General features: G+C 55.1%; 52 protein-coding genes and 2 tRNA genes (2 of these 54 running past the window's edge). 20 read left to right on the top strand and 34 right to left on the bottom strand.

Annotated elements, in window-relative coordinates:
• From pepF to KI379_RS04660, 3 genes are all read left to right on the top strand, one after another.
• Positions 1-844 carry the final stretch of an oligoendopeptidase F gene (pepF, locus tag KI379_RS04670; protein ID WP_076170248.1) on the top strand. Its footprint begins 947 nt before the window's first position, so only the last 844 of its 1,791 coding nucleotides appear in the window; the start codon falls outside the window, past its left edge; the stop codon is at positions 842-844.
• A gap of 84 nt (positions 845-928) precedes the next feature.
• Positions 929-1,258, top strand: a complete 330-nt coding sequence (locus KI379_RS04665) for a LapA family protein (protein ID WP_076170249.1) — start codon at positions 929-931, stop codon at positions 1,256-1,258.
• 37 nt (positions 1,259-1,295) lie between these two features.
• Complete coding sequence (locus KI379_RS04660) at positions 1,296-2,333, top strand: M42 family metallopeptidase (RefSeq protein ID WP_212982913.1); 1,038 nt, start codon at positions 1,296-1,298, stop codon at positions 2,331-2,333.
• 178 nt (positions 2,334-2,511) lie between these two features.
• Here the strand turns inward: KI379_RS04660 and KI379_RS04655 are convergent, their stop codons facing one another.
• The 9 genes from KI379_RS04655 to hemE form a co-directional block, all read right to left on the bottom strand.
• Positions 2,512-4,545 carry a M56 family metallopeptidase gene (locus KI379_RS04655; protein WP_212982912.1) on the bottom strand — a complete coding sequence of 678 codons (2,034 nt, stop codon included), beginning with the start codon at positions 4,543-4,545 and terminating at the stop codon, positions 2,512-2,514.
• Positions 4,546-4,547: 2 nt separating this feature from the next.
• Positions 4,548-4,937: a BlaI/MecI/CopY family transcriptional regulator gene (locus KI379_RS04650; RefSeq protein ID WP_212982911.1), complete on the bottom strand. Its 390-nt coding sequence runs from the start codon at positions 4,935-4,937 to the stop codon at positions 4,548-4,550.
• 196 nt (positions 4,938-5,133) lie between these two features.
• Positions 5,134-7,077 carry an ABC-F family ATP-binding cassette domain-containing protein gene (locus tag KI379_RS04645; protein ID WP_212982910.1) on the bottom strand — a complete coding sequence of 648 codons (1,944 nt, stop codon included), beginning with the start codon at positions 7,075-7,077 and terminating at the stop codon, positions 5,134-5,136.
• A gap of 204 nt (positions 7,078-7,281) precedes the next feature.
• Positions 7,282-8,091, bottom strand: coding sequence for a DUF92 domain-containing protein (locus KI379_RS04640; protein ID WP_089546046.1), 810 nt, complete (start codon positions 8,089-8,091; stop codon positions 7,282-7,284).
• A gap of 6 nt (positions 8,092-8,097) precedes the next feature.
• Positions 8,098-8,721 carry a fumarylacetoacetate hydrolase family protein gene (locus tag KI379_RS04635; RefSeq protein ID WP_076170255.1) on the bottom strand — a complete coding sequence of 208 codons (624 nt, stop codon included), beginning with the start codon at positions 8,719-8,721 and terminating at the stop codon, positions 8,098-8,100.
• An 82-nt stretch (positions 8,722-8,803) separates the two neighbouring features.
• Positions 8,804-9,532, bottom strand: coding sequence for a glycerophosphodiester phosphodiesterase (locus KI379_RS04630; RefSeq protein WP_212982909.1), 729 nt, complete (start codon positions 9,530-9,532; stop codon positions 8,804-8,806).
• A 29-nt stretch (positions 9,533-9,561) separates the two neighbouring features.
• Entirely contained in the window at positions 9,562-11,052 is a 1,491-nt protein-coding gene (locus KI379_RS04625; RefSeq protein WP_212982908.1) for a CapA family protein, read from the bottom strand.
• A 153-nt stretch (positions 11,053-11,205) separates the two neighbouring features.
• The gene (gene hemH, locus KI379_RS04620) at positions 11,206-12,156 is read right to left on the bottom strand and encodes a ferrochelatase (RefSeq protein ID WP_076170258.1); all 951 of its coding nucleotides are present in this window, start codon (positions 12,154-12,156) and stop codon (positions 11,206-11,208) included.
• 54 nt (positions 12,157-12,210) lie between these two features.
• On the bottom strand, positions 12,211-13,251 hold the full coding sequence (gene hemE / locus KI379_RS04615; RefSeq protein ID WP_212982907.1) for a uroporphyrinogen decarboxylase: 1,041 nt from the start codon (positions 13,249-13,251) through the stop codon (positions 12,211-12,213).
• Between the two features lie 201 nt (positions 13,252-13,452).
• Between hemE and KI379_RS04610 the strand changes: the two genes are divergently transcribed.
• On the top strand, positions 13,453-14,664 hold the full coding sequence (locus tag KI379_RS04610) for an MFS transporter (RefSeq protein ID WP_105441588.1): 1,212 nt from the start codon (positions 13,453-13,455) through the stop codon (positions 14,662-14,664).
• 456 nt (positions 14,665-15,120) lie between these two features.
• Positions 15,121-16,383 carry an asparaginase gene (locus KI379_RS04605; RefSeq protein WP_212982906.1) on the top strand — a complete coding sequence of 421 codons (1,263 nt, stop codon included), beginning with the start codon at positions 15,121-15,123 and terminating at the stop codon, positions 16,381-16,383.
• A 98-nt stretch (positions 16,384-16,481) separates the two neighbouring features.
• On the opposite strand, the gene KI379_RS04600 is transcribed toward KI379_RS04605, so the two are convergent.
• Entirely contained in the window at positions 16,482-17,108 is a 627-nt protein-coding gene (locus tag KI379_RS04600; RefSeq protein ID WP_076170262.1) for an O-methyltransferase, read from the bottom strand.
• A gap of 193 nt (positions 17,109-17,301) precedes the next feature.
• On the opposite strand from KI379_RS04600, the gene KI379_RS04595 reads away from it, so the two are divergent.
• Entirely contained in the window at positions 17,302-18,441 is a 1,140-nt protein-coding gene (locus KI379_RS04595) for a THUMP domain-containing class I SAM-dependent RNA methyltransferase (RefSeq protein WP_212982905.1), read from the top strand.
• A gap of 127 nt (positions 18,442-18,568) precedes the next feature.
• Positions 18,569-20,518, top strand: a complete 1,950-nt coding sequence (locus KI379_RS04590; protein WP_212984607.1) for an LTA synthase family protein — start codon at positions 18,569-18,571, stop codon at positions 20,516-20,518.
• 60 nt (positions 20,519-20,578) lie between these two features.
• Here KI379_RS04590 and KI379_RS04585 read toward each other — a convergent pair whose 3' ends face one another.
• The 12 genes from KI379_RS04585 to KI379_RS04530 form a co-directional block, all read right to left on the bottom strand.
• Positions 20,579-21,403 (bottom strand): aldo/keto reductase, encoded by an 825-nt coding sequence (locus KI379_RS04585; RefSeq protein ID WP_212982904.1) that lies wholly within the window; start codon positions 21,401-21,403, stop codon positions 20,579-20,581.
• Positions 21,404-21,599: 196 nt separating this feature from the next.
• The gene (locus KI379_RS04580) at positions 21,600-21,881 is read right to left on the bottom strand and encodes a hypothetical protein (protein WP_076170265.1); all 282 of its coding nucleotides are present in this window, start codon (positions 21,879-21,881) and stop codon (positions 21,600-21,602) included.
• 134 nt (positions 21,882-22,015) lie between these two features.
• On the bottom strand, positions 22,016-22,318 hold the full coding sequence (locus tag KI379_RS04575) for a heme biosynthesis protein HemY (protein WP_076170266.1): 303 nt from the start codon (positions 22,316-22,318) through the stop codon (positions 22,016-22,018).
• A 174-nt stretch (positions 22,319-22,492) separates the two neighbouring features.
• On the bottom strand, positions 22,493-22,774 hold the full coding sequence (locus KI379_RS04570; protein WP_212982903.1) for a hypothetical protein: 282 nt from the start codon (positions 22,772-22,774) through the stop codon (positions 22,493-22,495).
• 168 nt (positions 22,775-22,942) lie between these two features.
• Positions 22,943-24,142 (bottom strand): M14 family metallopeptidase, encoded by a 1,200-nt coding sequence (locus tag KI379_RS04565; RefSeq protein WP_212982902.1) that lies wholly within the window; start codon positions 24,140-24,142, stop codon positions 22,943-22,945.
• Positions 24,143-24,481: 339 nt separating this feature from the next.
• On the bottom strand, positions 24,482-25,294 hold the full coding sequence (gene racE / locus KI379_RS04560; protein ID WP_076170743.1) for a glutamate racemase: 813 nt from the start codon (positions 25,292-25,294) through the stop codon (positions 24,482-24,484).
• A gap of 206 nt (positions 25,295-25,500) precedes the next feature.
• Positions 25,501-25,842 carry a YtxH domain-containing protein gene (locus KI379_RS04555; protein ID WP_076170269.1) on the bottom strand — a complete coding sequence of 114 codons (342 nt, stop codon included), beginning with the start codon at positions 25,840-25,842 and terminating at the stop codon, positions 25,501-25,503.
• 3 nt (positions 25,843-25,845) lie between these two features.
• Positions 25,846-26,310: a hypothetical protein gene (locus KI379_RS04550; protein ID WP_076170270.1), complete on the bottom strand. Its 465-nt coding sequence runs from the start codon at positions 26,308-26,310 to the stop codon at positions 25,846-25,848.
• Between the two features lie 184 nt (positions 26,311-26,494).
• Complete coding sequence (locus KI379_RS04545; protein WP_076170271.1) at positions 26,495-26,920, bottom strand: DUF86 domain-containing protein; 426 nt, start codon at positions 26,918-26,920, stop codon at positions 26,495-26,497.
• Between the two features lie 155 nt (positions 26,921-27,075).
• Positions 27,076-27,363: a Dabb family protein gene (locus KI379_RS04540; RefSeq protein WP_076170272.1), complete on the bottom strand. Its 288-nt coding sequence runs from the start codon at positions 27,361-27,363 to the stop codon at positions 27,076-27,078.
• An 88-nt stretch (positions 27,364-27,451) separates the two neighbouring features.
• On the bottom strand, positions 27,452-27,868 hold the full coding sequence (locus tag KI379_RS04535) for a phage holin family protein (RefSeq protein ID WP_076170273.1): 417 nt from the start codon (positions 27,866-27,868) through the stop codon (positions 27,452-27,454).
• Between the two features lie 116 nt (positions 27,869-27,984).
• On the bottom strand, positions 27,985-29,145 hold the full coding sequence (locus KI379_RS04530) for a polysaccharide deacetylase (protein ID WP_212982901.1): 1,161 nt from the start codon (positions 29,143-29,145) through the stop codon (positions 27,985-27,987).
• Between the two features lie 313 nt (positions 29,146-29,458).
• On the opposite strand from KI379_RS04530, the gene KI379_RS04525 reads away from it, so the two are divergent.
• The 5 genes from KI379_RS04525 to KI379_RS04505 all read left to right on the top strand — a co-directional run bounded on the left by KI379_RS04525 (position 29,459) and on the right by KI379_RS04505 (position 35,407).
• Entirely contained in the window at positions 29,459-30,052 is a 594-nt protein-coding gene (locus KI379_RS04525) for a helix-turn-helix domain-containing protein (RefSeq protein ID WP_076170275.1), read from the top strand.
• Positions 30,053-30,597: 545 nt separating this feature from the next.
• Complete coding sequence (locus KI379_RS04520) at positions 30,598-32,754, top strand: ATP-dependent Clp protease ATP-binding subunit (protein ID WP_212982900.1); 2,157 nt, start codon at positions 30,598-30,600, stop codon at positions 32,752-32,754.
• Between the two features lie 446 nt (positions 32,755-33,200).
• Positions 33,201-33,647 (top strand): MerR family transcriptional regulator, encoded by a 447-nt coding sequence (locus KI379_RS04515; protein ID WP_212982899.1) that lies wholly within the window; start codon positions 33,201-33,203, stop codon positions 33,645-33,647.
• Between the two features lie 107 nt (positions 33,648-33,754).
• Entirely contained in the window at positions 33,755-34,972 is a 1,218-nt protein-coding gene (locus KI379_RS04510) for an MFS transporter (protein WP_212982898.1), read from the top strand.
• 12 nt (positions 34,973-34,984) lie between these two features.
• Positions 34,985-35,407, top strand: coding sequence for a universal stress protein (locus KI379_RS04505; protein WP_212982897.1), 423 nt, complete (start codon positions 34,985-34,987; stop codon positions 35,405-35,407).
• Positions 35,408-35,551: 144 nt separating this feature from the next.
• On the opposite strand, the gene pstB is transcribed toward KI379_RS04505, so the two are convergent.
• The 4 genes from pstB to KI379_RS04485 form a co-directional block, all read right to left on the bottom strand.
• The gene (pstB, locus tag KI379_RS04500; RefSeq protein WP_084203887.1) at positions 35,552-36,322 is read right to left on the bottom strand and encodes a phosphate ABC transporter ATP-binding protein PstB; all 771 of its coding nucleotides are present in this window, start codon (positions 36,320-36,322) and stop codon (positions 35,552-35,554) included.
• Positions 36,323-36,327: 5 nt separating this feature from the next.
• Entirely contained in the window at positions 36,328-37,224 is an 897-nt protein-coding gene (pstA, locus tag KI379_RS04495; protein ID WP_145135746.1) for a phosphate ABC transporter permease PstA, read from the bottom strand.
• Positions 37,221-38,087, bottom strand: a complete 867-nt coding sequence (pstC, locus tag KI379_RS04490) for a phosphate ABC transporter permease subunit PstC (protein WP_373309580.1) — start codon at positions 38,085-38,087, stop codon at positions 37,221-37,223. Before pstC ends, pstA begins: the two co-directional genes overlap by 4 nt.
• 172 nt (positions 38,088-38,259) lie before the next feature.
• Entirely contained in the window at positions 38,260-39,201 is a 942-nt protein-coding gene (locus KI379_RS04485) for a phosphate ABC transporter substrate-binding protein (protein WP_212982896.1), read from the bottom strand.
• A gap of 197 nt (positions 39,202-39,398) precedes the next feature.
• On the opposite strand from KI379_RS04485, the gene KI379_RS04480 reads away from it, so the two are divergent.
• From KI379_RS04480 to KI379_RS04455, 6 genes are all read left to right on the top strand, one after another.
• Complete coding sequence (locus KI379_RS04480; protein ID WP_212982895.1) at positions 39,399-40,307, top strand: LysR family transcriptional regulator; 909 nt, start codon at positions 39,399-39,401, stop codon at positions 40,305-40,307.
• Positions 40,308-40,556: 249 nt separating this feature from the next.
• Complete coding sequence (locus KI379_RS04475; RefSeq protein ID WP_212982894.1) at positions 40,557-41,315, top strand: metal ABC transporter ATP-binding protein; 759 nt, start codon at positions 40,557-40,559, stop codon at positions 41,313-41,315.
• The gene (locus KI379_RS04470) at positions 41,315-42,178 is read left to right on the top strand and encodes a metal ABC transporter permease (RefSeq protein ID WP_076170286.1); all 864 of its coding nucleotides are present in this window, start codon (positions 41,315-41,317) and stop codon (positions 42,176-42,178) included. Before KI379_RS04475 ends, KI379_RS04470 begins: the two co-directional genes overlap by 1 nt.
• 67 nt (positions 42,179-42,245) lie before the next feature.
• Positions 42,246-43,190 (top strand): metal ABC transporter substrate-binding protein, encoded by a 945-nt coding sequence (locus tag KI379_RS04465; RefSeq protein ID WP_212982893.1) that lies wholly within the window; start codon positions 42,246-42,248, stop codon positions 43,188-43,190.
• A 580-nt stretch (positions 43,191-43,770) separates the two neighbouring features.
• On the top strand, positions 43,771-45,792 hold the full coding sequence (locus KI379_RS04460) for an LTA synthase family protein (RefSeq protein ID WP_306433638.1): 2,022 nt from the start codon (positions 43,771-43,773) through the stop codon (positions 45,790-45,792).
• 179 nt (positions 45,793-45,971) lie between these two features.
• Positions 45,972-46,045: transfer RNA gene (locus tag KI379_RS04455), tRNA-Pro, on the top strand.
• Between the two features lie 185 nt (positions 46,046-46,230).
• Here the strand turns inward: KI379_RS04455 and KI379_RS04450 are convergent.
• Complete coding sequence (locus KI379_RS04450; RefSeq protein ID WP_089546012.1) at positions 46,231-47,583, bottom strand: MATE family efflux transporter; 1,353 nt, start codon at positions 47,581-47,583, stop codon at positions 46,231-46,233.
• A 158-nt stretch (positions 47,584-47,741) separates the two neighbouring features.
• Here KI379_RS04450 and KI379_RS04445 point away from each other — a divergent pair, with 158 nt between their 5' ends.
• Entirely contained in the window at positions 47,742-48,428 is a 687-nt protein-coding gene (locus tag KI379_RS04445; RefSeq protein ID WP_116232430.1) for a TetR/AcrR family transcriptional regulator, read from the top strand.
• 77 nt (positions 48,429-48,505) lie between these two features.
• On the opposite strand, the gene KI379_RS04440 is transcribed toward KI379_RS04445, so the two are convergent.
• On the bottom strand, positions 48,506-49,690 hold the full coding sequence (locus KI379_RS04440) for an MFS transporter (protein WP_212982892.1): 1,185 nt from the start codon (positions 49,688-49,690) through the stop codon (positions 48,506-48,508).
• Positions 49,691-49,849: 159 nt separating this feature from the next.
• Here KI379_RS04440 and KI379_RS04435 point away from each other — a divergent pair, with 159 nt between their 5' ends.
• On the top strand, positions 49,850-50,779 hold the full coding sequence (locus tag KI379_RS04435) for an AraC family transcriptional regulator (protein WP_089546007.1): 930 nt from the start codon (positions 49,850-49,852) through the stop codon (positions 50,777-50,779).
• 129 nt (positions 50,780-50,908) lie between these two features.
• Here KI379_RS04435 and KI379_RS04430 read toward each other — a convergent pair.
• From KI379_RS04430 to KI379_RS04405, 6 genes are all read right to left on the bottom strand, one after another.
• A tRNA-Leu gene (locus tag KI379_RS04430) sits at positions 50,909-50,993 on the bottom strand.
• Positions 50,994-51,176: 183 nt separating this feature from the next.
• Complete coding sequence (locus KI379_RS04425; protein WP_244879190.1) at positions 51,177-53,516, bottom strand: glycoside hydrolase family 65 protein; 2,340 nt, start codon at positions 53,514-53,516, stop codon at positions 51,177-51,179.
• A gap of 64 nt (positions 53,517-53,580) precedes the next feature.
• Positions 53,581-54,672 carry a carbohydrate ABC transporter permease gene (locus tag KI379_RS04420; protein ID WP_089546004.1) on the bottom strand — a complete coding sequence of 364 codons (1,092 nt, stop codon included), beginning with the start codon at positions 54,670-54,672 and terminating at the stop codon, positions 53,581-53,583.
• A gap of 1 nt (position 54,673) precedes the next feature.
• Positions 54,674-55,756, bottom strand: a complete 1,083-nt coding sequence (locus KI379_RS04415) for a carbohydrate ABC transporter permease (protein WP_212982890.1) — start codon at positions 55,754-55,756, stop codon at positions 54,674-54,676.
• A 142-nt stretch (positions 55,757-55,898) separates the two neighbouring features.
• Positions 55,899-57,311 carry an ABC transporter substrate-binding protein gene (locus KI379_RS04410; RefSeq protein WP_212982889.1) on the bottom strand — a complete coding sequence of 471 codons (1,413 nt, stop codon included), beginning with the start codon at positions 57,309-57,311 and terminating at the stop codon, positions 55,899-55,901.
• Positions 57,312-57,662: 351 nt separating this feature from the next.
• Positions 57,663-57,671 carry the final stretch of a LacI family DNA-binding transcriptional regulator gene (locus KI379_RS04405; protein WP_089546000.1) on the bottom strand. Its footprint extends 996 nt past the window's final position, so 9 of the gene's 1,005 nt are visible here — the last part of the coding sequence; its start codon lies off the right edge, out of view — the gene reads right to left on this strand; it ends in the stop codon at positions 57,663-57,665.

Genomic DNA, 57,671 nt, shown 5'->3' with positions numbered 1-57,671 from the left:
TGAAGAGGCGAAGAAAACCGTATCCGAAGGCTTGAAGCCGCTCGGCAAAGACTATCTGGCTTCCCTGCAGGAAGGCTTTGACAACGGATGGATCGACGTATATGAAAATGAGAACAAGCGCACTGGCGCTTACAGCTGGGGCGCCTACGGCACGCACCCTTATGTGCTGCTTAATCACAAGGAGAACCTGAACAGCATGTTCACCTTGGCGCACGAGATGGGTCATGCACTGCATTCCTATTATTCGGACAACGCGCTGAAATACCGTGACGCGCAGTATACGATTTTCCTGGCGGAAGTGGCCTCCACCACTAACGAAGCGCTGCTGATGGATTACCTGCTCAAGAAATCGACCGATCCGAAGGAAAAAATGTACCTGCTGACTTATTATGCAGACCAGTTCCGGACAACGGTATTCCGTCAAACGATGTTCGCCGAGTTCGAGAAACTTGTCCACGAACGTGCGGAGCAGGGCGAAGCGTTGACGCCTCAGGCGCTGTCGGAGATCTACTACGACCTGAACGTGAAATACCACGGCAAGGACATGGTCGTCGACAAGGATATCGAGATGGAATGGGCGCGCATTCCCCATTTCTACACCAGCTTCTATGTGTACAAATACGCCACCGGCTTCTCGGCGGCGACCAGCTTCTCGAAGCAGATTCTGGAAGAAGGCCAGCCGGCCGTCGACCGTTACCTTGGCTTCCTGAAGAGCGGAGGCAGCGACTTCTCGATCAACATTCTGAAGAAGGCCGGAGTCGACATGTCTTCGCCGCAGCCGGTCCGCGAAGCGATGAGCGTCTTCGAGAGCGTCATCGAGCAAATGGAACAGCTGACAAAATAAGTTGAACGGCCAGGCTTATGAAAATCCCTTGCCCGCGGGGGCGGGGGATTTTTCTACTGTCTGCCGGAGAGGGTGTTTTCAAAAGTGAAAATGCAGTGGTCACTCATATTCGGGCTTCTGTTTGCGCTGCTCACCGCGATTTTTGCCGTGATCAACGTCGATCCCGTGAAGGTCAACTTTATGTTTGCCGAGGTGAACATTCCGCTGATTCTGCTCATTCTCGGATGTACGCTGATCGGCGGGATTATCGTCGGATCCTACGGAATTTTCAGGCAGTACAAACTTCAGAAAACAGTCAAACATCTGTCGGCCCAACTGGCTCAGGTCCAGGCCGAAACGGGGTATACTTTCCCGGATCCTGCCGCGAACAAGGCGGGCTCTGAGGAAGATGCCGGCGGCTTGAAGCCGTCGTAAATGAGGAATGCAATTCTAACGGAGGAGAACCGTGAATATGTCGATACAACCCAATGAACAATACGTTTTAACCTTTTTGAAAAAGCTGCTCGACACACCGAGCCCCACAGGATTTACGGGACACATTATGAAATTCATCGAGGAGGAAGCTGCTAGCCTGGGCATTCCGCTGACCCGGAATCATAAAGGCGGGGCAATTCTGGAGGTGCAGGGTGAGAATACTTCCCGCACGGTCGCACTGAGTGCCCACGTGGATACCCTCGGGGCGATGGTCAGAGCGGTCAAGCCTTCAGGCACGCTGCGGCTGACGTCCGTCGGCGGTTTCATGATGCACAGCATCGAGAACGAATACTGCGTCATCCATACGCGCAGCGGCAAAACCTATACCGGCACGATCCTCAGCACCCATCCGTCGGTGCATGTCTACAGCGACGCACGCGATTTCAAACGCCAGGAGGACCATATGGAGGTCCGCATCGACGAGCTGGTGGAATCCAAGGAAGACGTGCTGAAGCTGGGCATCGGGGTCGGCGACTTCGTCTCCTTCGATGCGAGAGCGACGATTACGGACAGCGGTTATATCAAGTCCCGTCATATCGATGACAAAGCCAGCGTCGCGGCGCTGTTCGGCCTGCTGGAGTCGATGAAACGGGAAAATTGGAAACCGTCCACCAATCTCAAGCTGCTGATCTCTAACTATGAAGAAGTTGGACATGGCACCGCCTATATTCCTTCGGACATCGATGAGATGATCGCCGTAGACATGGGCTGCATCGGCGACGACCTCAGCTGCAAGGAGACCGACGTCTCGATCTGCGCGAAGGATTCTTCGGGTCCGTACGACTATGAGATGACAAGCCGGCTCATCGAGCTGGCCAAAGCCGAAGGCATTCCTTACGCCGTGGACGTGTATCCGCACTACGGCTCGGACGCTTCCGCCGCCCTGTCCGGCGGGAATAACATTCGCGCCGCGCTGATCGGGCCTGGCGTTCACGCTTCCCACGCGATGGAGCGCACCCATAAGCAGGCGGTGCTGAATACGGTCAAGCTGCTTGCGGCTTATATCCGCGGGTAACGCCCCAGCCATTTTCATCAGCCATATGCCGGGCTCACGCCCATCAAAGCCAAACCGGCTGTCCACTCGGACAGCCGGTTTGTTCTGTATAGTGCTGAATCACGATATCAGCAGCGTTTATACATTAATTTCGTTCACTATGCGAAATCTCGATCCGCACGCCAAGCTGACGCCTGGATCAGCGTTCTCCGCCGGCAGGTACGGCTGCCTGCACGGGGCCGGCTTCCGCGACCGGGCTATTGCCTGATGCTGCCTGCTCGGAGGGCGCCGAAGCGATTCCTGCTCTCTCAGCCGGGACAGCATCAGCTTGAACACTGGCCCGCGCTTGCGTGGAGATTGGTGCCGTCTCACGAGGGGCCTGCGCCCCGGCCCGTACCGAAGCGGCGTTTTCGCTTGCGCCGGATTGCGCAGTCGCATCGCCGCCCATGGTGGAGCGGGCCGCTTTTGGCGAATAGACCGAAATGTGATCCAGGCGCTTGGTGGCATGCGGCCCGACGAATTTCAGCTCATAATCGCCCTCTTTATAGGTAAGCACATCATCCGATCCGCTTGTCTTGACGGAGCTTGGTTTGCCTAATGTATTCTCGATTTCCTGGAAGCTGATTTTGCTTAGATCGGTGCTCTTATCCGTACCCGATCCGAAATAACGGATGTCGTACACCACTTCGCCCTGCCCGATGCCAAAAGCGTAGCTGCCCCGTCCCGCTCCAGGCGAGTAGGAATCATAGGCGTAACGATCAGTCGGCTGCCATGGCCGGTCCGGCTCACCCCAGGCGGCATGGACGTCCTCAATCGTTGTTTTGCCGGATACAAAATCAGCGCCCTTTACTCTGCCCTTCTTGGCTAAAGTGGCGATATCCTTGATCTGCTGCTGGTGTACGCTTGTTGCACTGCCGGTCCCGGATGTGCCTGGGCCGCCACCCGCAGAACCGGTGCTGTCACCTGTAGTGGAGCCTGTGCCTGCGCCATTGCCGTCATTGTCAGATCCGGAATCCGTCTGGCCGCCCGGCTCGTTCTGGCCATCCCCGTTGTGGGTCTTCCCATTCGATCCGTTCCCGTCATCCGAGGGGGTCGTGCCCGAATCCGAATTGATGCTTCCAGCCGGCGGAGACGCCTGATCCTGCGTGGATTTTCCGTCGGTCAGGGCACATCCGCCCAAAGCAAGCACAAGCACCAAACCGATCACCGTCCAGCGAATCGAAGCCGGTTTAAACGTTTTAATCATGAGTATCCTCCTTCTCAGCTGCCTGCGTGAAGCAGATAGTCTTGCGGTTCCCGGAACATAGGCATCCGTCCGGTATTGTTCCAAAAGCGTCAGAATCGTATGCCCATACTGGGCGATTTGGTTCGGATCCATCCGTCTCAATGCCAGCGCATCGGCGGACAGCTCCTGATCCTCCCGCATCCGGTAGAACCCGTACCACAGCAGCGGATTATACCAATGAAAGGCGAGGAGGATCTGCGCAACCCAATTCAGTAAAATATCCCATCTTTTCGCATGCGCCAATTCGTGCAAAAAAATATGCTTTTGCTGTGCCTCGTCAAGCTCCGCAACGCCCAGCGGCATGATCATCCGCGCACGCAGCACCCCAAACAGCGTGGGCGAGGAAACGGCGGGCGATATCTGCAGCCCGATGCTCCGCCTCACGCCCATGCTGGCTTTAGCCTCTTCAAGCATTTGAACCATTCCCGGGTCTGCCGCTTGGGCATGTCTGCCGAGCAGCCGTGCGTAACGGATATTCGAGATGGCAAGCCGGATCAGCAGGAGCGCCGCCCCGGTCAGCCAGACCGTTATCAGGATCGATCGGACGGATAACCGACTTTCCTTTTGTGTCGGAACTAAAGTTCCGGAGGATTCATGGCCTCCCGAGAGTTCGCCAGGGAATAAATCGGCCTCGTCGTCCCCTACCTTCACCGGTGGCTGTGCTTGGCCGGAGGAAGGGACTTCCGGCGCCTGCTGCCCAAACAAGGCGTTCCCCTGCCCTGCCATGGAAAAAAGGTTCCCCATGCTGAATGAACTTTCAGGCCCGGCCGGGATGATCAATCGGAGAATTAACAGCAGCCACAAGGCGTAATGCCACTCGGGTTTCAGCCATCTGCCGAACACCCGCTTCATCAGCAAAATGAGGACCACCATCATACCGGCCAGCAGCGTCGTATGGATCATCCAGTCAAACAAATCGTTCAGCAGGGGGTTCAGGTTTCCCGGCATGTTTATCCCCTCCCTTCCGGTCTGCTCGTCTCATCCAGCAGTTTGCGCAGCTCGGCGATCTCCTCCTGCGACAGCTTCTCCTCTTTGAGAAAATTCACGAGCAACGGCTTGAAGGATCCGCTGTAAATGCGCTGCAAAAAGCTTTTCGTCTCCGCCCGCTGGCATTCTTCCTCCGAGACAAGCGGAAAGTATCGGTATGGGCGGCTGTCCGGATCGAATAAAGCGGCTTCCTTCGCGACGAGACGGTTCAGCAGCGTTCTGACCGTCTTCGGGCTCCAGTCCATGCGGCCGGCCAGAACGTCAATGACCTCACCAGCCGTCAGCGGGGAGCCGGCCCACAGCACTTTCATGACCTCCCATTCGGCCTCGGAAATGACGGGAAGTGATTTCACGGTTTACTCTCCTTTCCAGTGATCACATTTGTAATCATCATATGCATCCAATATTACACATGTAATCCAAGATGTCAATCCGTTCTTTGCCCGGAAAAATGTCATTTGCTGAAAATGCACAGAAAAAGGGCGTTCCCATAAACTTTTATGAGAACGCCCTAATATACTAACCTTCAGCTCCTTGAGCCGCTTCAATCTAAGCCTTGCTCTGTTCAATTTTCTCCGCCAGCTCGTTCAGATACGTCCAGCGGTCCATCAAATGCTCCAGCTCCTGCTCGGCTTCCTGCTGTGCCTGCAGCAGCTCCTGCAGTTTCGCCGAATCGCTGAACGCGGCTTCCATATCCTTCTGTATACCCTCCAGCTTCTGCTCGCAGGCTTCGATCAGGCCGTCGATCTGCTCATATTCGCGCTGCTCTTTATAGCTGAATTTCAGCTTTTCCCGCGGCGCTTCTTTCGCCTGAGCCGAAGGCTGGGCCGCCTCCTGGGAGGCGCCGGCCTTCTTCGGACCGTCCGCCGGGGAGCCGCCTGCGGCAGACGGCGCATTCTTGCTCATCCATTCCGCATATTCCGTGTAAGCCCCCACATGGACGCGAATTGCCCCTTCGCCTTCGAAAGCCATAATCTTCTCTACGGTGCGGTCAAGAAAGAAGCGGTCATGGGACACTACGAAGACTACGCCCGGAAAATCGTCCAAATAATCTTCCAGCACGGACAGCGTTTGAATGTCGAGATCGTTCGTCGGCTCGTCGAGCAGAAGGACGTTCGGGGCCGACATCAGCACCCGGAGCAAATACAGGCGGCGCTTCTCTCCGCCGGACAGCTTGGAGATCGGTGTCCACTGCATAGCCGGCGGGAACAAAAAGCGTTCGAGCATTTGGGAAGCGGTGATCTGGCTGCCGTCATCGGTCCGGATCACTTCCGCTCCTTCCTTGATGTACTCGATCACCCGCATATTGCCGTCCATCTCCTGATGCTCCTGGGTGAAGTATCCCAGCTTGACCGTCGGTCCAACCACGATTTCGCCCTCATCGGGCTCCAGCCGCCCGGCAATCAGGTTCAGCAGCGTCGATTTGCCGCTTCCGTTCGGGCCGACGATACCGACGCGGTCGCCGGGCACGGCAATATAGCTCAGATCGCGGATCAGCGTCCGGTCACCGGCCTTTTTGGCCAAATGCTCGATCTCGAGGATTTTCCGGCCGAGCCGGGTCGATAGCGCGGCCATGTCCACATTCCCGGCACGCTGTGGCCCCTTCTGATCCTTCAGCGCCTCAAAGCGTTCGATGCGCGCTTTCTGCTTCGTCGATCTCGCTTTGGCCCCGCGCCGGATCCAGGCCAGCTCCGTCCGCAGCAGGTTCTGGCGCTTCTGTTCGGAAGCCGCCTCCCGCTCTTCCCGCTGGGCCTTGAGCTCCAGAAAGGCCGAGTAATTGGCCTCATAGCGGTACAGCCTGCCCTGGTCCAGCTCCAGCATGACATTCGCAACACGGTCCAGGAAGTACCGGTCGTGCGTAATCATCAGCAGCGCGCCGCGGCGCTTCTGGAGGTACTGCTCCAGCCAGGCGACCGAGTCGTTGTCGATATGGTTGGTCGGCTCGTCCAGAATGAGCAGCTCGCACGGCTGGATCAAGGCGGACGCCAGCGCGACGCGCTTCCGCTGACCCCCGGACAGCGTCCCCATCAGGGCATCGAAGCTTGAAATGCCCAGCTTGGACAGGATGGTCTTGGCTTCGCTCTCAAGCTGCCACGCCTGAAGGGCGTCCATTTCCTGATTCAGCTTAAGAAGCTTCTGCTGCAGCGATTCGTCCGAAGGATTCAGCTCGACCCGTTCCATCGTCTCCGTATAGTCACGGACGATCTTCATCTGCGGGTCCTGGCCCTGGAACACCTGCTGAAGCACTGTCATGCCCGGGTCAAAATCGGGATTTTGCGCCAGATAACGGACCCGGACGCTGTTGCCGATGGAAATCTGGCCTTCGTCCGGAGGCTCAAGTCCGGCGATGACCCGCAAAAAGGTGGATTTGCCGGTGCCGTTGAGACCGATGATCCCGATTTTATCCTGATCCGCCATCCCGAAGGACGCGTCCTCAAACAATACCTTCTCTCCGTAGCTTTTGGAGATATGTTCAACTGTCATTATGTTCATAGCTAATTCCCCTACTCATCCAGCGATTTTCTGCTTCCTTATATATTAACACAAAAACCGCCCAAAGGCTGGGCGGCATGTATGCTGTGCTTCTGTCAGATGTTGAGAGCGGGTTGTCCAGGATGAACTGCGCTTACCCCAAACGCGGGGTAAACGGAGAGCGGGGGCTGCCTTAAACGCTTTAAGCCCTTAAAATCCCGAAAATCATGGGAAAAGCAGCAGCGCGGCCGCGAGGGCTGCTCCCCCACCGATGAAGGAGGAGACGATATTGACAGCGTCGTTGTTCATGAACCGCCATCCGCCCATACGGCGGGTCGGGCTTCCGCAGTGCGTCATGACCTCGACCTCTTTGCCGCACACCGGGCACTGGTACATGATCTGCACGGATGCGCCGAGGATGGAATCGGCGAAAGCTCCGGCCAATCCGCCGACTATGCCCAGCACCAAGTCCAATGCCAGCGAATGGGTGGCCGGCCCGGACAGCCGTTCAAACAGCCAGGCGAAGAGGCCGATCAGCGCTCCTCCTCCCGCGGCGGCGGTGCTGCCGAGCAGCGACACCCCTCCCGACGTGCCGGGAGGGAGCACGCGCCCGTTCAGGACCGAACGGGGCGGCTTGCGGCTGAGGCTGCCGAGCTCCGTAGCCCAGGTATCGGCCGTTACGGCCGCCATGACGCCGATGAAGGCGAACACCCAGCCCTCGTGCGGCCAGAAGGCATTCAGCACGCACAGCAGCATGCCGGCGCCCCCGTTGGCCAGCACTTGTCCGGCGTCCCGGTTACCCGTTTTGGCGTAGGATTTTTCCAGCTCAGCCTTCCGGCTTGCCTTCACCTTCGACAGCGCCGAGGAGCTGATAAAAAAGACGAGCAGGGTGCCGAACCACAGCAGATTCCCCGCTCCGAAATAAATCGTTCCCATAACAAAGGCGCAGATCGCTCCGGATATGGTGAGCGACCGCTTCCAGTACGCAGCCCCGGCAACAACGAGCGCGCACAGCGCCCCGATGATCCACATCATGGCGGTTTAGCCGATGCGGCAGCTTCCCAGCTGCTCTTCGCCCCAGCCTAGAGCGAACGTATCGCCTTCGGATGCCGGGCCGACGCCAGCCGGCGTACCGGTAAAAATCACGTCGCCTTCGCCCAGTCCGTAACGCGCGCCGATATAATCCACGATTTCCTGGAGGGAGAAAATCATATCCCGCGCATTGCCGCGCTGCACTTCCTCATTATTTTTCAAGACGGTAAAATCCTTCTCCGTCACGCTGCCGGTTCCCGGAAAAGGAATGAAGCCTGTAATGGGAGCGGAATTTTTAAACCCTTTGGCCGCTGTCCACGGGTGGCCCTTCTTCTTGATGACCGACTGCACGTCCCTCAGCGTAAAATCGATGCCAAGCGCCATTTGGTCCACCAGATCATCCACCACGGCTCCAGGCTCATAATCACGCGCGATGCGGATGACGATTTCGCCTTCATAATGAACCTCCCCCTGATCCTTCGGGAGGGCGAGAACGGCGTCGTCAAGCGGAACGACCGCATGGGACGGCTTCATAAAGATCATCGGCTCGGTCGGAACCTCGTTGCCGAGCTCGGCGGCATGCAGTTTGTAATTTCGGCCAACACAGTATACGTTACGAATCATCTCGATCATCCTTTGCTAAGATGGATTGGGTGTTGCATCGAGCAAGGCGACAATGGTTGCCGAGTTCGAACATAGCCGTTTTCGGCAGGGTTCAGTCGGGAAAGGTATTCCGCCAAACGTCCGGCCGGTTGGTACAGATCAATATTTCGGGCGACATTGCTGCGATCCTTTTCATGCCTCTGGCGTCATCGATCGTCCAGGCCATGACCTTAATGCCTTCGGAGATCAGCAGCGACGCGAGGCCCGTATCGAGATTAGGGTGACCGATCGACAGGAACGAGCACTGCAGCGCCTTGAGGCGCGATGGCAGATCCTTCGGCCTTCCGTCGAGGATCAGCCCCGTCTTGAACCCCGGGTTGATCTCCTTGACCCGCTGCAGCGCACCGGTATCAAACGAAGTGATCACCACGTCCTGCTCCATGTGATAGCGCGATACGCGTTCGAGCACCGCCTGCTCCAGTCCCGGGTACATATTGCCGGATGTTTTCAGCTCGATGTTCAAACGGACCCTGCCGCAGCTTAGGCGCAGCACTTCGTCCAGCGAGGGAATGCGCTCTCCTTGAAAAGCGCGCCCTTTCCAGCTCCCGGCGTCCAGCCGCTGCAGCTGCTGCCACGTATGGGCCTTGACCTTGCCGCTGCCGCTGGTCGTCCGGTCCAGGCTGAAATCGTGAATAACGACGGGAATGCCGTCGGCGGTCAGCTGCGTGTCGATTTCCATCCACTGGACGTAAGGCTCCGCCATCGCCATCCGAAAAGCCGCCATCGTGTTTTCCGGCGCCTTGCCGGAAAATCCCCGATGGGCCACACACAGGTTGTTCATTCCCTCTCCCTCGCTCTCCTGAGTTATGGTCAACGTGCCGAGCCGGACGTTACGGTTCCGTCGCCGGATACCCGAACGCCCCCAATGGACAGCTGCTGCACTTCCTGCAGCAGCTTCTTCCCTTCTTCGGCGTTCATCGGAACCGGCTGTCCCAGCTCCGTCTTGTACGGGATCAGCTTCATGCCGCATCCGCCCTTCGGACCGCATGACGCCTCAAATACCGCGGTCTTCCAGGTCGCCGGAACGGTTGATTTGGTGAAAATGAAGTTGCCTGTGCTGTAAGCAATCCATTTGCCCTTGTACTGCTCCAGCCCCTGCAGCACATGCGGATGCGCTCCGATGATCAGATCGGCTCCCGCATCAATAAAGGCGTGGGCCAGCGCCTTCTGGTTGGCATCCGGCGTGCTCTGCCGCTCGATGCCCCAGTGCGCCATGACGATGACCAGATCGGCGTTGTTGCGGGCTTCGGCAATGGATTTCAGCACCTCGGGAGCCTGCCCGTAAGCACTGGCCACACCGGGTTTATTGGTACCCGCGGCCCAGCTTGATTCCGGGTACACGCGGCTGGCACCGACCAGCGCCACCTTCATGCCTTTGATAGAGAAGTATTCCGGCGCGTAGGCACGGGCTGCGTTCTTCCCTGCACCGACATACTTAATGCCGCTGGCACCCAGGTGAGTGATCGTATCCAGCAGCCCTTCCTCCCCCTGGTCGAGGATGTGGTTGTTGGCGAGCGTGACGGCGTCCATGCCTGCGGCTCGCAGCGCATCGAGCGCCTTAGGGGATGATTTAAACACAAACGTTTTGTTTTTGGCCCCGACGCCGCGGGTGGTGACCGGTGTCTCCAGATTTCCCAGCGTCAGGTCGTCCTTCTTGAACAAATCCCCCAAATATGTAAAGGGGTATGAATAGCCCTTGCTTTCAAGCAGCGTTTCCACTTTGCCTGAAAAAATCATGTCGCCCACAAAATGAATGCGAATCGTTTGGCCGGGTGGCGCATCCGACGTCCCCCCGGAAGCTGTTTGCTCCGGGATTTGATCCTGCTGCGGCTTGGCTTTGCCGGAATCGGGATCCTTTCCCGTCTCCTGCTTTCCTTCTTGGGCGGCCTGCTCCTTCCCGCTTCCAGCAGGCTGGTCCTGCTGCACGCCGGCAGCCTCCTGAACCGGTGTAGTTCCTGCTTGATCCGGCGGAGTTCCCGCTTGAACCAGCGGAGGCGGGTCCGCAGCTTCCTCAGCCGCTTGTTCCGAAGATGTCTCCTGGCCGGAATCTCCCGCCACTTCTCCGCTTCCCGGCACCGTTCCTTTCGGGTCAGCAGGCGGCTGTTCTGCGGTCTGCTGTGCAGGCTTGTGGGACTCCTGCGCAGAGCCGCCCGTATGCGCCTTTTGCGTCAACAAATAATATCCAATAAGTAGTGCAATGACGGCAAGCAGACAGAGATTCACGTATCCCCACTTCCGTCCCTGCCTTTTTCGCCTGGCTTTTTTTCCAGCCTGGTGTTTCTGTGATCTTGGCGGGTACATGATTCACCCCTCATAGCGATTTTTCTAAAAATGATCCGGCCCTCCCCTGAAAGCCCACTCCATTATATCAGGTTCCCGGGAACAAATAGAACCCCCGGTCCGTGACACGGGGGTTCATCATCGTATATAGAGATGCAGCCGTATTCGAGAGTTTTACTCCGCCTGGGCCATTTCCCACTGCCCGATCACCGCGTCGGACAGCGTCTGCATATAGAGCGGATCGCTGTTCAGAGAATCGATGCGCATCAGGCGCAGATCCAGCTCCTTCGCTACCTGCTGGGCTTCGATGTCCAGATCGTACAGCACTTCGAGATGGTCGGACACGAAACCGATCGGAGCGACCAGCACGTCCTCGACTTCCTCTTTGCTCAAGTTGCGGAGCGTATCCAGAATGTCCGGTCCGAGCCATGGCTCGGCGGTACGGCCCGCACTCTGCCAGGCAAACTGCCAGGAAGTGACATCGGCCTTTTCCGCCACCGCGCGGGATGTTTCCAAAAGCTGCTCCGGATACGGATCACCCAGCTCCAAAATTTTCTCAGGCAGGCTGTGCGCACTGAAAAGGACGCGCACTTTGCTGCGGTCCGCACCGGCTTCCTCGAACAAAGCCAGCTTTTCGTTCACACGACGGGTAAAAGCCTCGATCAGCTGCGGATGCATATGGTAGCTCTGCACAAAGGTCATCTCAACCCCGACCTCGTCAGCTTTCGCTTTGGCCCGCTTCATATAGCTTCCGACGCTCATAGTCGAGTAGTGCGGCGCCAGTACGATCCCGACCGCTTTGCTGATACCGTCTTTGGCCATCGCCTCCACGCCGTCCTCGATGAACGGGGAAGCATGCTTCAAGCCTTGATAGCAGACGAATTCCACCTCGGGGTGGCGGCTGTCCCGGTTCAGGGTCTCCTGCAGGCTCGCCACCTGCCGGTTGGTGTTCTCACGAAGCGGGAATACGCCGCCCACGATCGCCTCATAACGGTCGGCCAGCTCTTTGAGCTGCTCCGGCGAAGGGGCATGCCCTCTGCGGATATGCGTGTAATACGCCTCAATGCCTTCCATGCTCTCCGGTGTGCCATAGGACATCACCAGTACGCCTACTTTATTTTTCACGAAACGCTCACCTCTTCTATATATATATCGGTTCTTCCATGAAGAAACGGTCTCCTAGCGGAGAAGGGTTGCCGAATATTCATGAATATATTCCGTCAATTCCTTCAGCTTATCCAATGAAGCTTCGGGGAACAAGCCGTGGCCAAGGTTGAAAATATACCCCGGCTCCTGAACGCCTTGATCGATAATCTCTTTGGCGTACCGCTTGATGACGTCCATCGGCGCCGTCAGCACATAAGGATCCAGATTGCCCTGAACGGCGAATTTCCCGCCGGTCCGCTTCCGTCCCTCGGCAATCGATACTCTCCAGTCGAGCCCGATCACGTTCGCCTGCAGCTCCTTCAGCGTCGGCAGCAGCTCGCCTGAGCTGACGCCAGGGAAATAGATTTTCGGTACATGTAAATCTGAAAGTTCGGCAAAGATACGGGTAATGGTAGGTAGTACGAATTTCTCGAAATCCTGCGGCGCCAGCGCCCCCACCCAGCTGTCAAACAGCTGGAACGCCTTGCCGCCGTTCTTGATATGCGCACGCACATAGGTTATGACCATGTCGCCCAGTTTGTTCATCAGCTGATGCCAAACCTCGGGCTGGCTGTACATCATCGTCTTGGTGAGAATATAGCTTTTCGAAGGACGTCCTTCGATCAGATAGCTGGCAATCGTAAACGGAGCTCCGGCAAATGTAATCAGCGGAACGTCCAGCTCTTTGTCCAGGATGCGGATCGTCTCTATGATGTGGCTGAGATCCTTGTCTACGTCGATCGGACGCAGGCGCTCTACGTCGGCCGCGGTCCGGATCGGATTGTCGATCACAGGCCCGACATTTTTCACGATATCAAAATCGACTCCCAGGGATGCGACCGGATTCATGATATCCGAATACAGAATGGCCGCATCCACGCCAAGCTTGCGCACGGGCATCATCGTTATTTCGGCAGCGAGCTCGGGTTGACGGCAAATTTCCAGGAGCGAATATTTCTCTTTGATCTTGCGGTATTCCGGATCATAGCGACCCGCCTGTCTCATATACCAAACAGGAATATGGCTCACTTCCTGCTTGTAGCTGGCGCGGATCAACGTATCGTTATAGGTCACGAACAGGCCTCCATATCTATAAAATTCTCTGCTTTCTATTATGCCCTTTTTAAAAGTAAGTAACAACCGCCGCACCTTGACATCTGATGACAATCGTATGACATCTTTAACATAAGACATTTAGAAATTGTGCTATACTGGTAAAACTGTGTTTTTTTCAATCATTCATTTCAGTCAACTTAGAAAGGAAGTGAAAGCACATTGAAACCGTGGAAGGTCAACCTCATTGTGCTTTGGTTCGGCCAATTTCTGGTCAACTCCGGGATGACGATGATCACGCCGTTCCTGTCCCTGTATCTGGCTAAAGATCTGGGGGTGCAGGGCGAGCATGAAATCGGCCTCTGGGCGGGCTTTATTTTTGCGGCCAACTTCATGACCTCATTTATTTTTCAGCCATTATGGGGCAAGCTGTCGGACCGGTACGGCCGGAAAATCATGCTGCTGCGCTCCGGCTTCGGGATGGCCATCGTCATCGTGCTGATGGGCTTTGCCCGGAATCCGTGGGAGCTGCTGCTGCTGCGCCTGCTGAACGGCACGATCTCCGGCTTCAACCCGGCATCCATCTCGCTCGTATCGAGCACGACCCCGAAGGAACGGATGGGCTTTGCAATGGGGATCATGCAGTCGGGCTCGGTGGCCGGAACGATTCTCGGACCGCTGATCGGCGGCGGCTTGGCCGACCTGATCGGCTTCCGTCCGATCTTTTACATTATCGGCATGCTCATCTTCGCTGCTTCCCTGCTGGCGCTGTTCCTGGTCAAGGAAAACTTCAACCGGGAAAAGGCCGCCCATGCGCCGCAGGTGTCGGTGCTTGAAGGCTTTAAGGAACTGGCCCGTATCCCGCAGCTTCCCGCGCTGTTTGCGGTAACGTTTCTGCTGCAATTTGCGATGATGAGCCCCATGTCGCTCCTGCCGCTGTACGTGGAGAAGCTGCACCGCTCCTCGGTTGACATCGCCTTCTGGGCAGGCGTGGTCAGCGCCGTGACGGGATTGTCCAATATGATCACCTCCCCGATCCTTGGGCGCTTCAGCGACAAGGTCGGCGCCCACCGCATTCTGACCTACGCCCTGATCGGCGCAGGACTGTGCCTGATCCCGCAGGCGTTCGTGCAGAGCGTATGGCAGCTGATCGTCGTCCGCTTCCTGATGGGCATCTTCATGGGCGGCCTGCTGCCCAGCGTCAATGCCCTCATCCGCTCTTACACGCCTGGAGGCATGGAAAGCCGGGCATTCGGCTTCAACACGAGCACGCTCGCACTCGGCAATATGCTGGGCGCGCTCGTCGGCGGATTCCTGTCGGGATTTATCGGCATCGAAGGACTGTTCATCATTTCCGGCAGCCTGCTGCTGCTGAATATGGTCTGGGTGCGGCTGAAGCTGTACAAGCGCAGCAACACGCCGCAGTACCGCTAAACAGCCGCCGTTGGCGGTAAAGGGACGGCCGCAGAGTCACATTAGTGACCCTGCGGCCGTCTTTTTTTCTTGCCGTATGACCGCAAGGAACAAGCCCCCATCGAAAATGTTCTGAAGGCCTAATCCGGAAAGTAACCTCCCGTGACAAATGACAAACTCCTTCTTATATATTCTGTTCCCCTAACTAAAGCCCCAATTTGAAGATATGTAATGTAATCTAACACAAAATAATATCCACCGAACCATTCCCACTCCATTTCCCAACGTAAATCATGCTCCGATTATTTTATGAAATGTATCAAATCACCAACAAAAATGGCTATTATCTAGCATTCTCTTCGATAATAAACGCTTACACGCCGATCATTTTAATTTGTCATATAACCTAACACAATATATGATCATCTTAGATTTCATTACATAACCATTACATACACATGAGGAGCTGATCGATTGATGGAGAAAAGAAAATTCGGCAAGTGGTCTCTGATTCATGCATCTGCGCTGACGGCACTGTCCCTCTTCGCCGCACCCGCAGGCAGCGTATTCGCCGACGCGGCAGCGGTAACAAGCAGCTCGGTGACAGCGGCGGCAACCGCAACGACAAGTCCCGCTGTTACGACAACCGCACCTGCAACCACAACGACAACCGGCACAACGGCCCCGGTTCGCAACACGGCCATCCCGCCGATCACCGATGCCGACAAGGCCTCCAAGCTGCCTAACGTGCTGGTGATCGCCACAGGCGGCACCATCGCCGGGCAGTCCGTCGACCAGACCAGCTTCCAAAATTACAAGGCGGGCAGCATTCCTATCGGGCAAATGGTGAGCGAGCTCCCGGACAAGCAAAAAATCGCCGACGTCGAAACGCTCCAATTCGGCAACTCGGGCTCCTCCGCCTATTCGATGGCCGATCTGTACGACCTCTCCAAGGCCGTGGACGAAGCGCTCAAATCCTACGACGGCGTCGTCGTCACTTCCGGCACCGACACGATGGAGGAAATCGCCTATTTCCTGGATCTGACCGTGCAAAGCGATAAGCCGGTCGTCATTACAGGATCCATGCGGCCGTGGACGGTCGTCGGCTCTGACGCCAAAGCGAACCTCTATAACGCCATCAAGCTGTCGGCAAGCGGCCGGACCGCCTCGTTCGGCACCGTCCTCATGCTGAATGACACGATCAACCTCGCCCGCGGGGTCACGAAAACAAACGATTACCGCGTCGACACTTTCGAGACGCCGATGCTCGGGGCCGTCGGATATATCGATGAAACGACGATCCGCATCTACCGGGCTCCGGAGCGGGCCCTCCTTGGGCCGGGCAAAGGCAAGCCGGTCTTCGACCTCGCCAAAATCAAAAAGTCCGATCTGGCGAAAACCGAAATCGCCTATTCCTATCAAGACGCGGGCGGCGAAGCCATCGAAGGGTTTACCGCTGCCGGAGCCAAAGGCATCGTTACCGCAGGCACCGGAGCCGGAGGCATTTCATCCGCGATGAGCAAGGCGCGCAGCAAGGCAGTCGAGCAGGGTGTGGTCTTCGTTACCACGACCCGGACCGGTTCCGGCAGCGTCTACGGCGGCGGCAAGGGCATCATTTCCGGAGACAACTTGAGTCCGCAACAGGCCCGAATTCTGCTGATGCTCTGCTTGTCCTTCAGCAGCGACTTTGAAACGGTCAAGTCGTGGTTCACGACCTACGGGGTCACGGAAATCGAATAAGCTGTCATTCAGGAAATCATTGCACTCATCATCTTTATTTCATTCCAAAAAAAAGCCCGATCCTGGACTGCATCCGGATCGGGCTTTCGTTTGCTGTTTTACTTGACCATGGCCACCGCCAGCCCGTCATAAGCCGGGAGGATGGTTCCGATCAGCCGGTCGTCGGTCGCCATCGCTTCGTTGAAGCGGCGGATCGCCTGCACCGAAGGGCCGTTTTTGTCGGGGTTGAGGGTCCGCCCCCGCAGAAAGGTGTTGTCGCCCGCGATCAGCGCGCCCGGATTGGCCAGTTCGATCGCGTACTCCAGGTAATTCGGATAGTTCTCCTTATCCGCATCGATAAAGAAGAAGTCGAACCTCTGCCCCTCCGCCTTCAGCTGTGCCAGGCTGTCCAGCGCCGGCCCGACCCGGTATTCCACCTGGCCGCCGAACCCGGCTTCGGTCACATTGGCCCGCGCAACGTCCGCGAATTCCTGCTTCAGTTCGAGCGAGGTAAGCGTTCCTTCCGGTGCAAGCCCCCGGGCGAGACAAATGCCGCTGTATCCGCCCAGCGCCCCGATCTCCAGGACACGGGCCGCTCCCGTCGCCTTGACCAGCAGCGTCAGCAGCCGTCCGTAGCCCGGCGCGATGGCGATTTCGGGCATGCCTTTCTCGGCGGTCACCTGCTTGACCCGATTCAGGACCTCGTCATTTTCGATAAAATGGTCTGCATATTGTTCTGGATTCACTTTCCTACTTCCCCTTTTTCCTACCGGACCCGGCAATTTTTACGTAACGAACACAAATGTTTGTGATTGACTTTACATTATCCTATAATGTGAGGATGAACAAAGATCCGCACTCGAACACTGCTGCAGGATCTACCATCATTGTATGAATTTTTACGGTGATCTACAAGAATAATGGAGTTGAACACGCACCATGCCAGAGCTGCAGTTGATTGCAACCGCCCCGATGGGCCTTGAAGCCATCGTCGCGCGCGAGTTGAAGGAATTAGGTTATAACGACGTTCAAGTCGAGAACGGAAGGGTCAATTTTACCGGAGATTACAAAGATATTTGCCGCTGCAACCTGTGGCTCCGGACGTCCGACCGCATCCTCGTCAAAATGGGGGAATTCCCTGCCAAAACGTTTGACGAATTGTTTGAAGGAACCAAAGCGCTGCCCTGGCAGGACTGGATTCCGGCGAACGGGGAGTTCCCCGTGGAAGGCCGCTCCCACCACTCCCAGCTCAGCAGCGTGCCCGCTTGTCAGGGCATCGTCAAGAAAGCGATCGTTGAAAAGCTGAAACAGAGCTATCATACCGAGTGGTTCCAGGAGAACGGTCCGCGTTATGTCATCGAAGTCAATCTGCTCAAGGACGTGGCGCTGCTGACGCTGGATACGACCGGGCCGGCCCTGCACAAGCGGGGATACCGCAAGCTGGTTACCGAAGCCCCGCTGAAGGAGACAATGGCCGCCGCGTTGCTGCAGATAAGCCGCTGGAATCCGTCGCGGCCGCTGTATGATCCATGCTGCGGCTCCGGCACGATCCTGATCGAAGCGGCCCTCCTCGGCTGGAACATTGCGCCGGGTCTGCGCCGTTCCTTCCCTTCGGAGCACTGGCCGGCCATTCCCGAGGAGCTGTGGAGCGAGGCGCGCGAGGAAGCGTTCGATGCGGTGCAGGACGATGAGCCGCTCCAGCTGACCGGCAGCGACATCGATCCGAAGGCGATCGAAGTCGCCAAAGCAGCCGCCAAGAGCGCAGGCCTCGCTGGCGAGATCGATTTTCAGGTGCTCCCTGCCTCCAAAGCCCATCCGCAAGGGGAATACGGCTGCCTGATTACCAATCCGCCTTACGGGGAGCGGCTCAGCGAGAAGACCGAAGTCGAGAAGCTTGTCCGCACGCTGGGGCATACGTCTAATCAGCTGCCGACGTGGTCCTTCTTTGCCTTAAGCCCGACCAAACAGTTCGAGCATTACTTCGGCCGGAAGGCCGACAAGCGGCGGAAGCTGTTCAACGGCCGCATCGAATGCCAATATTATCAATTCCTGGGGCCTCTTCCGCCCCGCCGTTCGTAACAAACGCTGCCGCTTTGTCAGGAGCTGTCCACTTGGACAGCTCCTATATGGTTTTGGGGTATATCTTATCATGACCTATTTACAACGCTATAGCAGGAGGTTGTCCAATTTGAACTACTCATACAGCATGTCCAGTCACGCTTCAAATGGCGGCTTCGGGCGGTTCTTCCGCTCCCGTTACTTCACATACAGCCTATTTTTGCTGTTCATGATATATAAGCTGCTTCTTTTCCATTTTAAACTTCATATCAGCAAAATCGATTTCAACCCGCTGGACTTTTTTATCGGTCTCGGATCCCTGATCCTCGTATCGTTCTGGACCTTATGGCTTCCCCGGCGCGGACAGCGGATCGCGCTTATCGTCGTTAACCTATTGCTTACGGCGCTGATGTACACGGACCTGGTGTACTACCGATATTTTCAGGATCTGGTCACCTTTACGGTGATTATGCAGGCAAGTCAGGTGGACTCCCTCGGGGACAGCATTATGACACTGCTTCATTGGAGCGATCTATGGTTTGCCGCGGATTGGCTGCTGCTGGCCGTCATCGCGATATGGAAACCGTCAGGATGGCGAAGTCCGGCACGGGGGGCACTGAATTTTACGGTCGGCAAATCACCATCCAGGAGGGCCGGATTCACTCGCCGCTTCTCATCCGGGATCGCTGCCCTGGTGATCGGCTGCGTCGTAACGTTTGCGCCGCTCAAGTTCTATATCGATTATTACGCTGTAGGCCTCTTTACCGGAAATTGGTGGAACCTTTCGCTTTATAACGTAACCGGGCTGCTCGGTTTTCATGTATACGACGCATACCGCTTCGGTAAAGAGCATTTGGGCCCAAAGCCCGTGCTCGCTTCGGGCGAAGTCGACCATGTGCAGGAATGGTTTGATCATAAAGATACAACGCGTTCGGAGAACGACGCCATGTTCGGCAAGTACAAGGGCAACAACGTCATGGTCATCCAGACCGAGGCATTCATGAATTTCATGATCGGCAAGCAGATCGGCGGACAGGAAATCACGCCGAACTTCAACCGGCTCATGAAGGAAAGCATGTACTTCAGCCATTATTATCATCAAACCGGCCAGGGCAGAACCTCCGATGCGGATTTCTCGTCCCAGACTTCCCTGCATCCGGTTCCGTACGGTTCGGTTTTCATCCGCTACGCTGACCATCAGTTCAACTCGCTCCCGGCGATCCTGAAGGAGCATGGCTACACGCCAAATGCGTTCCATGCTTATGACGGCAGCTTCTGGAACCGGAATGCGATGTACGAAACCTTGGGCTACGACCGGTTTTTCAGCAAAAAGGATTACGAAATCGATGAGCCTCTCGGCTGGTCGCTTGGGGACAAATCCTTTTTCAAACAGTCCATGGATCAAATTGAGCAGCTTCCGCAGCCGTTCTACTCGTTTCTGATTACGCTCTCCTCCCACCATCCGTTCTCGCTGCCGGACGACGTGCAGGAGCTGAATGTCGGCGAGTTCGACGGAACCGTCTTCGGAGATTACCTGCAGGCGATCCACTATGTGGACGCAGCGCTCGGTCAGTTGGTGGAACGGCTGAAGCAGGACGGCCTTTGGGATCATACCATCCTGTATATCTACGGGGATCATGACAATTCGGTGAAGGACAAAGCGGTCTATGAGAAGTTTCTGGGCAAAAGCCTGACCGATTTGGACATGGAGCAGATCATGAACGAGGTGCCGCTCCTCGTGCATCTGCCGGACGGGGAAGGCGCAGGGGTGTATGACAAGCCTGCCGGACAGCTGGACATGGCGCCATCGCTCCTGCACCTGCTGGGCATTTCCGCCAAGTCCCAGTACATGATGGGAAATGATCTGTTTGACGGCCAAGACCGATTCGTGGTCCTGCGCAGCGGAGCTTATACAGACGGCAAACGGTTTTACATTCCCTCCCAAAGCGGCATGTTCGAGGATGGCAGCTGCTATAGTCTGAAGACCGGCAAAACAGTTGATGTCAGCACTTGCCGTGCCGGCTACGACCGGGCGAAAAAGGAGCTGTACACCTCCGATGAAACCTTGCAGTATGACCTGATCCCTGAGCTCAATTAAAAAGAAAAACCCGGACTCCTTAAGGAGTCCGGGTTTTTGCTGCTTATATGGAAGAGAATGCTAGAACAGAAGCTTGTCCGGATCGCTGCCGACGCGGCGGTTCTGATTAAGGCTGTCGATCTTCTTGATTTCGTCGGACGACAGCTCGAAATCAAAGATGTCCGCATTCTCGCGTATCCGGGAAGGTGTAACCGACTTCGGAATCGTGACGATCTTGTTCTGGAGGTTCCAGCGCAGGATAACCTGAGCCGGCGTTTTGCCGTATTTCTGGGCGATGCCCGCCAGCGTCGAATCATCGGTAAGCTTGCCCTGCATCAGCGGGCTCCACGCCTCGAGCTGGATTCCCTGTGCGCCGCAGAAATCCTGCAGCTCCTGCTGGATCAGCCGCGGGTGCAGCTCCACCTGGTTCACGGCAGGAACCGTCCTGCTGTCCTGCAGCAGGTCCTTTAGATGGTGAACGTGGAAGTTGCTGACGCCGATGGCGCGGATTCGTCCTTCCTCATACAGGCGCTCCATCGCTTTCCACGTATCTTTGAATTTGTCTTTGCCAGGCCAATGAATCAGGTACAAATCGATGACCTCGAGGCCAAGCCGCTTCTGGCTGCCTTCGAAGGCCCGGAGTGTGGAATCATAACCCTGGTCATCGTTCCACACTTTGGTCGTGACGAAAAGCTCGCCTCTCGGAATGCCGCTCTCGGCAATCGCGCGGCCCACTTCTTCCTCGTTGCCATAAACCTTTGCAGTGTCGATGCTTCGGTAGCCGATCTCCAGTGCCAGCTTTACCGCCTTATACACATCGTCCCCTTGGGCTTTGAAAGTGCCCAGTCCAAGCCATGGCATCGTAACTCCGTTATTCAGGATGGTGCAGTCGGTAATGTGCTTCATACTCTCACAACCTTCCTTATGAAATAATGAGGAGACTAAAGAAGACAATCCTCATTATAGCATAATCAGGGACGGGCCCCAAAAAAGCCCTTTCAATATAGTCGGCACTCCGCTGTATGGATATAACCCGAATCCGAAAGATGACATGCAAAAAAACCCGCAAAGCGCAGTGCGCTTCACGGGTTCAGACAGGAACCTACGAATTCGATTTCCCTTCCTCGGACGTCAGTGACGCCAAACGGCTCTTCTCCTCGGCCAGCATTTCTTCCGCCAATTCGACAGCTTGACGGTTCTCCGCCAGGCCAGCTTGACGTACGGCTTGTTCCGTATGAGCCAGACGGTTGTGCGCCTGCTCGATCATTTGCCCGGTCGGATGGGACAGAGCCGAGGAAACCGCGTTGTGGAGCTTCTCCACCGCGTTTTGAGCCTGGGATACCGAATTTTGTGATTGCAGACTGGAATCGTAACGTGTTGTCATAAACAGTTGCTCTCCCTTCACTACAAAGTTCCTACCCGTCCTTAGAATGGTATGGAAGGAGCGGAACTATGCAGCAATCCGGGAATCCACCATTTTCCACCAGGTCCCTGCACGCAGGTTCGAAATAGAGCGCCTTAGTGATCGCCGTGGTTGCCTTGGGATGGATTGGTGATCACAAAGCCTTCCTGCGGAAAATACAAATAGTCGATTTTGACGCCGTCAAGAAGCGGCTCATTCTTGTCCAGAAGCACATCGATTTCCTTATCGGTGCTGACGATTTCATCCGAATCCTTGGGCTTGTCCATATCCAGGCCGTAGTGCGCATGGTCGCCATGGGCGTGGGTCACGAGCACGCGAAGCTTCAGATCGCGGTTTTCTTCCTTCTCGAGTTCCTTTTTAAGCACCTTGGCCGCATTGCGGGTAATTTTGCATTTCATCGGCTACATCTCCTATAGGTAAGGTCAGTTTTACATACGGTATAGATTGAACTCAAGTTTCGAATTGAACCCCTGTTGTAACAGCTTATCCAAGCTCTTCAACATAAATTTCTTGAGTTCATTCTATTTGTAACTATTGATTGTACAGTATCGGATATAGGATGGCAAGAAGCCTCAGCGCACCGGACCCTTAGGCGGATGAATCGTACCGTTGTCCAGCAGGCCGGGGTATTTTTTATCCATCCGGGAGACAAACCATCCCGTCATCAGCATCGTGACTCCTATATCGTCAATCGGGATAAACGGCATAACGTCGGGCAGTACCCAATACAGCACCACCGGAACGAGAAACAGCAGCTTGTCCATGATGGCCACATGAGGCGAAACCAGGTAGCGCCAAATCCGCGAGAACATATGGGACCAGCGCCGCAGCGACAGCAGTCTTCTCCATTTCATGCCTTTCCCTCCTCTTCTTGTATACGTGGATTACGGATCCATCCGGACCCGGACGAGCTCTTACGCGAAAAAAGGAAACGATCGCCGGTCTCTACTTAAACCTAACACAGCGTCCGCTCCCTTAATCATATCATACGTAATCTTGCAGAAAATGTTTCAATATTTTTTTCACAATGACATGAGTTCAGCCAGAATCAAACCGACGTCCAGGCTGATTTGATCGTAATCCTCAAGCGGAAGCGGGTTTTTGCCCAACCCGACCTCGACAGTAAAGCCGGGACGGCGGAAATGCTGGATAAACCAATCTTTATAGCCGGCGTCGCTGCCTTCCAGCTTTACGGGACGATAGCCGCTGACCTGGCCCAGGCGGCGGGACCATTCCCGGCTCTCCTTGGGCTCATAGTTGCGGTAATTCCAGTAAATCTCCTGCCCCTGGCTGTGCAGAGATACGGCCGCATCGGGCGACGTTTCCAGCGTAAAGGCCGCCAGCGCGGCCGCTTCCGGCTCCGTCAGCGGAGCGGTACCCGGGTAATCCCGGGGGGACGGAGACCGTTTGCCCCGCCTTTGCACCTCTTCCTCCCAATGGGCCGGGAACTGATCGCCCAGGTCCACGCCGTGAATATTGGCCTTCCAATGCCGGAAGTCGCGGCGGCAGCCGTTCCACTCCGTCAGCTGACTGTAATACGGATGGCCGGGATGAATCCCTTCTTGAACCAGCTCCACGCCGTCCGGATTGACCATCGGGACGACCCAGAGCGTGCACTGCTGGTACCACTGCACGGGATCATAGCCGTTCCAGCGCTCCCCGCATTGCAGACTGCGGACGTATTCCTCGATGAAACGCATGACGGACGGCGTCGTTATCCATTCGTTTGCATGGATGGAAGCGTTCACATGTATATGTTTGCCGCCTTCCCCGATTTTTACATACGGAAGCGGTTTTCCGAGTACGCTCTCTCCAATCGATCCGGTTTCGATCTTAGGATAGAACGCCGCCAACTGCCGGATATCCTCCTTCATCTGACGGTAACCGTATTCTCCCAGAAGCTGGACAATACCCGCCCGTTCGGACGGAGGAAGCACCAGGACGCGCCCTTCGGGAAGAACATGCGGCGAAATGCCGGGATTCATCTCCATGATCGCCTCTTCCCGGGTTTGAAAGGCTGCAGCGATGCGGTCCAGCGTATCGCCCGCCTGAACCTCATACCTTCTGCGCGGAGAAGAGGGAAGGTACAGAATCTGCCCCGGAATTAAATAGGGCTGGTCGGAAGCCCATGGGTTGGCATTGATAATATGACTCGCCGATAACCCCTTGCTTGCGGCGATGCGTCTCAGGGTGTCGCCTTTCTTCACGGTATACTGCTGCATGGCATCGTTCCTTTCCGCGGGACTAGACCGCAGTCATCACCATTCGTAACATTGTATGCCCCAGTGAGCTTGGCCCATGCGGTAAAAACGATCCCTAACGCCCTGCGTCCTTTTAGAAAAAATAAAAAAGTCTCTGTATGAGTTGAAAATTGAAATCGATGATAAGGGCATATACGTAAAATGTTCCTACGATCACTCTAAGCAAACCTCAAGGAAGCCAGACTCCATTTAAACGGAGTTGTCACACGATAGGAATGCCGCGACTTCCTTTTCCTTATATCCAAAAAATCCGTAAGTCACCCTGAAGGCGGCTTACGGATTTGAGACCATCCAAAATCCTTATTCATCAAATTTGGAGACCTGCCATACGACCGGCGTCCGCCGGATTTGCTCCCCCAGCCACAGCTTTGCGATCCGTTTAAACATTTCGGGGTCGCCGCTGCAAAAAAACTGATGGACCGGGCTCTCCTCCCGGCTCGCGAGCTGCCCTTGATTATACAGAATAGTGCTGATTTCACGGGCCGTCTCGTTCGCCGAGCTGATCAGCTTGACGCTGCTGCCGATCACTTCCTGGATCGTATCCTTCAAAAAAGGATAATGCGTGCATCCCAAAATCAGACAATCGATGTCGGATTGGCGGATTCCCGCGAGCGACCTTTCCACGATCGCCGTCGTTTCTTCCGAGCGGAACAAACCCTGCTCCACGAGCGGAACCAGATCCGGACAAGCCTGGCTGACCACCTTGACATAAGGCGACAGCTGCTGAAGCGCGGTGGTATAGGCCCCGCTGCGAATCGTACCGACGGTCCCGATGACGCCCACTTGACCCGTTTTGGTCGCGCTGATGGCGGCTCTGGCTCCGGGATGAATCACCCCGATGACCGGAATCGGCACTTTCCCGGAAATATAGTCCAGCGCCGCAGCTGTCGCCGTATTGCAGGCGATCACGATCGTCTTGGGACTGAATTGGATCAGAAAATCGACGATCTGCTCTGTAAATTTTCTCACTTCATCGGACGAACGGGGTCCGTAAGGGGTGCGGGCGGTGTCTCCAAAATATATGATTTTTTCCCGTGGGAGCTGTCTCATGACCTCTTTGGCCACGGTGAGCCCGCCCACACCCGAGTCTAAAATTGCGATTGCCTGCTGCACGAACACACCGCTTCCTTCTCGTTTTCTTCTCTCTGTAGCTACCATATGAAAACCGTCAACAAAACGTACCTCATATCTTAACCCATTTCGTTTTTTCGGACAACCACGGCAACGCACCCGAAAATATGGAAAAACAGGCCCTGCTCCCGGGTGACACCAGGAGTGGGCCTGCGTTTTACGATCCTGAATTCATGCCTGCTTCCAAATTAGTCACGCTTCGCTTCGGCGTCGATCAAATCGAAATCTTCGAACTCATCGGGCTCGCCGGCGGCTTCTTCCGAGAAAGAGGAGATTTGGGCCAATTCGCCGGCTTCTTCCCCGTCAGCCTTGGACTTGCGCCAGGACTGGATATCGGCGATGACGTTGCCTGCGGTATCTTTCACCTTGCCGGCCCATTCCTGGGTTTTGCCGCCAACCGTGCGTGCGCCCTCCGCAATATCCTGACGCAGTTCTTTCCCGGATTTCGGCGCGAGCAGCAGCGCGGTTACCGACCCTACAATACTTCCGACCAATGCGCCCCACAGCAGGCTTTTATTCTTTTCCTTCATATCTCATCTCTCCTTTTCGCTTGATGGCACCGTTCCCGGCGGGTAAGCCTCCTGCTTCCAAGAGTGCCATACCGACAGCCCCACATCCAGCCACCGAAACGCTTCCGCGAGCCGAAGCTCATTGTCGCGGTGGGCTTTCTCCAGGCGCTCCATGGCGGAATCGGTGACGAGCTTCGAAATCGAATCTACCCGCTCCAGCGTGCCGGTTAAAGTTTCGCCAGCCAGCCGAAGCGATGAACTGAACGGTTCGATGTCTTCCACCCGTTCATGCAGAAGCGACAGTGTTGAAGATGCCTGAGTCAGCAGCTCCCTGGATTCTGCAGCCAGCTGTGTCATGTCGGCTCCCGCCTTCCCCAAAACGGATTCCGCCCGCAGCAGTACTCTCCTCAGCGTATGTAGAAGGATCATTGCCACAACAGCGAACATGATAAATCCGCAAGCGATGAGTATATAGCCCCATTCCGCCATGATGTTTCACTCCCTTCGCCCAGCCGGGCTAATGCCTAGTTGATGGTGTATTATAAGCAGGGCGGGGTTGTCTTGACACAAAATGGGCGCTATTTTTTAAAAAAATCTGCAGAAACACAAAAAGACCCGTCCATTCCCATGGACGGGCCAATAACAACCTATGCCGCTGCGGCGGAGAACTGGATTACGCACCCAGCTCCTGCTTCAAATAATCACGCACCTGCACGGAAAACTGTTCGAGAATGTCCGGCAAAACCGGGGTCAGCTTGTGCAGGCTTCTCCGGTCCCATGCGTAATATTCCTGCACCAACGGTTTGCGGAGACTGACGAGCTCCGCCAGCACGGCAAACACTTCATCGTCAAACACGCGCTCCTCATGCGTAATTTCTACGATATCCTCGTAGCTGCTTGCATCGCGCATAATAAATCCATCAATTAAATAGCTGCCGACATCGGTTACGACCTCGATGGCCAAATGCAGCGCCCGTTCCTGAACGAAACCGGACACAATCCCGCCATCCCAATTCCCGGCAACCTGCTTCAATGCTTCCACGATATCCGGAATCGCTTCCAGACGCCGCTGAATTTGTTCCTGGTTCACGTAATACACGGCCTTACCTCCATGATGTGGAAATTTATTTGTCCCGTTTTCCGCGGCGCTTCAGCCAGAATAACATGACAAACAAGGCCGCAATAAATACGATGAGCAGGAATAAGGTCTCCATTGGATATTCTAAATCGCTCATGTCCCATTCTTCCTATTCTTTAGAATTCGTAGTCCACACTCACGGATACGTCTTTCACTTCGTTGATGTGGCGGATCACGATCTGGTGCTCAGGATGAACCTGGTAAGCCTGCAGATCTTCCAGCGATGCAAGCTCTGTCACCAGCGCGATATCAAAAGAACGTTCCGAATGGATGACATCGAGTCCAACCTCAATCGATACGAGCTGCGGGATCTTCCCTTCCATATTGCGGAGGACTGCGGCGGTGCGTTCAATACTTTCCGGTGATCTGTCCTTTAATTTAAAGAAGACGATATGCTTAATCATGGTATCATGCTCCTTGTCCCATTCGAAAAGTGTACTGAGAAAAATATACCATATCCTCCCCCTCAGGGAAAGGAAACATGAAGAACCGTCACAGATCGGGACCGTTACCTTTGTCTTTATTTCGCAAAACGGCGATGAGCTGGCGGATTTTATCCGGCAGGGGCAGGCCAAGCCGTCCGTAATTTTCGGTAATCGATATGAGTTCGTTGGACATGTAAAAATAGATCGCCCCCGTCTTGATGACGTCGCTCCCGCTGCCGATCAGCACGTCCATCTGGTGCGCAAGGACGATGACGAGCAGCATCAGCGCTTTCCGGGTAAGACCCCAGAATCCGACCTGGCTGTCCAAGCCGGATCCTTCCTTGATGGAGGCCAGAACCCCTGTTGCATAGTCGATGAGTATGGTGATCAGAAACACCGTAAGCAGCTGATCCCACCCTCCCAATACAACGGTAAGAATTCCGCCAGCGGCCGCACTGATGCCGTTAACAACCAGATGATTCATCTCACAGCCCCTCCTTTCCTACCATCTCTTATATGAGTATGAAAGGAGAGAGGAATCTGCGCAGCCGGATATCTTCCATCACGGGCCTATTTCATAGATTTGCAGGTCGATGGGTCTTACCGTTTGTCGTTCCAGAAGTTGACCGGCGGCGTGCTGTTGGTCAGCGGCTTGAACGTGTAACCTTCGGCTTTCAGCGCTTTGATCAGCTTGTCCAGAATCGACGTGGTTGCCGTCTGGTCATGGAAGAGCACGATCGGGGTAACCCCTCTCTTCTTCATGGCCTTCACATCTCTCAGCACGTTGTTATAAATCGTCTGCGGATTGCTTTTGTAGCGCCAGTCGTCCGAATCAATGTTCCAATCCCACAGATGGTAGCCGTACGAGGCCGTCAAATCCCGGTAGCTCTGAGTAAAATAAGGCTTGCTTCCATAAGGCGGGCGGATCATTTTCGTATAAACGCCAGCGGCGGCGTGCAGCTTGTCGTTATCGGTGTTCATCTCACCCAGCGCGGACGAAGGTGATGCGTAGAACGTATTTTTCTTGTGACTCATGCCGTGCAGGCCGGCCCCATGCCCTTCCTTCACGATCCTGCGGACCGCGGACGGATGCGAAGCGATGTTATTTCCCAGCATAAAGAAGGTCGCCTTCACCTGATTCCGGTCCAGCACGTCGAGCAGGCGGGGCGTACCTGCATTCGGACCGTCGTCGAACGTAATGTAGATCACTTTGCTGCCCTGCTGCGCCGTCGTGCCGTTCCCCGTGGAAGGCTTCTGGACAGCCGTCTTCTTATGTTCCTTAATATACGTGCTGTATTTCAGCGCCAGCTGATGGTCCGTCAAGGAGGCGGAGCTGTTCACCGCACGGTACAGCGACTGGGCGGCGTTGTAGGAAATTTGGTAGCCGAACTTGTCGGTCAGCTTTCGCAGGGAGACGAGCGTTCTTCCGTTTTTCAGAATGGCGTCCTTCCCTGGAACCGTCAGGACAAGTGCCTGTTTTCCGCGCGAAATGGTCAGCTTGCCTGCGGCGTACTTCGCCGACGCATTCATTTGGGAAACCGTAGATGCGACGGGTACAAACAATGTACCGTTATGTATAAGCGGCTGGGGCTGGTCGTAAGTGATCAGTTTGTCATTGACAGCGACAAAGACGGAAGCCTTGACGGAGGACGCCGTGCTGCCCGCGGCTGTAGCCAGCCCTCCTTCTGCCGAAAGTACAGTGCTAAAAACAAGCAGGAATGATAAGAGCCATTTCGAGTAGTGCAACTTCTTTTTCAACATAATCTACCAACCTTTTTCTCTCGGATTTGGCTAAGATGTCGTAGATACACGAATCTAGTAATCTAGCACCCTTGCATTGTACCCTTCCCGGCTGGCGAGTTCAATTTCAATTCGGTAACAGTTTGATGACTGAATTGGAAGCATTTTGGGGTTGAAGTGAAAAAATAGTTCCTATTATTCACTTGACAACGGGATACCGTAAATTCCCGGGTCATTCGGCTGAAAACCGGGACCTTGCAGAAACAGGCGATAGCACTATTGAAAACGTAGCCGAAACTATTGTAGAATTTTAAGAAAAATCATCGGAGGAAATATGCCTAAACAACAAGAACCGCATTCCATTCAGGCGTGGTCTCTGATCAATCGCAAATACTTAGGAAAAGGAATCCGCGTCAAACGCTTCCGCAAGCCATCCCGCTGCCAAATCCGCAACCGCGTGCTGCTGGCCGTCCTGATGGCCAACGATATCAAGCTGTCGCAGCTGGCTGAAGACATTTCGGTTTCTTCCCGGAGCGTGAGCGCCTGGGTCTATGAAGGACGGATCCCGGGAAAAAAGAATTTGGACAAGGTATGCCAATACCTGGGCTATCCGCATCACATTCTGTTTAATCATACCGTCACATCCACAAGCCCGATCATCTGTCAGCCATCCTCTTCGCGCTTCATGCGCCGGACGCTGACCCGGTCGCCTGTCAGCAACAAAATACTAACAGGGCTGTGCATGGTTCACGACCTGTCCGTCAGCGACGTCAGCGAATGGATGGACATCCATCCCGGAACGTTCCGGAAATGGCTGCACCAAGGGACGCTGCCGTCAGCCAGCTTTCAGGACCGGGCGGAGCAATTTTTCCGCATCCCGAAATTCATTTTGTTTGCCGACTGCATATTACAGGACGAGGAATCATGACACTTTTGGCTTATTCACCGCATTGATCATACAAGGTACGCCCTGCTGTTACGGAGACATTCCGTACGGCAGGGCTTTTTTCATGCTTCGAGAGGCCCGGGCTTCGGTTATATCGCAAAAAAGTTTCCGCTAAATTTGTCACAATCTTCGAATGTACATCGATAGACGTTTTTCTTTGCCTTCCAGCCGTTTTTTTTCGCCTCAAGAAAGCCGAAAGGCCGAACCGTTCCTTCTCTCAAACCTTTTTCTATATACTTACGAAAAATAACTGAAAAGCTGTTGACTTGTGTTCCAAGTGAGGTATAATAAGGTCAAAGAAAGTCAAAGTCAGAGCAAAAGATCAAACTTGTACTGCATGAACAACCTCTTTAGGAGTTTGACTTTCGGTGCAGCCGTCTTTGTCCTGACGGAAGTTCTGACTTTTATCCCTTTATTCCGGCGGCCTGCTCCCGTAAGGCGCGGGCAGCCGTTTTCCTGATTAGGACATCCAGATGAAGTATTCAAAGATTGATCATTCCATTAACTAACGAAAGGGGCATGCCTTCATGCGCTGTCAACATTGTAATCATAACCAGGCAACCGTAGGTCTGAGCCTCACTGTCAACCATAAATCCGAGAAATTGTTTCTTTGCAAAGATTGCTATGCCAAAGTAAACGGCGGCGTGCCGTTTGCGGCCGGCTTTGGTCCTTCCGGCAGCTATTCTTCTCCGTTGGAAGATTTCTTCCGCGGCTTCATGCAATCCGGCCAGCCGGTATCCGGCGCGGCGCAGCAGCCTCCGAGAGCAGCCGCTCAAGAAGGCGGACGGCGCGGCGGCGGGCTGCTGGACCAGCTCGGACGCAACCTGAACGACGCGGCGCGCGGCGGCAAGATCGACAACGTCATCGGCCGCGATGAAGAGATCGACCGCGTCATTGAAATTTTGAACCGCCGGAACAAGAACAATCCGGTGCTGATCGGCGAACCGGGCGTCGGCAAGACGGCCATCGCCGAAGGGCTGGCGCTGCGCATTACGGAGGGCAGCGTACCAGCGAAGCTGCGGAGCAAGGAAGTCTATTCGCTCGACGTCGCCTCCCTCGTAGCCGGAACCGGCATTCGCGGGCAATTCGAAGAAAAGGTCAAGCAGCTGATCGCCGAGCTGGAGCAGCGTAAAAATGTTCTGTTGTTCATCGACGAGATCCATCTGCTGGTCGGCGCAGGCTCCGCGGAGGGCTCCATGGATGCCGGCAACATCCTGAAGCCGGTGCTGGCACGGGGCGAGCTGCAGGTCATCGGCGCCACGACGCTTAAGGAATACCGTCAGATCGAGAAAGACGCCGCGCTGGAGCGCCGCTTCCAGCCGGTAACCGTCGACGAGCCGACCGCCGAGGAAACGATCGAAATTTTGAAAGGGCTGCGTCCGAAATACGAGCAGTTCCACGGCGTACGCTACCCGGACGAAACGCTTGAAGCGTGCGTGCGTCTGTCCAGCCGCTATATCCAGGACCGCTTCCTGCCCGATAAAGCGATCGACCTGCTCGACGAATCGGGCGCCAAGCTGAATCTGCGGGCTCCGGTCGGCAGTGCGGACGAGATCCGCGCCCGTCTGGAACAGATCACAATCGAGAAAGACGCGGCCGCCCGCGATGAAAACTACGAGCTCGCCGCCAAGCTGCGCGACGAGGAAGCCGACCTGCAGCAGCGTCTGAACGGGGATGCCGCTGCCGGAGAGGTCCTCGAAGTAACTGTCGAGGATATCCAGAACATCATCGAGCGTAAAACCGGCATCCCGGTCGGCAAGCTGCAGGCGGATGAGCGCGGCAAGATGAAAAATCTGGCCGCCCGCCTCGCAAGCCGCGTCATCGGCCAGGGCGAAGCCGTCGACAAGGTCGCCAAAGCCGTTCGCCGCGGACGCGCCGGACTGCGCAGCGACTCCAAGCCGATTGCGTCCTTCCTGTTCGTCGGTCCGACCGGTGTCGGCAAGACCGAACTGTCCAAGGCGCTGGCCGAAGAACTGTTCGGCAGCACCGATTCGATGATTCGCCTCGACATGAGCGAATACATGGAGCGGCACTCCGTCTCCAAGCTGATCGGTTCGCCACCAGGATACGTCGGTCATGAAGAAGCCGGCCAGCTGACGGAACGCGTACGCCGCAACCCGTACAGCATTATCCTGCTCGACGAGATCGAGAAGGCGCATCCGGACGTGCAGCATATGTTCCTGCAGGTGCTGGACGACGGCCGTCTGACCGACAGCCAAGGGCGTACGGTAAGCTTCAAGGATACGGTGATCATTATGACTTCTAACGCCGGCACGGCCGCCGATAAGAAAATCATGGTTGGTTTCACCGCCAAATCCGAACAGACCCGCTCGATTCTTGATTCGCTCGGCAGTTATTTCCGGCCTGAATTCCTGAACCGCTTCGACGGCATCGTACCGTTTGCCTCGCTGAAGGAAGAAGACCTCGTAACGATCGTCGACAATATGCTCAGCGAAGTATCGGCTACCCTGTCGGAGCGCGGCATCTCCCTCGACGTGACCGGCGAAGCAAAACGCAAGCTGGCCGAACTGGGTTACGATCCGGCCTTTGGTGCCCGTCCGCTCCGCCGCGTTATTTCACAGCATGTGGAAGACGGCATCACCGATTTGCTGCTGGACGACGAAGACGTTAAGGAGATTCGTGTCGAGCTGGAAGCAGACCAAGTTCGTGTCATTCGCGCATAACGTCCGCCGAATAGCCAACGTTATCAGCCTTAATTTAAAAAGCTGTCCCTCAACCGCTGCGCGGTGTGGGACAGCTTTTTTATGTATGCAGACAATCAGGCGTCGCACAATACGGCCAGCTCTCCCTTCTCCCTTCGCTGTTCCAGATGCCCGCTATAAAGCACCAGCCCCTCTTCTCCCCCTCACCCTCTGAGCACTCCGCGACGCACAGCCATGCCTTTCGACCGTGAAACATAAGGAAATGTTCAACGAAAAAGCCCCACCCGGCCACGGACGGACGCCGCACATAAACGGAGAACACCGGGCATACTAAGCCGACAACCGTATTCCGCGATAAATAGGACGTAAGAAATTTATTTTCCGTTTCATAAATTTAACGTTGACGTTAACGTTAGTCAGGATTACAATGGGTAATGTTACCCGGGAATCTTTGAGGGAGGAAGGAAATGGATGAATATAAAATCGACGATGTCGCCCGAGAGTGCGGCTTGACGAAGCGGACGATCCGCTATTACGAAGAGATCGGCGTTTTTCCGACCCCTGAACGGAGCGAAGGAGGCACCCGCCTCTATACCCGCGAGGACATCGAGTACTTGAAGAAGATCGTCAATGCCAAAGAAATTCTCGGTTTCAGCCTGCAGGAGCTGGTTTCGTACTTATCCGTATCGGACGCTTACAAGCTGCACCACCAAACTTACCACGACATGACAAGCCGGGCTCATCGGAGGCAGCAATTGACCCATATGAGCGAGATGCTGGAAGAACAGCTTCAGATGCTGCGCACCAAAGTGGAGAAAATGCGCCTTATGCAGCAGGAGCTGGAACAGACGCAGGCGCGGCTGGATGATTTCATCCGCAAATTCGACGAGGAAACCGATTCCCAGGAAAGCTGAAGCCGCTGCACGCGTCTATGCAATGACGTCGACAGACGTTTTTTTGTTGTGGAGATTCATGAAAATTTGAAAATACATGATTCATCAAAATGGAGGTAATGTTACTTATGAAAACCAATGCTTCACAGCCCCTTGAGCTGGAACAGCGCCAAGGCGGGCTGTTGTCCCAGCCGAAGGCGGTATGGGCGATCGCTTTCGCCTGTATCATCTCCTTTATGGGCCTCGGCCTGGTTGACCCGATTCTGCCGGCCATCGCCGAGCAGCTGCACGCATCCAAGAGCCAGGTTTCGCTCCTGTTTACGAGCTACAACCTGGTAACCGGCATAGCGATGCTGATTACCGGCGTCATTTCCAGCCGGATCGGCATCAAGAAGACGCTGCTGACCGGGATGCTGCTCATCGTCATCTTCGCGGCGCTGGGTGGTCTGTCAAACTCCATCGGCGGCATTGTCGGTTTCCGCGGCGGCTGGGGACTCGGCAACGCCCTCTTCATCGCCACCGCACTGTCCGCGATCGTCGGGCTGTCCACGTCCGGCACGGCCAAAGCGATCATTTTGTATGAGGCCGCGCTCGGTCTCGGGATTTCTGTCGGACCGCTGCTGGGCGGCGAGCTGGGCTCCATCTCCTGGCGCGGACCGTTCTTCGGTGTGGCCGTGCTGATGGCCATCGGATTTATTTTCGTTACGTTTATGCTTCCGAACGTGCCCAAGCCGAAAAAAGCCAGCACGCTGGCCGACCCGTTCAAAGCGCTGTCCTATCCGGCGCTGCTGATCCTTGGAATTACAGCATTCCTGTATAACTTTGGCTTCTTCACCCTGATGGCGTACTCGCCGTACGTCATGGACCTGGATGAGCACGGCCTGGGTTATGTCTTCTTCGGGTGGGGCATTCTGCTTGCCTTCACGTCGGTATTCGTCGCTCCGAAGCTGCAGAAGCGCTTCAGCGTCGTGTCGTCCATAGCAGCGGTGCTTACGCTGTTTACGATCGTGCTGCTCATTATGGGCATCGGCACGTATAATCACTCGCCACAAACCGTTATTGTCTGCGTCATCGTGGCCGGGATCTTCCTGGGCATCAACAACACGCTGATCACCACGGCCGTCATGCAGGCCGCTCCGGTGGAGCGCTCCGTCGCTTCCGCGGCATACAGCTTCGTCCGCTTCCTCGGCGGTGCCGTCTCTCCATGGCTCGCCGGCAAGCTGTCCGAGTGGTACCATGCGGAGACGCCGTTCTACTTCGGTGCCGTCATGGTCTTCCTCGGCGTCGTCGCCCTGCTCGTATCCCGCCGCAAGCTTGCCCATGTTGACCGGGCAGAAGGCCATTAAGGAGGTTTACCTATGTACTCACGTATTCTCGTACCCGTCGACGGATCCAAGCATGCCCGGCATGCGCTGGATTCCGCCGTATCGCTTGTGCAGAGCCTGAATACCGCTCCCGAGCTCGTGGTCCTGCACGTCAACCCGACCGTTTCTATCAATGAACCGCCAGTAGGCGTAGATCTGGAGGAGCACATCCGCCAGGAAGGCGAAAAAATCCTCGCCCCGGCCACCGAAGAAGTGAGCCGCTCGGGAATCGCCTTCCGCACGGTCAGCAAAACTGGCGATCCGGCCAAGGTCATCTGCCAGACGGCCAAGGAAGAGTCGGCCGACCTGATCGTGATGGGCAGCCGGGGCATGGGCCTTGTGTCGGAAATGCTGATCGGCAGCGTCAGCCACAGCGTTGTCCAGCATGCGCACTGTCCGGTGATGATCATCCGCTAATCCACCCTACAAAGTGGAGTTTTGCTCCGATGTGGATTCAAATCCTTGCTGTGACCCCGGACCACATAAATCTTTATATAATTAAATAAGCCGTCCCCCATTCTTGATGGGGAGACGGCTTTTTGCTGTGCTGCAAACGGCGGCTCATCCAAACCGTCCGGAGATATACTCCTGGGTCATGGCATTGGCCGGGTTGGTAAAAATAATTTCGGTATCGTTATGCTCCATCAGCGTGCCAAGGTAGAAATACGCCGTATAGTCGGAAATCCGTGCGGCCTGCTGCATGTTGTGTGTCACGATGACGATGCTCAGCTCTTTCTTGAGCTCGACGATCAGTTCCTCGACCTTCGAGGTCGAAACCGGATCGAGGGCCGACGCCGGCTCATCGAGGAGCAGAATCCCCGGGTTGACCGACAAGGCGCGCGCAATGCACAGGCGCTGCTGCTGGCCGCCGGAGAGCGACAAAGCAGACTGCTTCAGGCGATCCTTCACTTCGTCCCACAGCGCCGCTTTGCGCAGGCTGGACTCGACGATCTGGTCGAGCTCTTTTTTATTTTTCACGCCATGGTACTTCGGTCCAAAAGCGATATTTTCGTAGATGGATTTATAAAATGGATTCGGCTTCTGCCATACCATTCCGATTTTTTGCCGCAGCTGAATGACGTCGGTGGAAGGATCGTTGATGTCCTCCCCGCCGATCCAGATCTTCCCCTTGATCACGGCCTGGGAAATCTCGTCGTTCATTCGGTTGAGGGACCGCAGAAACGTCGATTTCCCGCAGCCCGACGGGCCGATGAGCGCGGTAACGCTCTTGTCCGGGAAGGTCAGGCTGATGTTCTTCACGGCTTCGTACGCCCCGTAAAACACGCTCAGGTTTTCAGTGCGGAATGTAGTCGATGATTGTTGCATGCTCATTTCTCCTATCCCATTCGTTTGGATGCCGTCATGATCTTGTAGAGCAGGTTGCCGAACCAGCGGGCAAACAGGTTGAAGACAAGCACGAGGATCACGAGCACCGCCGAAGCGCCGGCGGCAATTTCCGCGGCATCGGGCGCAATGCCCTCACTGTTGATTTTCCAGATATGCACGGCCAGCGTTTCCGCCGGACGGAACGGATTGATCGGCGACGTCGGGCTCAGCGGGTTCCAGTTGGTAAAATCAAGACGAGGCGTGGACATCCCTGCGGTAAACAGGAGCGCTGCCGCTTCCCCGAATACACGTCCTGCCGCCAGAACCGTACCGGTCACGATGCTCGGCAGGGCGACGGGAAACAGCACGGACGTGATGATTTTCCATTTCGATAATCCGAGCGCAAGTCCCGCTTCCTTCTGCTCCTTCGGTACGCTGCGGAACGCCTGCTCCGTGATGCGGACCATGAGCGGCAGATTAAAGATCGTCAGAACCAGCGCGCCGGAGAAGAGCGAAAAGCCAAAACCGAACGTGTTGACGATCAGGAGCAGGCCGAACAAGCCGACGACGATAGACGGAAACGAGGACAGCACCTCGACGACGAGGCGGATTGCTCCAGTGATCTTGCCTGGCTTGGCGTACTCGGCCATATAGATGCCGGCACCCAGGCCCAATGGAATTGTAATAATAAGCGTCAATACCAGCAGAAACAAGGAGTTAAACAGCTGCGGACCGATGCCGCCGCCCTCCCGGATCGTTTGGGGCACAGAAGTCAGGAAGTGCCAGCTGATGTGGCTGAGTCCCCGGTACAGAATAAATCCGAGCAGTCCGAGCAGAACCGCCACGATGAATAAGGAAAACACCACAATAATGGCTGTTGCAATTTTGTCAGCGGCTTTAGCTTTCAAATCCGATTTCTCCTTTCGAGCAGGCGAACGATAACGACGAAGATAAAGGTCATGAACATGAGTGCGAGCGCCATGCTCCACAGCGCGTTACTGTGCGCGGTGCCCATGACGGTGTTGCCCATATCCAGCGTAATGACGCTGGTCAGCGTCGAGGCGGATTCGAACAGCGACCGCGGAATATGCGGCGCATTCCCGATGACCATCTGTACCGCCAGCGCTTCCCCGAAGGCGCGGGCCATGCCGAGAACCACCCCGGTCAGAATAGAAGGAAGCACGGTTGGCAGAATAACTCTGTAGATGGTTTGCCAGCGCGTTGCGCCTAGTGCGTACGAGGACTCCTTGAGGCCCCGCGGCAGCGAGGACAGGGCGTCGGTACCGATACTCGTAATCGTTGGCAGAATCATGACCGACAGCACGATCGAGCCCGCGGCGATTCCGATCCCCTGACCGGGAAACATGTCGCGCAGGGCCGGAACGATGACCGTCAAGCCGACAAATCCGTATACGACGGACGGAATTCCGGCAAGCAGCTCAATGACCGGCTGCAGCAGCTTTTTGCCCCAGCCCGGGACGATTTCCGTCATGAACAGCGATGCGCAGATGCTGAGCGGACTGGCGATGACCGCCGCCAGAATCGACGTCGCGAATGAACCGAAAATAAACGGCATGACGCCGAACTGCGGCTCGCCATGGTTGCCGTCCGGATCCCATTTGGAGCCAAACAGAAATTCGCTGAAGCTGACGCCGTCTCTAAAAAAGGTCGCCAGCCCCTTCGAAGCGACAAAATAAACGATGGACAAAATAATGACGATCAGCAGAATCGCACAAATCGTCGTATAGCTGCGTCCCGCGAAATCTTCCATATGATGTTTTTTAAACCGTCCGGGACGGGGGTTGTCAGCGATGCCTACAGGCCTTTCATCTATAGCTTTCATCGTTGTCCTTCTTTCTAAAGTGAAAATAGAGGCAGAAGTTGGTCTCTCCGCCTCTTGTCGTACATATTCAGTGTTTCATGAGAGCTCAAGGAACCTGATGTTATTTCGTGATGTTGCCGTCCTTGTCGCGTTTCACTTCCATTTTGGAAGCCGGAATGTATCCGAGCTCAACCACGTCGCCGTTTTGCACAGCATCCGAAGTCATGTAGTCCAGGAACGCCTTCACTTCCGGAGCAGGCTCACCTTTGGTGTACATGTGCTCGTAAGCCCATACTGGGTATTTACCGGAGGCTACATTCTCTTCCGTTGCTTCCACACCGTCATATTTCAGAGTTTTCACTTTGTCGTCCAGGTAGGACAGAGCAAGGTATCCGATAGCACCTGGCGTTTCGGAAATGATCTTTTTCACCGTACCGGAAGAATCTTCTTGGATCGAACCTTGCAGGTCTTCGGTCTTCGTTCCGAGTGCATATTTTTCAAACGTTGCGCGGGTACCGGAGCTTGCAGGACGGTTGACGATAACGATCTTTTCATCCTTGCCGCCAACGTCTTTCCAGTTCGTCACTTTTCCTGTGAAAATATCAACCAGCTGCTGCTTCGTCAGGCTGTCTACGCCTGCGTCAGGATTCGTTACAGCCGCCATGGCTACAACGGCCACTTGATGGTCAACGAGTTCTTTGGCTTGGTCTGCATCCAGCTTTTCTTCAGCAAATACGTCGGAGTTGCCGATGTTGGCTTGGCCGCCGGAAACTTGAGTCAGGCCGGTGCCGCTGCCGCCGCCTTGAACTTGAACTTGGATTTTAGAGTATTGGGATTCACCCATGAACTTTTGTGCGACTTGCTCTACGAGCGGTTGGAGTGCTGTGGAGCCTACAGCCAGAACGGAACCGCTGAGCGTTTCCTCTGCAGCCGGTTTATCTTCAGTTGCGGTTCCCGAACCCGTAGTGCTGCCGCTATCCGACGCGTTTTTGCTGCCGCAGGCAGCCAGCATAAGAACCAGGACCAACGTACAAAACATAAGTAACGGTTTTTTGAATTTCATAATCTAATGTTTCCCCCCATTTTGGTTTGCCGTGTAACTCTATGAAGTTTACCGACAAGTTCATTGTAGTTCTCTATCATTTTGTAAAATGATGCGTTTTGTAAAAAGAAAGATAAATATCAGAATATAATCTTTATGAGTCCATAGATTAATTCTATAATGAAGAGGAATCGGACGTGACCGAGGGGGAATCATCGTTGAATTTGTTAAAATTGCAAATCCTTGTTTATATTGAAAAATACAAGAAGGTAACCGACGTAGCCAAAGAGCTGGATATGAAACAGCCGACCGTCACCTTTCATATGAAAAGCTTAGAGGAAGAGCTGGGCATCGCCCTCTTCGAGTCCAGGCGGGGCCGCATCCTGCTGACCGACGCCGGCAAGGCGTTGTACCCTTACGCCGTCAAAATGACGGGGCTGGCCGCCGAGGCGCGGAAGGCCGTGCAGGACTACGCCGATTTGGGCAAGGGCATTCTTCATATCGGCGCCGACAGCCTGATGGGGACGATACATCTGCCCAAGCTCGTCAACCGGTTCTGCCGGCAGTATCCCGGCATCCAGATCGAGCTGACCGTTCAGCCCAGCCGGACCGTTCAGGAACTGCACTACAATCATGAGGTGGACCTTGCCTTTTATTATTCGCAGGACGTTGCGGCTGCCGGCATCAAGGAAGACCTGCTGCTGGAAGATGAGCTTGTCGTCATTTTTGCGCCGGGACACCCTTTCTCCAGCCTGAAATCGCTGAGCGACCAGCTGGTTGCCCAGCATTTCTTCATCCAGCATGCCGAAGGCTCTTTTATGCGGGACTTCACCCGGACCTACGCGATCGAGAGCGGAATCCATTTGTGGGAGCGCATGATCATCAATTCGCCGGAGTCGGTCAAGCACACGGTAGAGGACGGGGATTTCATCTCCTTCTTCCCCTTGTCCGGCATCGCAAGCGAGCTCGCCGCCGGAAGTCTCCAATACTTGCCCGCCCCCGGTCCGGCAGGCAAATCGGTCAAGGCCTATATGGCCTATCATGCCGATCAGCCCTATTCGCCGCTCAGGGAGCAGTTCAAGCAGTTCGTCAAACAGCAAATCACCGAGCAGAATATGAAGCCCTGATTCCACGGAATCGGGGCTTTTTTTTGGCTCTCCCCCCTATGATCGCCCCGCATACTAACACTGTTTTGACCTCGTCTTACCCTACGAAAAACGGACAACCCAGGTAAAAAAACACTTTACAATTCTCCCCATCTGTTTTAGCCTATACTCAATAAAGTTTCCTCAGGTAAAAACTTTTATATATGTGCATTAATTTGTCCCAAGGGAAACTTATGTCAAAGTTTTCATAATCCAAAGGAGGTTTATGCTATGCTCCCCCGTCACCGCGACCCTTCGGTGTCCGTCGACAGCCTATTCGTCTCCTATCACGGCAAGGATGCCCTCCGCGGCGTCAGTTTTACGCTGCTTCCCGGCAGTATGACCGGTATTATCGGACCCAACGGGGCCGGCAAATCCACGCTGATGAAGTCGCTCCTTGAGCTGATTCCGCGGGACCACGGCGAAGTTCGCATCCTCGGCGGCAGCGTCAAGGAAGCCCGGACCCGCATCGCCTATGTTCCGCAGCGCAGCGAAATCGACATGACGTTCCTGATTACAGTGATCGATACCGTCCTGCTCGGCACCTACCCGAAGCTCGGCCTGCTCAAGAGGCCGCGGCGGCAGCATAAAGAGCTGGCCTACCACAGCCTGGAGAAGGTCGGCATGGAGGATTTCGGCTCCCGGCAGATCGGCGAGCTGTCCGGCGGGCAGCAGCAGCGCGTATTTCTCGCCCGGGCACTTGCCCAGGAGGCGGAGCTGTTCTGCCTGGATGAGCCCTTCGTCGGCGTGGACGCCGCCAGCGAGGAGACGATCGTCGCCATTTTGAAAGAGCTCCGGGATCAGAACCGCACGGTGCTCGTGGTCCATCACGATTTGAGCAAGGCGGAAGCGTATTTCGACGGGCTTGTGCTGCTTAACGGCGAGCTGGTGAAGGCAGGTCCGGCCCGCGAAGTCTGCCGTCCGGACATTCTCAGCCAGGCTTATGCGGCGCAGCTGACCTTTCTTGAAAAGAACGGAGTGGGCGTGTAATGGAATTCTTAAGCGGAATCCTAGAATACGGCTTTTTGCAAAAAGCGCTGCTGACCTCGGTCATGGTCGGAATGATCTGCGGCATTATCGGCTGCTTTATCATTCTGCGCGGCATGGCGCTCATGGGCGATGCGATTTCCCATGCGGTCCTGCCTGGCGTCGCCCTGTCCTACATGCTGGGCATCAACTTCTTTTTCGGCGCCGTGGTAACGGGCGTGCTGACGGCGCTCGGCATCGGATACGTCAGCCAAAACAGCCGGATCAAAAACGACTCGGCGATCGGCATCGTGTTTACGTCCTTTTTTGCGGTCGGCATCATCCTGATTACCTTTGCGAAAAGCTCAACCGACCTGTACCACATCCTGTTCGGCAACGTGCTTGCGGTCCGCGCCTCCGACATGTGGATCACGCTGATCATCGGCATCGTGATCGCCGCGGTCGTCTACCTGTTCTACAAAGAGCTGCTGGTCAGCTCGTTCGATCCGGTTATGTCCGCGGCATACGGGCTGCCCGGGCGGCTTATCCATTACCTGCTGATGACCCTGCTCACCCTCGTGACCGTCGCCTCCCTGCAGACCGTCGGCATCATCCTCGTCGTCGCCATGCTGATCACCCCCGCCTCCACCGCTTATCTGCTGACCAACCGGCTGTGGGTGATGATTTATCTGGCTGCCGGCTTCGGCGCGTTATCAGCCGTGGTGGGACTGTATTTCAGCGTCAAATACAATCTGGCCTCCGGTGCAGCCATCGTGCTCGCGTCAGCTATCTGGTTCATGCTGGCATTGGCCTTTTCACCAAAACAGGGCGTCCTGTGGCGGCATTTCCGTTCCCGGCGCAAAAAGGCGGCGCTGAAAGGACTTTGACGCCGTCTGCCCGGAAGGCAGCAGGGTTCGCGCCGCAATGATTCTTTTTAAATAGGTGGGGATCTGTATGAAACATAAAAGGAAGGTTTGGCTCGGAGCCGTACTTATGCTGGTCCTGGCACTTGCCGCCGGCTGCTCCGGTCAAACCGGGAATAAAGCCGGCTCTTCCGGGGAGAAGCCGGTCGTGCTGACCACGTATTCGATCCTGTACGATATCGTGAAGCAGGTTGCTGGGGACCGCGTAGAGCTGTATTCAATCGTGCCGGTTGGCACGGACCCCCATGAATATGATCCGCTGCCTGCGGATCTCAAGCATGCCAGCGATGCCGATGTCATTTTCTATAACGGGCTTAATCTGGAGACGGGGAACGGCTGGTTCGCCAAACTGCTGGAGACGTCGGGCAAAGCGGGGGAAGACGCCCCTGTCTATGCACTGAGCGAAGGCGTGGAGCCGATGTACCTGACCTCCGCCGGCAAGGAATCCGAGCAGGATCCGCATGCCTGGCTGAGCATTGAGAACGGGATCCGCTATGCGGAGAACGCCCTTGCGGCGCTGACGAAAGCAGACCCGGCCAACCGTGAATATTACGAGCAGAATGCCGGGAACTATATCGAGGAATTGAAGAAACTGCACGATGATGCCGTGACACGCTTTGCCGACATCCCGGAGGAACGCCGGGTTCTCGTTACAAGTGAAGGGGCTTTTAAATATTTTTCCGCGGCTTACGGGCTGAAGGCCCAATACATTTGGGAGATCAATACGGAGAACCAGGGCACCCCTGAGCAGATGAAGCGGATTATCGATATCGTGAAGGCGGAGCAGGTGCCTGCGTTGTTTGTGGAGACCAGCGTGGATCCGCGCAGTATGGAGAGCGTCTCCAAGGAGACCGGGGTTCGAATATTCGGCAAGGTGTTCACCGATTCCACCGGCAAGCCCGGGGAAGATGGAGACAGCTACCTCGCCATGATGAAATGGAACCTCGAAACGATTCATGCCGGATTGACGAAGTAACGGGAACCGCCGCCTTTTTCCACACAGCATCTCCCCTTCTCCCCGATGGAATGATCCTGTCTCTTCCTATATATAATAGAGTGATGACATCCTTCTTCATCAATCATCAGCCCGGTTCGGGAGGCTATGCCCAGCCGGGTCCACCCCCCTCTTTACATCCCGGGCGAATCTTGCAATTCCCTGGGCCCTGTGCTTAAATTGCAATAGTGTAATAGTTACTATTAACTTCATTGTCCCGCGTATGGCCCGGCTTAGCACAGGTGTCCAAGCCTTGTGTTTGCTGTGGCCTGATGGCGTTTTTGATAAGGGGTAATCCATGATGCTGAAGAGGGAACGCGGGCGGCCCGTCGGCAGGACAACCTGCGGATGACAGACCGTACGCTGCTGATTCCTATACGCCCTTGGATGGGCTTAGCGATCTGTGTGGAAATTACGAAAGGGGCGTCGATTGATTTTGCATAACCGTTTTTCATGGAGAGCGCTGATAGGTAAACCTTTTATCTTCTTCTCCATTGTCATGATTTTAAAAATGCTTCTAGTCTGGACGGTCGTGTTCAGAGAAAATGCCGGAGGCTTCGGCATGATGCTGCTGACGGGCATACCGCCCGTATGGCTGCTCTTCTGCCTGATCGAAACGCTGGCCTACCGCAAGAAGCTGGTCACCTACCTGATTGTGGACCTGGTTCTGACCATTATTTATTTTGCCGTCATTATGTACTATAAGTATTTCGGAGTTATCGTTACTTATCATGAGCTGCGCCAAGTAAACCAGGTATCCGAGGTCAACAGCAGCGTCTTTTCGCTCATGGATCCGTATTACTTGTTCATTTTCACCGATATCGTCGTGCTGTTCGTCCTTATCTGTTCCAGCCGGCCGTTCCGCTCCTTTGGCCGCAGGTTGTCCGTCCGAACGGGCCGCCCGTGGTTTGCGGGGGGAGCCGTCCTGGCACTGATCACCTGTGCCGCGTGCATTTTTCCGTTCCGGAGCGGGATGAACGAATTCCAGCAGGCCCGGGATATGGGGATTCTCAACTATGAAGCGTATGTCGGCTTTGCCCCTTCCAAGAACATCAAGGTCGACGCCAAGTCCGTCACGCCTGAGGCGGTTGCCCAGGTGAAAGGAACGACCGAGCCGGCGCAGCCGGCATACTGGGGTGCCGCCAAGGGCAAAAACGTCATCGTCATTCAGCTCGAAGCGTTCCAGAATTTCCTCGTCAACCTGAAGATCGACGGCAAGGAGATTACCCCGAACATGAACAAGCTGGTCAAAGATCATATGTATTTCCCGCATTTCTTCCAGCAGGTCGGTCAGGGAAACACGGCGGATGCCGAATTCGTCGTGAACACTTCCCTCTACGTTCCGTCCAACGGGGCTGCTTCCGAGGTGTATGCGGACAAGGCGCTGCCGAGCGCCCCCAAAGCGTTTGCCGCGAGCGGCTATCAGACGGCGACGTTCCATACGAACAGCGTCGTGTTCTGGAACCGGGATCAGCTGTATAAAGCGCTTGGATGGGAAAAATATTACGACGACAAGTTTTTCGGCAAAAATGACCTCGTTTCGTTCGGCTCATCGGACGAGCTGCTATATGCCAAGACGGCCGACGAGCTGGCACGGATGCAGGGAACCGGCAAGCCGTTCTACGTGCAGGTCATTTCCATGTCGGGCCATCACCCGTTCCGCATCCCGGAGCGCAAGTTCAAGATGGAGCTTCCCGACCGTTATAAAGGAACCCTTGTCGGAGATTATATCCAGTCCCAGAACTATGCCGACTACGCCCTCGGCCAGTTCGTGGACGAGCTGAAGAAAAACGGCGTCTGGGACAACAGCGTCATCGTCCTGTACGGTGATCATCAGGGACTTCCGATATATTCACTCAATAATAAAGAGAAAAAGCTGATGAAGGAAATTTACGGACGGGAGTACACCCTCCCCGATATGATGAACATCCCGCTCGTCCTCTCTGTGCCGAACCAAAAAGCCCAGACGCTGGAGCAGGTCGGCGGGCAGTCGGATATTTTCCCGACGCTGGCCAATCTGATCGGCGTCTCACTGAAGAACCAGGTGCACTTCGGCCAGGATCTGCTCAACCAGAACAGTCCCGTGCTGCCGCAGCGGTATTACCTCCCCTCGGGCTCGTTTATTTCGGCTAAGGGAGCGTTCGTACCCGGCTCCGGTTACGCCGACGGGGTGACCTATCCGCTGAACGGAGGCAAGGTCACCAAGCCGCTGGATTCGAAGGAAACGTACGAGCGGGCGCACAAGCTGATCAGCATGTCGGATGCTTATGTGGCGGCACTGCCGGAGTGGAAGGATCAGGAGAAGGAGCATGCGAACACGGATGCGAATACGGATGCAAACACGGGGGCGACTTCTTCTCCGGCCGGATCCGGAGCAGGGACTTCCCCGGCAGATGATCAAACGAGCGGCACGAAACCCGCTGATGCCAAGACAGATGGGACCAAACCGGCGGATGCCAAAGCTAGCAGCACTCCAACAGGTACCCAGACTGGCAATACACCAGCGGGCAGCAAGCCAGGCAATACCACCCCTGCGAATGATTCGGAAAAGCCGTCCAAGCCGGCCGATGCTGCGGGCAAATAAAACTTACCCTTAGAAACCAAACAAGACCGGAAGGAATCTTCGCGATTCCCCCGGTCTTTTCATTTGCTGGCAGCACAGGATCATTTTGCCCCATCGTTAAACGAATTGTGAATTTTTCTTTTACCCCCTTTACAAAATGTAAAATCGGAGTAAATTTTATAGTATAAGCTTTCTCTTAACGAGACGTGGCTCAGCTTGGTAGAGCGCTTGCTTCGGGAGCAAGAGGTCGCAGGTTCAAATCCTGTCGTCTCGATCCTTCATACAATCAATAGTTGCGGGGTTGCTGACCGCAGCTTTTTTGTGTTTAAGAACGACAGATGTCTACATATCTCAATCATAGCAGTAAAAGAGCATCGGCCTCATTTTCGAGGTAAGCCTCTCTTTCCTTTTTTCCTTCGTAAAATGTAATCTCCTCAACGAACGATAACCCTATGTTTTCTACTGTACTAAACTCTCCATATCGGGCTGTAATTTGTTCCGCAAAGCATACAGCATGATCGCCCCGACCAGGAACGCGACGGCATCCGCGATGACGAGCGACCAGACTACCCCGTGAAAGCCGTTCATTCGATTGGCGATATAGAGTACAGGAATCAGAGTAACGCCTTGAATAATTGACATAATAAACGCAGCGGTTCCTTGTGCGGTCGCTTGGAAGATCCCCGTAAACAACGTGGTCATGCCTGTAATGAACAAGGATAAGAACGTCACATGCAGGATATAGCTGCCCATTTCGATTAATTGCGGGTCATTCGTAAATAAACCAATCAAGTGGTCGGAAATCAAATAGACGATGATGCCGAACGCGACGGCTAACGCTACAATCGTTTTGATCGTAAATCCGATCGTTTGCTTCATACGCAATTTATTCGCTGTAAAAGAGAAGGCAATCAATGGCACGACTCCCTCACATAAACCCATCAGAATAAACTCGGGAAACTGCAATAAACGCGATGAAATTCCGTAAGCTGCAACGGCCGGATCTCCATATTCTACAAGAAAACGATTAAAGATGAGCGACATGGCCCCTAAAAAGATACTCATAATAAAGACGGGAACTCCAATTTTGATGACATTGCTCAAAATCTCTTTGGACGCCTTAAACCATTTAACGGAAATGGTTAAAAATGAGCTCTTATATCCCATATGGTAGGCGTAGAATACGCTGGCGACCAAGTTGGAAATGACCGTAGCAGACGCAACGCCGATCACGCCCCAATGAAAAGCGAAGATGACCAGCGCATCGAGAATAATATTCACGGCAACACTCAGAATCATACCCATCATCGACGTCATTGCCGCACCCTCCGAGCGTACGATATTTTCCAGTGTGAAAAATAAGATGACGAATGGTGAACCAATAAGCATCATCGTGACATAGTCCTTCGTAAAGCCGAAGGAGTCGGGCGTTGCCCCCAGGCCATGGACAATGGGATCAATCAGTGGGATACCTACGGCCATCACGATAAGACCAATAACTAAACTGCTGTAAAAAGCGAATGAAGACACATGCTTGACATCATCCAATTTTTTCTCTCCCAGCAAACGGGAAATGAAGGTACCGCCCCCGATGCCAATCAAGTTACCCAGTGCCATGATGATGGCGAACAACGGCAAGGTTAACGCGAGAGCGGTTAACATAGCCGTATTGTGGAGTGTGCCCAGGAAATAGGCATTCAATATGGAATAGATGACACTCATTGACGTGCCCAGCATCATCGGTACAGCGAAATGAGCTACGGCTTTGGCAACCGGCGCCTTTTCAAAATAATAAAGATTTTCTGTATCCATGCGGGTCCCTGCTTTCTTTATTGTTTTAGGTCAACCGTCTAACAGTGCAGATGTCATCTTACAGTGTTAGTTTGAGCCTTACAGTGTTAGATGATATCATGGTCTTATGAACATGTAAAGCATAAACTTACACTGTTAGGTAAAAGGATGGATTCCCGATGAAAAAACAGCAGCCTCAGATTTCGGAGGATCGGATTTTGGAAGCCTCATGGGAGCTTCTTGGCGAAGAAGGTATCGAAAAGTTCAGCATGAGACGATTAGCCGACCGGCTGGGGATTCAGGCTCCCTCGATATACTGGTACTTCAAGAGCAAACAAAATCTCTACCAGCGTCTGGCCAACCAGGTATCGAAAATCATTCTGGAGGAGTATCATGCCGAGGGGGACTGGAAGGAGCAGCTGAAGGGGCTGGCGGTAACGGTGCGAAGCGTGCTCGGCCGGTATCCCTGCTCCACGCAGCTCATGATGTTGACGCTGCCCCACGAACCGGACATCATCCGGTTCACCAACCGGATGCTGCTCTGCGTGGAATCGACGCCGCTCGAGCAGGAGCAGAAAATGCAAGTGGTTCTTACGCTGATGAATTATATTTTCAACTTCGTTCTGGACGATTATGAACATCAGCGCAATGTCTCCGCGATTGTTAAGGAGCACGGAGAAGGAGCGCTTCCAGGTGAGGAGATGATTCGCCTTCTGGACTCCATGAGCGAGACGGATGCCGGACTGTTCCGGAGGATGTTCAAGAACGGGCTATTCGAGCTGATGGGGACAGACAAGGCGTTCGAGTTCGGACTGAAGCTGATTCTGCTCGGGATCGAGCAGGTGATCCAGGAGCAGGAGAAATAGAATGCCAAAAACCGCCCATCCGGTTATCGGATGGGCGGTTCACTAGGGTTACCTTTTACATGGCAGAGACGGCTTTCTCAGGAGGGGCTATCCTGAAGGGAGTTATCTCCTTTACTATGAATCACCCTGCCTCTGTACAGGGTAACGATGGCCGAAACAATAGCCAGGATAACAATCAGACCTCCGATCCAGGCATTGGCCGTAACCTCATAACGGCTGATCACCACGCCGCCGATGGCAGATCCCGCAGCTACGCCGAGATGCAGCGAGGAGGTATTTAGGGAGAGCTGGATGTCCGCCGACTTTGGCGCAAGCCGCACCAAATAGCTTTGAACAGCCGGACTTGGCGCCATGTTAAACGCACACCAGACGATGACGACGGGCAGCAAGCGCAGCATGGAGGCAGCTGCCCAGGGAAGAAGCAGGATCGCCACGGCGTGGAGCAGCAGCGTGACGATCATTGTCCGGGCTGCCCCAAAGCGGTCGGCCGCCCACCCTCCAATCCACCCCCCTGCAATGCCGGCCAGCCCATAAACCAGCAAGACGAAGCTGATTTGACCGGGAGACAGGTTCAACATGGTCTGTAAAAACGGCGTGATATAGGCATAGATCGTAAACTGGCCCGTCATTTGCAGAATGGAGACGAGATGGGCGAACACAATTTTAGAATTTCCCAACGTACGCAGCTGTTCCCGCATCGGAAGCTTAGGCGGAGACGCCGCTTGGGGCAGAAATTTCATGATGCATATCGTCACAATGAACGAAAGTACGCCAATAAAAGCAAAGGTTGCCCGCCAGCCCCAAGCCTCGCCGATCAACGTCCCCAGCGGAACGCCGAGCACGAGGGATCCGCTGATCCCCATAAAGATCATTCCAATCGCACGCCCTTTTGCTTCAGGTGTCACAATCCCCGAAGCCAGGGTGATCGACAGAACGACAACAATGGAGCAGCTTGCCGCCAGAATAACCCTGGACAGCAGCAGCATCGTAAAATTCGGACTTAACATAGACATGATATTTCCAGCCGTAAACACCAGCATGGCGATGACCAGCAGCCTTCGGCGCTCAACCTTCGTAGTTAAAGCGATCAAGACGGGGGATCCTAAGGCGAAAACCAGAGAATACACCGAAACCAGTTGGCCGGCCACACCGACGGAAACGCGCAGATCCCGGGCGATCATATCCAAAATCCCGGCAATGACCAGTTCAACGGAGCCTACTGTAAAGGCAGCCAGCGCCAGAATGAAAATGCGCTTATCCATTACTCTTCCTCTCCTTTCTTTCAACCTGATTATGAACCAGCCGAAAAAAGCAGAGGTAGTCTAAAAATCGCAAATGATTGCCTGATTCTCTCAAAACGATTCATCGCTGGGTCCAACAGGGCTTATAATGGGACATAGATAAGGAGGGGAAAACAATTCATGCGGGATTTATCCAACCACGCCAATTCCTTGGTTTCGTATCAGAAGGAATTGTCCCTATTGATGGAAAAACATACGGACGGAGACGGCATTCACGAGACGCTCATTCCTTCCCTTTCTCTGATTCGCAGTTCGAAAACGACGTTCCCTTCGTTTTCGGTCCATGAACCGGAGTTGTGCATCGTCTCCCAAGGTTCGAAGGTGGTCATGCTTGCAGATGAGAGCTTTACGTATGGGCCGTCCAGCTATCTGGTCATCTCCCTGGATTTGCCCGTCTCCGCCCAGATTATTGAAGCAACGCCGGATATGCCTTATTTGTGCTTCAGGCTTAAACTTAACCTAAAAGATGCGTTGGACTTAGTAAACGAGGCGAATCCGGTATCCCGGAAGAAGCTCCGTTCGAAACGGGGGTTATTCGTGGAACAATCGACTGCTCCTCTGCTGGACGCGGCTGTCAGGCTTACACGCCTGCTCGATAACCCGGAGGATATACCGATACTGGCACCGCTCATCGTTCGTGAGATCTTATATCGGGTTTTGCAGGGAGAGCAAGGAAACGTATTAAGGCAAATGGCCTTGAGGGGAAGCAGCTCGAACCGGATTGCCGTAGTGGTAGAGCAGCTGAAGCGGGAGTACATGGAGCCGCTCCGAATCGATGAGCTGGCGGCCGCTGCCCATATGGCCCCCTCCTCCCTGCACCGTCACTTTAAGGAGGTCACGGCCATGAGCCCGCTGCAGTACCAAAAGCAGCTGCGGCTGCAGGAGGCCCGCCGTCTCTTGTTATCCGAATCTGCCGATGCAGCGGATGTTGCTTTTCGAGTCGGTTACGAAAGTCCGTCCCAATTCAGCCGCGAATACGCCCGGCTTTTCGGCCTTCCGCCGATCAGCGACATCACGCGGCTTCGGGAGCAGTTAGGCCGGGTGCCCTGATCCAAGAGCACCCGGCTCCAGTCTGTAATCACAAGCCTGAAGAGCATAAAAAAAACGCCTATCGGCGTAAATAAACATAAAAATAGGATCATGCATTGCCTTTCAGCAATCGCATGATCCTATCAACGATGCGGTCGAGAGGACTCGAACCTCCACGGGGGGTTAGCCCACACGGACCTGAACCGTGCGCGTCTGCCAATTCCGCCACGACCGCATATTCAGTTGGTCACGTTCGAAATGTTTTTTTCTTAGCGACAAGATAGATCTTACCATGGATCCATTATCATCGTCAAGCGTTTCGCCAAACTTTTTTTATAAAGTTGAAAAGCGGAGTTCCGGGACGAACCTGCCGGGTGATTCCCCAGTGTCTCTCGTTCTAAAACTCCGCCGTGTTTCGTTACCTTCTGACCGTCTTCCCTGCCTCAAGGGTCAGCTCTTCCCCCTTGTGGCGGATCTGCAGCGGATCACCCTCCAGAAGTCCGTATACCGTTCCCTTGGCGTCGACAAGCACCTCCAGGAGCCGGCCCCGGTTCATGACCCGGAAGCGGTAGCTGTCCCACTGCCCCGGCAGCGCCGGCGCAAATTCCAGCATGCCGTCTACCAAGCGCATGCCTGCAAACCCATATACGATGGACATCCAGGACCCGGCCATGGCCGCCGTATGCAGCCCGTCCTTGGCATTCCGGTTGATGTCGTCCAAATCCATGCGCACCGTCCGGTCGAAATAAGCATACGCTTCTTCGAGTTCACCGATCTCGGCCGAGACGATGCTGTGAATGCACGGCGACAGTGAGGAATCATGCGTCGTCAAAGGCTCATAGTAGCGGTAGTTCCGGATCTTCTCCTCCATCGTGAACCGTTCGCCGAGCAGGAACAACGCCAACACCAGATCGGCCTGCTTCAGCACCTGGTGGCGGTAGATGACGAGCGGATGAAAATGCAGAAGCAGCGGGTACTTGTCGGCCGGCGTGTTCTGAAAATCCCATTTGGCCTTCGTCAGGAACGTATCGTCCTGCGCATAAATGCCGAGTTCGGCATCATACGGCACGAACATATTCTCCGCGGCCCTGCCCCAAAGCGCGATTTCTTCGTCCGTCAGGCCGATCGCGGCCCGCAGACGCTGATCTTCCGCCGGATGTGATTCCGCCAGCCAGCCGGCCACCTGCACCGCGTAGCGCAGCTGATCCTGCACCATAAGGTTCGTATAGGCGTTATTGTTGACGATGGCCGTATACTCGTCAGGTCCGGTCACGCCGTCAATGCAGAACTTTCCGTCGCGGGCGGGGTTGAAGTGTCCAAGGTCCAGCCAGAACCTCGACGTCTCAAACAATATTTCGGCGCCCTCATTCAGCAGGAAATCGGAATCTCCGGTGGCGGACACATACTGCTTGATCCCGTAGGCAATGTCCGCGTTGATGTGGGCCTGGGCCGTCCCGGCGGGATAATAGGACGAGTTCTCTTCCCCGTCGATGGTCCGCCAAGGGTACAAAGCTCCCTTCTGCGACATGACCCGGGCCCGTTCGCGGGCTTTGTCCAGCGTGGCGTAGCGGAAATGCAGCAGCGCCCTGGCAATATCCGGCCGGGTATAAGTGAAAAACGGCAGCATGTACATTTCCGTATCCCAGAAGTAATGGCCCTCATATCCTTCGCCTGTGAGACCCTTGGCGCCGATGTTGGTCACGCCGTCCCGGCCGACGGACTGCAGCAGTTGAAACGCATTGAAGCGGATGCCCTGCTGCAGTGCAGGGTCGCCGGCGATTTCCACATCGGCGGTTTTCCAGAACTGTTCGAGAAAAGACTGCTGTTCTTGGGCAAGCACCTCAAACCCCGACTGCCGAGCCATCCGCTGAACCTCTTCAGCACGGACAAGCAGCTCCCCTTCGGCATAATCCTTGGACGTATGGTACGTGACGTATTTGGTGAGGGCTGTGCTCTCCCCTTGCCGGAGTGATACGGTAAATTCGGATGCCGCATACTCATTCTCCGACCACGCCGTAGTCTGGGAGGGCTGATTCGTCTGCAGATCATGGCTCATGGCCGTCAGGAGCACGAATCCCGAATGCCGTGTACGCTGTCTCATCCAGGACAGCTCTCCTTCATGGCCCGTATCTTCGAGCAGCAAGCTCGGCTCAGCCTTGGCGGCGCCCAGACGGGGATCGCCGTTGTTGTTCTGCGATGCGATCTTACCGTCCAGCGCGGAGGTCAGGCTGATAGCCCCGCTGAAATTAAGGGCGGTGACTTCATAATGGATAACCGCCAAATGCTTGTGCTGGAGGGCGGCGAACCGGCGGATCCGGATCCGGGCACGCTGGCCGCCGGGTGCTTCCCAGTCGATCTCGCGCGTCAGCATCCCCTTTTTCATGTCCAGCTCCCGCCGGTAGTCGTGGACGACGCCGCTGTTCAGATGGAACAGCTGGCCCTCGATCCGCAGCTCCACACGCTGCGCGTTGGTCACGTTCAGCATCGCGTGATTCCGCTCCGGATACCCGTACGCCCCTTCGGGATACACGATCGGCTCGGAGTCATAGAACCCGTTCAGATAGTTGCCGGTGACGGAGGTGCCCAACATGCCGTAAAAGCCTTCCTCGAAATTGCCGCGCATGCCGATATATCCGTTGCCGATGGCAAACAGGCTTTCGCTGCGCTGGTTGTTTGCCTCGTCATACGTTTCCTCGGACAGACTCCATGCCTCGTAAGGGTACAGCGGCTGCGGCCTCACATACGTTTCCATCCTCATCTTCGACTTCAGCTCCTTACGCCGCAAGGGCTTCATTATATGTTCATGTTACCCGGAGGTACCGTTAACCTTTCACCGATCCGCCCATCAGTCCTCTGACGAAGTACTTCTGGAGCAGGAAGAAGATCGCAAGCGGCATCAGCATCGAGATGAAGGCGGCGGACGTCAGCAGGTGCCAGTCGTTCCCGCGGGAGCCGACCAGATCGGCGATTTTCATCGACATGACCTGCACTTCCGGCTGGTTGCCGATAAAGATCAGCGAGACGAGATAGTCGTTCCATACCCACAGAAACTGGAAGATGCCGATGGAAGCAAGCGCCGGGACCGACAAGGGCAGGATCAGCCGGCTGAAAATGGTGAAGTGGGTAGCCCCGTCCATAAAGGCCGATTCGAACAAGTCCTTTGGCAACTGGCTGATGAAGTTGTACATAAAGTACGTAACCAGCGGCAAGCCAAACGCCGTATGCGCCAGCCAGATCCCGAGGTAGCTGCCGTTCAGGCCGAGCGAAGTATAATCCTTTAGCACGGGGATCAGCGCCACCTGAATCGGAATGACCAGCATCGCGATAATGACGACGAACAGCGTCTTGCGTCCCGGGAACCGCAGCCAGGCGAAGGCGTAGGCGGCGAAGGAAGCGATCAGGACCGGAATAACCGTCGCTGGTACCGCAATCGTCAGCGTATTCCAGAACGCCTGGGATAAGCCGGTTCCCTTCTCCTTCGACTCGCTGCCGTCGGCATTTTTGATCGTATATTCCTTGCCTGTGATCACGTTTTTATAGTTATCGAGCGTCAGTTTGGACGAGCCGACCCAGCCCTGATCCTGCACGCTGATTTCGCGTGCGCGGCGGTTTTCCCAGGTCAGCCGCTTCCCGTCCTGCATGACGCCGCTCTTGAGCTGGTCGTCCGTATACGTCTGGCCATTCACTTCGATCGGCCCGCGCAGGTCGACATCCTTGGACAGCTGGATCGTGTCCTTCGTTTTCCATTCCTGGTGAGGGAACACCTTCCACCATCCGGTCTCCAAAATATCCGCAGCCGGACGGAAGGACGAAATCAGCAGCCCCAGCGTCGGCAGCAGCCATACGAAACAGATGATACCGAGCACGATGTTGACGATCCACTTTTTGCTTCTTCTTTTCTTTTTGCCTGCCATGTCAGAATCCCCCCTGCTTGCGGAACTGGCGCAAATTGATGATGATGACCGGCAGGACGGCGATCAGGAGCACGATGGCCAGCGTTGAGCCGTAGCCGAAGTTCCGGTACATGAAGAACTGCCGGTAGAACTGGGTCGCCACCACTTCCGTGCCGTACTGCCCGCCCGTCATGACCATGACCACATCGAAAATTTTCAGGGTAAACACGATGATTGTCGTCGTGACGGTCAGAATCGTCGTCGAGATAAACGGAATGATGATGCGGAAGAAAATGCGGATTTCGCCGGCACCGTCGACGCGGGAGGCTTCCAGAATATCGTCCGGCACGCCCTTGATGGCCGCCGAGAAGATGACCATGGCGAAGCCCGTCTGCATCCAGATCAGGATGATGATCAGGAAGAAGTTGTTCCACGGCTGGAGCATGCTGACCCAAGCCTGGGGCTCACCGCCGAGCGCCATGACGATGGCGTTCAGGAGGCCGATCTGCTCGTCTCCCGGCTGGTAATAGTACACAAACTTCCAGATGACGCCGGCCGCCACGAAGGAAATGGCCATCGGCATGAAAATGATCGATTTTGCGATCCGCTCATAACTGCTCCGGTCTGCAAGAATGGCAATCAGCAGCCCAAAGGCGACACACGCCAGTGTTCCGACGAAAACCCACAGCAGGTTGTTGCGCAGCGCGGTTGCGAGCAGCCGGTCGCTGAAAATGGCGATATAGTTGCCCAGACCGACGAACTTATCAGAAGACGCATTGAAAAAGCTCAGGTACAGCGTACGCAGCGCCGGCAGCACGAGCAGCCAGCCCAGCACCAGAACCGCCGGTCCGATAAACACATACGGGAGCACTCTGCGGCTGATCCGGTCGGGAAACTTCTCCACCGCCCAGGTAAACGTATAGTAAATCAAGTAAACGCCCAGAACGCCCCATAGAACGGCCAGCACTGCGGTAAGCAGCGGGTTCAGGGACGAATCCCGGAAAAAGACGAAGATCACGCCGTTGACGGCGATATTGGCGATCAGGACGCCCAGAAAGATGAGCAGCGCCTTGATGCTGAATCCCGGTTTCGTTTGCGTATTCATAGGTATCCTCCTAAACAGACGACTTCATGGGTTGATCAAACGCGGGGAGGAAAAAGAGAGGCCGACGGATCGCAAAACCCGATCAGCCTCTTTCCTTGCCCCATCCCTGCCTCTCCGCTGCCAAAAAGCTAAGCGGCTGCGGTTAGTTGTTCCAGCCGGCCTGAATTTGCTTCAGCGCCTCATCCAGCGTCGCGGTGCCGCTGACATAGTCGGTCATGCCCTTCCAGAACGTACCGGCGCCCACTTTGCCCGGCATCAGGTCGGAACCGTCAAAGCGGAGGGTCGTCGCATCCTGGACCAGCTTCGCCATGCGCCGGTCGGACTCGGAGGTGTACCAATCGAGCGAAGCGTCGTTCATCGGAGCGATCACGCCGCCGGACTGCACCCACGACTTGATCGATTCGCCGGTCGTGAAGAACTCCATCACCGCGCGGACTTCCGGACGGTCGTTGAACATGGCATAGATGTCTCCGGCCACAAGCACCGGTTTGCCGTATTTCGAATCGATCGGCGGCAGGTAGAACCAGTCGTAGTCCTGGTCGACCTTAGCCGTTTCAGGGAAGAAGCTGGTAATAAAGTTGCCTGTCAGGTTGAACCAGGCTTTCGGAGGATTCTCGAACATCGGTTTCGGCGCATCGCCGAAAGCGGTCGTCACGATCGATTTGGTGCCGCCATACACATAGTCCTTGTTCATCCAGATTTTGGACATGAGCTCAAACGCGTTTTTCACTTCAGGCGAGGTGAAAGGCAGCTCGCCTTTGACCCATTTGTCGTAGTTTTCAGGTGTTGTCGTACGCAGCATTATGTTTTCGATCCAGTCGGTACCCGGCCAGCCGGTAGCCGCGCCGCTCTCGATGCCGATCGTCCATGCCGGGTCTCCGTCCTTGGCGATCTGCTCGGTCAGAGCCATCATTTCGTCCCAAGTTTCCGGAACTTTGTAGCCGGCTTCCTCAAACTGCTTTTTCGGATACCAGACCAAGCTCTTCACGTTGCTGCGGTTCCAGATGCCGGCCATAATTTTGCCGTCCTTGCCGTCCATCGTCCCCATGTCGAGCCAGCTTTGATTGTAGTTTTTCTTCAGCTTCTCCTGGTCCAGAACTTTGGTCAGATCCACCACTTTGCCGGTCTTGGCGATCGAGGCCAGCAGGCCTGGCTGCGGGAAGTCGGCGATATCCGGCGCGTTGCCGCCGTCCACGCGGACGTTGATGGTCGCCTCGAACTCCTTGGAGCCTTCATATTGAATATCGATGCCCGTTTTATCCTCAAAGTCTTTGATGCTGGATTCGAATTTCTTCTGGTCCGCATCTACAAACGGCCCGAACATCGTCACTTTGGTGCCTTTATATTTGCCCTGAAGCGCCTCCTCCAGCGGCGAACCCGGTGTGGCCGCAGGCTCGGTTGCCGTCGTTGTCGAACTTCCGTTGTTAGACGCTGTACCAGCAGGTTCTGTCGAAGGACCTGCATCCTTGCTGCTTCCGCAGGCGCTCATCACCATGGTAAACGACAGTCCCAGCACCATCAGCAGCGATAGTTTGGGCTTTGATGTTTTTTTCATTTTGGAACATCCCCTTTTCTTCATTTAGAAAACGATTCATGATTCCTGATTCAGGTTACGGATGCCATCACGGGTTCCTAGCTTAGCGGCCGCTCACCCCCTTCACAGAATTGAATTCGGCGCCCTCCTGAAACATCCAGTTCATACACCAATGAACATATTGGTCAAATACAACGCTTACATGAATCCGGGAGGAAATCCCCCTCTGAAAAGCTTTTCAATATCGTGTAAAAAAAAGAGCTATCGACGTATCTTCACAGCAGACAGACCGCATTTAGCAGAAGTTTATCGCGAGATTTGGAAGCGGAATCTCCGAAGCTTTTACTTTCTGATCTCTAAAAAAAGATCTGCTTATCTCTG

The sequence above is a fragment of the Paenibacillus cineris genome (assembly GCF_018333335.1).
GTDB classification, from domain to species: domain Bacteria; phylum Bacillota; class Bacilli; order Paenibacillales; family Paenibacillaceae; genus Paenibacillus_AQ; species Paenibacillus_AQ favisporus.
Note: the sequence above shows the minus strand (reverse complement) of the source record. Positions and strands in the feature narration are given on the sequence as shown.

Excerpts from the sequence above, each read along its gene's own strand:
- KI379_RS04660 (WP_212982913.1), top strand. The coding sequence starts at position 1,296 with ATGTCGATACAACCCAATGAACAATACGTTTTAACCTTTTTGAAAAAG.
- KI379_RS04655 (WP_212982912.1), bottom strand. The coding sequence starts at position 4,545 with ATGCCGGGAAACCTGAACCCCCTGCTGAACGATTTGTTTGACTGGATG.
- KI379_RS04645 (WP_212982910.1), bottom strand. The coding sequence starts at position 7,077 with ATGAACATAATGACAGTTGAACATATCTCCAAAAGCTACGGAGAGAAG.
- KI379_RS04640 (WP_089546046.1), bottom strand. The coding sequence starts at position 8,091 with ATGATGTGGATCATCGGGGCGCTGTGCGCGCTCGTTGTTGCCGGGGCT.
- KI379_RS04635 (WP_076170255.1), bottom strand. The coding sequence starts at position 8,721 with ATGATCGAGATGATTCGTAACGTATACTGTGTTGGCCGAAATTACAAA.
- KI379_RS04630 (WP_212982909.1), bottom strand. The coding sequence starts at position 9,532 with ATGAACAACCTGTGTGTGGCCCATCGGGGATTTTCCGGCAAGGCGCCG.
- KI379_RS04625 (WP_212982908.1), bottom strand. The coding sequence starts at position 11,052 with ATGTACCCGCCAAGATCACAGAAACACCAGGCTGGAAAAAAAGCCAGG.
- KI379_RS04605 (WP_212982906.1), top strand. The coding sequence starts at position 15,121 with ATGGAGAAAAGAAAATTCGGCAAGTGGTCTCTGATTCATGCATCTGCG.
- KI379_RS04595 (WP_212982905.1), top strand. The coding sequence starts at position 17,302 with ATGCCAGAGCTGCAGTTGATTGCAACCGCCCCGATGGGCCTTGAAGCC.
- KI379_RS04590 (WP_212984607.1), top strand. The coding sequence starts at position 18,569 with ATGTCCAGTCACGCTTCAAATGGCGGCTTCGGGCGGTTCTTCCGCTCC.
- KI379_RS04585 (WP_212982904.1), bottom strand. The coding sequence starts at position 21,403 with ATGAAGCACATTACCGACTGCACCATCCTGAATAACGGAGTTACGATG.
- KI379_RS04580 (WP_076170265.1), bottom strand. The coding sequence starts at position 21,881 with ATGACAACACGTTACGATTCCAGTCTGCAATCACAAAATTCGGTATCC.
- KI379_RS04575 (WP_076170266.1), bottom strand. The coding sequence starts at position 22,318 with ATGAAATGCAAAATTACCCGCAATGCGGCCAAGGTGCTTAAAAAGGAA.
- KI379_RS04570 (WP_212982903.1), bottom strand. The coding sequence starts at position 22,774 with ATGAAATGGAGAAGACTGCTGTCGCTGCGGCGCTGGTCCCATATGTTC.
- KI379_RS04565 (WP_212982902.1), bottom strand. The coding sequence starts at position 24,142 with ATGCAGCAGTATACCGTGAAGAAAGGCGACACCCTGAGACGCATCGCC.
- KI379_RS04555 (WP_076170269.1), bottom strand. The coding sequence starts at position 25,842 with ATGAAGGAAAAGAATAAAAGCCTGCTGTGGGGCGCATTGGTCGGAAGT.
- KI379_RS04550 (WP_076170270.1), bottom strand. The coding sequence starts at position 26,310 with ATGGCGGAATGGGGCTATATACTCATCGCTTGCGGATTTATCATGTTC.
- KI379_RS04540 (WP_076170272.1), bottom strand. The coding sequence starts at position 27,363 with ATGATTAAGCATATCGTCTTCTTTAAATTAAAGGACAGATCACCGGAA.
- KI379_RS04535 (WP_076170273.1), bottom strand. The coding sequence starts at position 27,868 with ATGAATCATCTGGTTGTTAACGGCATCAGTGCGGCCGCTGGCGGAATT.
- KI379_RS04530 (WP_212982901.1), bottom strand. The coding sequence starts at position 29,145 with ATGTTGAAAAAGAAGTTGCACTACTCGAAATGGCTCTTATCATTCCTG.
- KI379_RS04525 (WP_076170275.1), top strand. The coding sequence starts at position 29,459 with ATGCCTAAACAACAAGAACCGCATTCCATTCAGGCGTGGTCTCTGATC.
- KI379_RS04520 (WP_212982900.1), top strand. The coding sequence starts at position 30,598 with ATGCGCTGTCAACATTGTAATCATAACCAGGCAACCGTAGGTCTGAGC.
- KI379_RS04515 (WP_212982899.1), top strand. The coding sequence starts at position 33,201 with ATGGATGAATATAAAATCGACGATGTCGCCCGAGAGTGCGGCTTGACG.
- KI379_RS04510 (WP_212982898.1), top strand. The coding sequence starts at position 33,755 with ATGAAAACCAATGCTTCACAGCCCCTTGAGCTGGAACAGCGCCAAGGC.
- KI379_RS04505 (WP_212982897.1), top strand. The coding sequence starts at position 34,985 with ATGTACTCACGTATTCTCGTACCCGTCGACGGATCCAAGCATGCCCGG.
- pstB (WP_084203887.1), bottom strand. The coding sequence starts at position 36,322 with ATGAGCATGCAACAATCATCGACTACATTCCGCACTGAAAACCTGAGC.
- pstC (WP_373309580.1), bottom strand. The coding sequence starts at position 38,087 with ATGGAAGATTTCGCGGGACGCAGCTATACGACGATTTGTGCGATTCTG.
- KI379_RS04485 (WP_212982896.1), bottom strand. The coding sequence starts at position 39,201 with ATGAAATTCAAAAAACCGTTACTTATGTTTTGTACGTTGGTCCTGGTT.
- KI379_RS04475 (WP_212982894.1), top strand. The coding sequence starts at position 40,557 with ATGCTCCCCCGTCACCGCGACCCTTCGGTGTCCGTCGACAGCCTATTC.
- KI379_RS04470 (WP_076170286.1), top strand. The coding sequence starts at position 41,315 with ATGGAATTCTTAAGCGGAATCCTAGAATACGGCTTTTTGCAAAAAGCG.
- KI379_RS04465 (WP_212982893.1), top strand. The coding sequence starts at position 42,246 with ATGAAACATAAAAGGAAGGTTTGGCTCGGAGCCGTACTTATGCTGGTC.
- KI379_RS04460 (WP_306433638.1), top strand. The coding sequence starts at position 43,771 with ATGATGCTGCTGACGGGCATACCGCCCGTATGGCTGCTCTTCTGCCTG.
- KI379_RS04450 (WP_089546012.1), bottom strand. The coding sequence starts at position 47,583 with ATGGATACAGAAAATCTTTATTATTTTGAAAAGGCGCCGGTTGCCAAA.
- KI379_RS04445 (WP_116232430.1), top strand. The coding sequence starts at position 47,742 with ATGAAAAAACAGCAGCCTCAGATTTCGGAGGATCGGATTTTGGAAGCC.
- KI379_RS04440 (WP_212982892.1), bottom strand. The coding sequence starts at position 49,690 with ATGGATAAGCGCATTTTCATTCTGGCGCTGGCTGCCTTTACAGTAGGC.
- KI379_RS04435 (WP_089546007.1), top strand. The coding sequence starts at position 49,850 with ATGCGGGATTTATCCAACCACGCCAATTCCTTGGTTTCGTATCAGAAG.
- KI379_RS04425 (WP_244879190.1), bottom strand. The coding sequence starts at position 53,516 with ATGAGGATGGAAACGTATGTGAGGCCGCAGCCGCTGTACCCTTACGAG.
- KI379_RS04420 (WP_089546004.1), bottom strand. The coding sequence starts at position 54,672 with ATGGCAGGCAAAAAGAAAAGAAGAAGCAAAAAGTGGATCGTCAACATC.
- KI379_RS04415 (WP_212982890.1), bottom strand. The coding sequence starts at position 55,756 with ATGAATACGCAAACGAAACCGGGATTCAGCATCAAGGCGCTGCTCATC.
- KI379_RS04410 (WP_212982889.1), bottom strand. The coding sequence starts at position 57,311 with ATGAAAAAAACATCAAAGCCCAAACTATCGCTGCTGATGGTGCTGGGA.